At 57.1% G+C, this 55,859-nt stretch carries 59 protein-coding genes and 1 pseudogene (2 of these 60 only partly in view); 18 read left to right on the forward strand and 42 right to left on the reverse strand.

The window, feature by feature from the left end; all coding sequences use genetic code 11:
* Positions 1-939, forward strand: the end of a protein-coding gene (locus AAER43_RS02705) for an ATP-binding protein (protein WP_050863187.1). Its footprint begins 4,647 nt before the window's first position; the window shows 939 of its 5,586 coding nt (coding positions 4,648-5,586); the start codon falls outside the window, past its left edge; the stop codon is at positions 937-939.
* Here the strand turns inward: AAER43_RS02705 and AAER43_RS02710 are convergent, their stop codons facing one another.
* Positions 940-1,557: a response regulator gene (locus AAER43_RS02710; protein WP_014882386.1), complete on the reverse strand. Its 618-nt coding sequence runs from the start codon at positions 1,555-1,557 to the stop codon at positions 940-942.
* A 275-nt stretch (positions 1,558-1,832) separates the two neighbouring features.
* Between AAER43_RS02710 and AAER43_RS02715 the strand changes: the two genes are divergently transcribed.
* Together AAER43_RS02715 and AAER43_RS02720 are read left to right on the forward strand one after the other, a co-directional pair.
* Positions 1,833-2,435, forward strand: coding sequence for an ATP-dependent Clp protease proteolytic subunit (locus AAER43_RS02715; protein ID WP_014882387.1), 603 nt, complete (start codon positions 1,833-1,835; stop codon positions 2,433-2,435).
* A 134-nt stretch (positions 2,436-2,569) separates the two neighbouring features.
* Positions 2,570-3,691 (forward strand): cupin domain-containing protein, encoded by a 1,122-nt coding sequence (locus tag AAER43_RS02720; protein WP_050863188.1) that lies wholly within the window; start codon positions 2,570-2,572, stop codon positions 3,689-3,691.
* Between the two features lie 61 nt (positions 3,692-3,752).
* On the opposite strand, the gene AAER43_RS02725 is transcribed toward AAER43_RS02720, so the two are convergent.
* Entirely contained in the window at positions 3,753-5,171 is a 1,419-nt protein-coding gene (locus tag AAER43_RS02725; protein ID WP_014882389.1) for a PLP-dependent aminotransferase family protein, read from the reverse strand.
* 176 nt (positions 5,172-5,347) lie between these two features.
* On the opposite strand from AAER43_RS02725, the gene AAER43_RS02730 reads away from it, so the two are divergent.
* Entirely contained in the window at positions 5,348-5,509 is a 162-nt protein-coding gene (locus tag AAER43_RS02730) for a DUF1127 domain-containing protein (RefSeq protein WP_050863189.1), read from the forward strand.
* Positions 5,510-5,549: 40 nt separating this feature from the next.
* Here AAER43_RS02730 and AAER43_RS02735 read toward each other — a convergent pair whose 3' ends face one another.
* A complete protein-coding gene (locus AAER43_RS02735; RefSeq protein ID WP_023331931.1) occupies positions 5,550-6,938 on the reverse strand; it encodes a PLP-dependent aminotransferase family protein in 1,389 nt (462 codons plus the stop codon).
* A gap of 103 nt (positions 6,939-7,041) precedes the next feature.
* Here AAER43_RS02735 and AAER43_RS02740 point away from each other — a divergent pair, with 103 nt between their 5' ends.
* The gene (locus AAER43_RS02740; RefSeq protein ID WP_050863190.1) at positions 7,042-7,521 is read left to right on the forward strand and encodes a carboxymuconolactone decarboxylase family protein; all 480 of its coding nucleotides are present in this window, start codon (positions 7,042-7,044) and stop codon (positions 7,519-7,521) included.
* Here AAER43_RS02740 and AAER43_RS02745 read toward each other — a convergent pair.
* On the reverse strand, positions 7,508-8,410 hold the full coding sequence (locus tag AAER43_RS02745; protein WP_023338980.1) for a LysR family transcriptional regulator: 903 nt from the start codon (positions 8,408-8,410) through the stop codon (positions 7,508-7,510). The two genes, AAER43_RS02740 and AAER43_RS02745, sit on opposite strands and share 14 nt — an antisense overlap.
* 100 nt (positions 8,411-8,510) lie before the next feature.
* Between AAER43_RS02745 and AAER43_RS02750 the strand changes: the two genes are divergently transcribed.
* The 7 genes from AAER43_RS02750 (at position 8,511) to AAER43_RS02780 (ending at position 14,219) form a co-directional block, all read left to right on the forward strand.
* The gene (locus AAER43_RS02750; RefSeq protein WP_050863191.1) at positions 8,511-9,926 is read left to right on the forward strand and encodes an aldehyde dehydrogenase family protein; all 1,416 of its coding nucleotides are present in this window, start codon (positions 8,511-8,513) and stop codon (positions 9,924-9,926) included.
* 153 nt (positions 9,927-10,079) lie between these two features.
* Entirely contained in the window at positions 10,080-10,403 is a 324-nt protein-coding gene (locus AAER43_RS02755) for an antibiotic biosynthesis monooxygenase (protein WP_032637589.1), read from the forward strand.
* Entirely contained in the window at positions 10,396-10,791 is a 396-nt protein-coding gene (locus AAER43_RS02760) for an amino acid-binding protein (RefSeq protein WP_050863192.1), read from the forward strand. Before AAER43_RS02755 ends, AAER43_RS02760 begins: the two co-directional genes overlap by 8 nt.
* Positions 10,766-11,467, forward strand: coding sequence for a winged helix-turn-helix domain-containing protein (locus AAER43_RS02765; RefSeq protein ID WP_050863193.1), 702 nt, complete (start codon positions 10,766-10,768; stop codon positions 11,465-11,467). Before AAER43_RS02760 ends, AAER43_RS02765 begins: the two co-directional genes overlap by 26 nt.
* A 151-nt stretch (positions 11,468-11,618) precedes the next feature.
* Positions 11,619-12,089 carry a MarR family transcriptional regulator gene (locus tag AAER43_RS02770; protein ID WP_050863194.1) on the forward strand — a complete coding sequence of 157 codons (471 nt, stop codon included), beginning with the start codon at positions 11,619-11,621 and terminating at the stop codon, positions 12,087-12,089.
* Positions 12,086-13,153: an HlyD family secretion protein gene (locus tag AAER43_RS02775; protein WP_100246798.1), complete on the forward strand. Its 1,068-nt coding sequence runs from the start codon at positions 12,086-12,088 to the stop codon at positions 13,151-13,153. The genes AAER43_RS02770 and AAER43_RS02775 overlap by 4 nt, the downstream gene beginning before the upstream one ends.
* Positions 13,143-14,219, forward strand: coding sequence for a DUF2955 domain-containing protein (locus AAER43_RS02780; protein WP_014882400.1), 1,077 nt, complete (start codon positions 13,143-13,145; stop codon positions 14,217-14,219). The genes AAER43_RS02775 and AAER43_RS02780 overlap by 11 nt, the downstream gene beginning before the upstream one ends.
* On the opposite strand, the gene AAER43_RS02785 is transcribed toward AAER43_RS02780, so the two are convergent.
* Genes AAER43_RS02785 through AAER43_RS02795 form a run of 3 tightly spaced genes read right to left on the reverse strand, consistent with a single transcriptional unit; the run spans position 14,216 to position 16,935 of the window.
* Entirely contained in the window at positions 14,216-15,487 is a 1,272-nt protein-coding gene (locus AAER43_RS02785; RefSeq protein ID WP_050863196.1) for a DUF445 domain-containing protein, read from the reverse strand. The genes AAER43_RS02780 and AAER43_RS02785 overlap by 4 nt on opposite strands.
* Positions 15,488-15,490: 3 nt before the next feature.
* Positions 15,491-16,144, reverse strand: a complete 654-nt coding sequence (locus AAER43_RS02790) for a LysE family translocator (protein ID WP_047343951.1) — start codon at positions 16,142-16,144, stop codon at positions 15,491-15,493.
* A gap of 38 nt (positions 16,145-16,182) precedes the next feature.
* Positions 16,183-16,935 carry an AraC family transcriptional regulator gene (locus AAER43_RS02795; protein WP_050863197.1) on the reverse strand — a complete coding sequence of 251 codons (753 nt, stop codon included), beginning with the start codon at positions 16,933-16,935 and terminating at the stop codon, positions 16,183-16,185.
* 151 nt (positions 16,936-17,086) lie between these two features.
* Between AAER43_RS02795 and AAER43_RS02800 the strand changes: the two genes are divergently transcribed.
* Entirely contained in the window at positions 17,087-18,457 is a 1,371-nt protein-coding gene (locus AAER43_RS02800; RefSeq protein ID WP_050863198.1) for an NAD-dependent succinate-semialdehyde dehydrogenase, read from the forward strand.
* Between the two features lie 102 nt (positions 18,458-18,559).
* On the opposite strand, the gene AAER43_RS02805 is transcribed toward AAER43_RS02800, so the two are convergent.
* Complete coding sequence (locus AAER43_RS02805; RefSeq protein ID WP_023331942.1) at positions 18,560-19,105, reverse strand: YfaZ family outer membrane protein; 546 nt, start codon at positions 19,103-19,105, stop codon at positions 18,560-18,562.
* A 410-nt stretch (positions 19,106-19,515) separates the two neighbouring features.
* Between AAER43_RS02805 and AAER43_RS02810 the strand changes: the two genes are divergently transcribed.
* Positions 19,516-20,874 (forward strand): esterase-like activity of phytase family protein, encoded by a 1,359-nt coding sequence (locus AAER43_RS02810; RefSeq protein WP_050863199.1) that lies wholly within the window; start codon positions 19,516-19,518, stop codon positions 20,872-20,874.
* Positions 20,875-20,931: 57 nt separating this feature from the next.
* On the opposite strand, the gene yjiA is transcribed toward AAER43_RS02810, so the two are convergent.
* The 14 genes from yjiA to hpaG all read right to left on the reverse strand — a co-directional run bounded on the left by yjiA (position 20,932) and on the right by hpaG (position 35,882).
* The gene (gene yjiA / locus AAER43_RS02815; protein WP_023331944.1) at positions 20,932-21,885 is read right to left on the reverse strand and encodes a GTPase; all 954 of its coding nucleotides are present in this window, start codon (positions 21,883-21,885) and stop codon (positions 20,932-20,934) included.
* 10 nt (positions 21,886-21,895) lie between these two features.
* On the reverse strand, positions 21,896-22,099 hold the full coding sequence (locus tag AAER43_RS02820) for a YbdD/YjiX family protein (RefSeq protein WP_003856610.1): 204 nt from the start codon (positions 22,097-22,099) through the stop codon (positions 21,896-21,898).
* Between the two features lie 97 nt (positions 22,100-22,196).
* Positions 22,197-24,350: a carbon starvation CstA family protein gene (locus tag AAER43_RS02825; protein WP_050863200.1), complete on the reverse strand. Its 2,154-nt coding sequence runs from the start codon at positions 24,348-24,350 to the stop codon at positions 22,197-22,199.
* A 191-nt stretch (positions 24,351-24,541) separates the two neighbouring features.
* Positions 24,542-25,459, reverse strand: coding sequence for a WYL domain-containing protein (locus AAER43_RS02830; protein ID WP_023338986.1), 918 nt, complete (start codon positions 25,457-25,459; stop codon positions 24,542-24,544).
* 178 nt (positions 25,460-25,637) lie between these two features.
* A complete protein-coding gene (locus AAER43_RS02835; RefSeq protein WP_014882409.1) occupies positions 25,638-26,147 on the reverse strand; it encodes a 4-hydroxyphenylacetate 3-monooxygenase reductase subunit in 510 nt (169 codons plus the stop codon).
* Between the two features lie 17 nt (positions 26,148-26,164).
* Positions 26,165-27,727: a 4-hydroxyphenylacetate 3-monooxygenase, oxygenase component gene (gene hpaB, locus AAER43_RS02840; protein WP_023331946.1), complete on the reverse strand. Its 1,563-nt coding sequence runs from the start codon at positions 27,725-27,727 to the stop codon at positions 26,165-26,167.
* Positions 27,728-27,922: 195 nt separating this feature from the next.
* Positions 27,923-28,813, reverse strand: a complete 891-nt coding sequence (hpaA, locus tag AAER43_RS02845; RefSeq protein WP_014882411.1) for a 4-hydroxyphenylacetate catabolism regulatory protein HpaA — start codon at positions 28,811-28,813, stop codon at positions 27,923-27,925.
* Positions 28,785-30,137, reverse strand: coding sequence for a 4-hydroxyphenylacetate permease (gene hpaX / locus AAER43_RS02850; protein ID WP_050863201.1), 1,353 nt, complete (start codon positions 30,135-30,137; stop codon positions 28,785-28,787). Before hpaX ends, hpaA begins: the two co-directional genes overlap by 29 nt.
* Before the next feature lie 21 nt (positions 30,138-30,158).
* Positions 30,159-30,956 (reverse strand): 4-hydroxy-2-oxoheptanedioate aldolase, encoded by a 798-nt coding sequence (hpaI, locus tag AAER43_RS02855; protein ID WP_014882413.1) that lies wholly within the window; start codon positions 30,954-30,956, stop codon positions 30,159-30,161.
* Positions 30,957-30,966: 10 nt separating this feature from the next.
* The gene (hpaH, locus tag AAER43_RS02860) at positions 30,967-31,770 is read right to left on the reverse strand and encodes a 2-oxo-hept-4-ene-1,7-dioate hydratase (RefSeq protein WP_050863203.1); all 804 of its coding nucleotides are present in this window, start codon (positions 31,768-31,770) and stop codon (positions 30,967-30,969) included.
* Between the two features lie 127 nt (positions 31,771-31,897).
* On the reverse strand, positions 31,898-32,278 hold the full coding sequence (locus AAER43_RS02865; protein WP_014882415.1) for a 5-carboxymethyl-2-hydroxymuconate Delta-isomerase: 381 nt from the start codon (positions 32,276-32,278) through the stop codon (positions 31,898-31,900).
* Positions 32,279-32,287: 9 nt separating this feature from the next.
* Positions 32,288-33,139 (reverse strand): 3,4-dihydroxyphenylacetate 2,3-dioxygenase, encoded by an 852-nt coding sequence (hpaD, locus tag AAER43_RS02870; RefSeq protein WP_050863204.1) that lies wholly within the window; start codon positions 33,137-33,139, stop codon positions 32,288-32,290.
* Positions 33,140-33,141: 2 nt separating this feature from the next.
* Positions 33,142-34,608, reverse strand: coding sequence for a 5-carboxymethyl-2-hydroxymuconate semialdehyde dehydrogenase (gene hpaE / locus AAER43_RS02875; protein WP_050863205.1), 1,467 nt, complete (start codon positions 34,606-34,608; stop codon positions 33,142-33,144).
* Positions 34,605-35,882 carry a 4-hydroxyphenylacetate degradation bifunctional isomerase/decarboxylase gene (hpaG, locus tag AAER43_RS02880; protein ID WP_023331949.1) on the reverse strand — a complete coding sequence of 426 codons (1,278 nt, stop codon included), beginning with the start codon at positions 35,880-35,882 and terminating at the stop codon, positions 34,605-34,607. Before hpaG ends, hpaE begins: the two co-directional genes overlap by 4 nt.
* A 270-nt stretch (positions 35,883-36,152) precedes the next feature.
* On the opposite strand from hpaG, the gene hpaR reads away from it, so the two are divergent.
* Both hpaR and tsr read left to right on the forward strand, forming a co-directional pair.
* Complete coding sequence (gene hpaR, locus AAER43_RS02885) at positions 36,153-36,593, forward strand: homoprotocatechuate degradation operon regulator HpaR (protein ID WP_014882419.1); 441 nt, start codon at positions 36,153-36,155, stop codon at positions 36,591-36,593.
* Positions 36,594-36,676: 83 nt separating this feature from the next.
* The gene (gene tsr / locus AAER43_RS02890; protein ID WP_014882420.1) at positions 36,677-38,341 is read left to right on the forward strand and encodes a methyl-accepting chemotaxis protein; all 1,665 of its coding nucleotides are present in this window, start codon (positions 36,677-36,679) and stop codon (positions 38,339-38,341) included.
* Between the two features lie 92 nt (positions 38,342-38,433).
* Here the strand turns inward: tsr and AAER43_RS02895 are convergent, their stop codons facing one another.
* From AAER43_RS02895 to AAER43_RS02985, 19 genes and pseudogenes are all read right to left on the reverse strand, one after another.
* Positions 38,434-38,940: a GNAT family N-acetyltransferase gene (locus tag AAER43_RS02895; RefSeq protein WP_342701817.1), complete on the reverse strand. Its 507-nt coding sequence runs from the start codon at positions 38,938-38,940 to the stop codon at positions 38,434-38,436.
* 29 nt (positions 38,941-38,969) lie between these two features.
* Positions 38,970-39,443, reverse strand: a complete 474-nt coding sequence (locus AAER43_RS02900; protein ID WP_050862263.1) for a hypothetical protein — start codon at positions 39,441-39,443, stop codon at positions 38,970-38,972.
* 1 nt (position 39,444) lies between these two features.
* On the reverse strand, positions 39,445-40,185 hold the full coding sequence (locus tag AAER43_RS02905; RefSeq protein ID WP_050862264.1) for a winged helix-turn-helix domain-containing protein: 741 nt from the start codon (positions 40,183-40,185) through the stop codon (positions 39,445-39,447).
* Positions 40,186-40,312: 127 nt separating this feature from the next.
* On the reverse strand, positions 40,313-41,269 hold the full coding sequence (locus tag AAER43_RS02910) for a spore coat U domain-containing protein (RefSeq protein WP_050862265.1): 957 nt from the start codon (positions 41,267-41,269) through the stop codon (positions 40,313-40,315).
* Positions 41,260-41,475 (reverse strand): FimD/PapC C-terminal domain-containing protein, encoded by a 216-nt coding sequence (locus tag AAER43_RS02915; RefSeq protein WP_275112477.1) that lies wholly within the window; start codon positions 41,473-41,475, stop codon positions 41,260-41,262. Before AAER43_RS02915 ends, AAER43_RS02910 begins: the two co-directional genes overlap by 10 nt.
* Before the next feature lie 48 nt (positions 41,476-41,523).
* Positions 41,524-43,551: pseudogene (locus AAER43_RS02920) on the reverse strand (fimbria/pilus outer membrane usher protein); the annotation flags it as partial.
* A complete protein-coding gene (locus tag AAER43_RS02925) occupies positions 43,460-44,236 on the reverse strand; it encodes a fimbria/pilus periplasmic chaperone (protein ID WP_050862266.1) in 777 nt (258 codons plus the stop codon). The pseudogene AAER43_RS02920 and the gene AAER43_RS02925, both read right to left, overlap by 92 nt.
* A 2-nt stretch (positions 44,237-44,238) precedes the next feature.
* Positions 44,239-44,736, reverse strand: a complete 498-nt coding sequence (locus AAER43_RS02930) for a spore coat protein U domain-containing protein (RefSeq protein WP_047026757.1) — start codon at positions 44,734-44,736, stop codon at positions 44,239-44,241.
* Between the two features lie 32 nt (positions 44,737-44,768).
* Entirely contained in the window at positions 44,769-45,311 is a 543-nt protein-coding gene (locus AAER43_RS02935; protein WP_023331958.1) for a LuxR C-terminal-related transcriptional regulator, read from the reverse strand.
* Positions 45,308-45,946, reverse strand: coding sequence for an EAL domain-containing protein (locus AAER43_RS02940; protein WP_023338996.1), 639 nt, complete (start codon positions 45,944-45,946; stop codon positions 45,308-45,310). The genes AAER43_RS02935 and AAER43_RS02940 overlap by 4 nt, the downstream gene beginning before the upstream one ends.
* Positions 45,947-46,126: 180 nt before the next feature.
* Positions 46,127-48,418 (reverse strand): phosphatidylglycerol--membrane-oligosaccharide glycerophosphotransferase, encoded by a 2,292-nt coding sequence (opgB, locus tag AAER43_RS02945; RefSeq protein ID WP_050862300.1) that lies wholly within the window; start codon positions 48,416-48,418, stop codon positions 46,127-46,129.
* A 270-nt stretch (positions 48,419-48,688) separates the two neighbouring features.
* Positions 48,689-49,171: a DUF2501 domain-containing protein gene (locus AAER43_RS02950; RefSeq protein WP_014882431.1), complete on the reverse strand. Its 483-nt coding sequence runs from the start codon at positions 49,169-49,171 to the stop codon at positions 48,689-48,691.
* 84 nt (positions 49,172-49,255) lie between these two features.
* Positions 49,256-49,993, reverse strand: coding sequence for a DNA replication protein DnaC (gene dnaC, locus AAER43_RS02955; RefSeq protein WP_014882432.1), 738 nt, complete (start codon positions 49,991-49,993; stop codon positions 49,256-49,258).
* Positions 49,990-50,535 carry a primosomal protein DnaT gene (gene dnaT / locus AAER43_RS02960; protein ID WP_045268921.1) on the reverse strand — a complete coding sequence of 182 codons (546 nt, stop codon included), beginning with the start codon at positions 50,533-50,535 and terminating at the stop codon, positions 49,990-49,992. Before dnaT ends, dnaC begins: the two co-directional genes overlap by 4 nt.
* 148 nt (positions 50,536-50,683) lie before the next feature.
* Complete coding sequence (locus AAER43_RS02965) at positions 50,684-51,112, reverse strand: organic hydroperoxide resistance protein (protein WP_010427173.1); 429 nt, start codon at positions 51,110-51,112, stop codon at positions 50,684-50,686.
* Positions 51,113-51,196: 84 nt separating this feature from the next.
* Positions 51,197-51,649, reverse strand: coding sequence for a MarR family transcriptional regulator (locus AAER43_RS02970; protein WP_014882434.1), 453 nt, complete (start codon positions 51,647-51,649; stop codon positions 51,197-51,199).
* 41 nt (positions 51,650-51,690) lie between these two features.
* A complete protein-coding gene (locus AAER43_RS02975) occupies positions 51,691-52,332 on the reverse strand; it encodes a TetR family transcriptional regulator (RefSeq protein WP_023331963.1) in 642 nt (213 codons plus the stop codon).
* Between the two features lie 67 nt (positions 52,333-52,399).
* Positions 52,400-52,873, reverse strand: a complete 474-nt coding sequence (locus AAER43_RS02980; protein ID WP_014882436.1) for a threonine/serine exporter — start codon at positions 52,871-52,873, stop codon at positions 52,400-52,402.
* On the reverse strand, positions 52,864-53,640 hold the full coding sequence (locus AAER43_RS02985) for a threonine/serine exporter ThrE family protein (protein ID WP_014882437.1): 777 nt from the start codon (positions 53,638-53,640) through the stop codon (positions 52,864-52,866). Before AAER43_RS02985 ends, AAER43_RS02980 begins: the two co-directional genes overlap by 10 nt.
* A 410-nt stretch (positions 53,641-54,050) precedes the next feature.
* Here AAER43_RS02985 and AAER43_RS02990 point away from each other — a divergent pair, with 410 nt between their 5' ends.
* Both AAER43_RS02990 and bglJ read left to right on the forward strand, forming a co-directional pair.
* Entirely contained in the window at positions 54,051-54,788 is a 738-nt protein-coding gene (locus AAER43_RS02990) for a LuxR C-terminal-related transcriptional regulator (RefSeq protein WP_023331965.1), read from the forward strand.
* Positions 54,785-55,420 carry a DNA-binding transcriptional activator BglJ gene (gene bglJ, locus AAER43_RS02995; RefSeq protein ID WP_050862267.1) on the forward strand — a complete coding sequence of 212 codons (636 nt, stop codon included), beginning with the start codon at positions 54,785-54,787 and terminating at the stop codon, positions 55,418-55,420. The genes AAER43_RS02990 and bglJ overlap by 4 nt, the downstream gene beginning before the upstream one ends.
* Positions 55,421-55,456: 36 nt before the next feature.
* On the opposite strand, the gene AAER43_RS03000 is transcribed toward bglJ, so the two are convergent.
* Positions 55,457-55,859, reverse strand: partial view of a YbaK/EbsC family protein gene (locus AAER43_RS03000; RefSeq protein ID WP_014882440.1) — the 3' portion only. The gene runs 56 nt beyond the window's last position; 403 of the gene's 459 nt are visible here — the last part of the coding sequence; its start codon lies off the right edge, out of view; the stop codon is at positions 55,457-55,459.

Below are 55,859 nucleotides of genomic sequence, written 5' to 3' on the forward strand. Positions count from 1 at the left end.
CATGAGGATGATTACGCCCGCATCAGCGCCATCGTCACCCAGAGCGTGCGCGAGGGGCTCTCTATGCGCGCGGAGTTTCGTATTAAGCGTACCGACGGTTCCACGCGCTATATCCTCGGGATTGGCGATCCGGTGGGCGTGGGCAGTGAGGTGAACGAGTATTACGGCATCATTACCGATATCACCAGTCAGCGCGCCGCGGAGGATGCCATGCGGGTGGCGCAGGCGGAACTGGCGCGGGTGTCGCGTGCCACCACGGTCGGTCAGTTAACCTCTTCCATCGCCCACGAGATCAACCAGCCGCTGATGTCGATCGTCTCTAACGCCGGGGCAAGCCTGCGCTGGCTTAACCGTGAACCCGCCCGGCTGGATAAAGTGCGGGAAGGGCTGGAGGAGATCGCCGCGGAAGGTGCCCGGGCGGGGGAGATCATCCGCAGCATTCAGTCCCTGACCCGCAAGCAGGATCCGACCTTCGCGCGTATCGATCTCCACTATCTGATCCACCACATTATTACCCTTTCCCGCAGCGAGCTGGAGCAGAGACACATCAGCGTGGATTATCTGTTAAACGCCGGTGACAGCTTTATCACCGGGGATAGCGTGCAGATCCAGCAGGTGCTGCTGAATCTGGTGATGAACGCCGTTGAGGCCATGGCGGAGGTTAACGATCGCCCCTGCATCATCACCCTCAGCACCGTCAACGCCGACGGGAACGTTATCGTCGAGATCGCCGATACCGGCAGCGGCATTCAGCCCGAGCGGCTGGAGAAGATTTTTGACTCGTTCTATTCCACCAAGGCGCAGGGAATGGGGATGGGGCTGACCATCAGCGCCAGCATCATTGAGCGACACAGAGGAAAACTGAGCGCGCGCCGCCGGGAGCCACACGGCACGGTGTTTGCGTTTGTGTTACCGCTTGCCGGACAGACAGGGGAGTAGTTAATCCGCAGGCTGGCTGTGGGTCAGGCGCTCAACGGCCCTGACCAGCTCCGCCACGGAGCGCACCTGCATTTTTTCCATTACGCGACGGCGATGCACTTTCACCGTGATCTCGCTGACGCCAAGCTCGGCGGCAATTTGCTTGTTCAGCATCCCGCTTATCGCCAGTGTTAACACCTCATGTTCCCGTGGCGTAAGGGACATGTGGCGCTGCTTCAGGGCGTAGTGCTCTTTGTTGCGCACGGCGTTGTTTTCCGCCAGCTGGAGCGCAGACTGAATGGCGTCGATCAGCGCGGTGGATTCAACGGGCTTGGTGAGAAATTCGTACGCGCCGCCTTTAATGGCGCGCACCGACATCGGGATAGTGCCGTGGCCGGTGAGAAAAATAATCGGGATGTCGCGCCCGCTGTCCTTGAGGGCGTCCGCTACGTCAAAACCTGAAATGGCGGGCATTTGCATATCGAGGATCACACACGACGGCAGATCCTCAAAACGGTGCTGAAGAAACGCCTCTGCGGATGAAAACCCCATGGCGTCTAAATCCGCTGATTCCAGCAGGCCGAGAACGGACTGCCTGACCGCGTCATCGTCGTCAACCACATACACAATGTGTTCCATTCACTGCCCCGGTGCTGAGTTAACTGTCGAGAAAATATACACGTCCCGTCACGTAAGAGACTGTTTCTGCTGGCTTTCATCTTAACACATTAAATATCATTATCATTTAACAATATGATAACCGTATGAAGAGGAAGTATAGCGAACGGTTGTCGACTGGCGTGTCGTTTGCCTGCGCACGTTTCATCATCGTTCTCGCGATCTGTCTCTGAGGACTTTACCCCGTAAAACAGGCTACACTCTGGTTTTGAGCGCGACAAGCTGAGGAAACAACAATGCTCTACACACTGAAAGAAAGCGACAAGGATAAGGCGGAAGGGTCAAACGGCGCGGGCGCTCTGCAGCAAAAACTGCTGGAATCCCGTTCGATTGTGATCTCCGGGGAGATCAACCAGGAGCTGGCGCAGAAGGTGATCACCCAGATGATCCTGCTGCAAAGCGTCAGCAACGATCCGATCAAGCTGTATATCAACAGCCAGGGCGGCCACGTGGAAGCGGGTGACACCATCCACGACTTTATCAAATTCATCCGTCCGGAAGTGCACGTCATCGGTACCGGTTGGGTGGCGAGCGCGGGGATCACCATCTTCCTGGCGGCGAAAAAAGAGCACCGTTATTCCCTGCCTAATACCCGCTTTATGATCCACCAGCCGCTGGGCGGCGTGCGCGGTCAGGCAACGGATATTGAGATCGAAGCGCGCGAGATCATCCGCATGCTGGATCGCGTGAACAAGCTGATTGCTGACGCCACCGGCCAGCCGCTGGAGAAAGTGAAAAAAGACACCGACCGTAACTTCTGGATGTCGCCGGCAGAAGCGCTGGACTACGGCATCGTGGGCAAGCTGATTACCCACTATGACGAACTGAAGCTGGACTAAGTTTTAGCGCCGTATTGCGTCGGGTGACGGCAATGCCTTACCCGACCTACGCGAGCTGGTTTGACCCATGACAAGTTCCCCCTCCACCGTCTCCCCTATAATCGCGCCTGTTTCCCCTCTCACTGGTGCTACCCATGGCGTATCAACTGAACCTGAACTGGCCGGAATTTCTTGAAAAATACTGGCAAAAACAACCCGTTGTGCTGAAAAATGCCTTCCCGAATTTTGTCGATCCGATTACCCCGGACGAGCTGGCAGGTCTGGCGATGGAGCCGGAAGTCGACAGCCGTCTGGTGAGCCACGCTAACGGCAAATGGCAGGCCAGTAATGGTCCGTTTGAACACTTTGACGATCTGGGCGAAACGGGCTGGTCGCTGCTGGCGCAGGCGGTGAACCACTGGCATATGCCCGCGGCGGAACTGGTGCGTCCGTTCCGCGTTCTGCCGGACTGGCGACTGGACGATCTGATGATCTCCTTCTCCGTGCCGGGCGGCGGCGTGGGTCCGCATATCGATCAGTACGATGTGTTTATCATTCAGGGGATGGGCAGCCGCCGCTGGCGCGTGGGTGACAAGCTGCCGATGCGTCAGTTCTGCCCGCATCCGGCACTGCTGCATGTCGATCCGTTTGAGCCGATCATCGACGAAGATCTTGCGCCGGGCGATATCCTCTACATTCCACCAGGATTCCCGCACGACGGCTTTACCCACGAAACGGCGCTTAACTATTCCGTCGGTTTCCGCGGGCCGAACGGTCGCGATCTGATCAGCAGCTTCGCCGATTACGCGCTGGAAAACGATCTGGGCGGCGAGCACTATAGCGATCCGGATCTGACCTGTCGTGAACACCCGGGCCGCGTGGAGCAGTACGAGCTCGATCGCATTCGTCAGATGATGATCGAGATGATCAGCAAGCCGGATGATTTCACGAAATGGTTCGGCAGCTTTGTCTCGACGCCGCGCCACGAGCTGGATATTGCCGCCGCCGAGCCACCGTATGTGCCGGAAGAGGTGCTGGATGCGCTTCAGGGCGGCGAAACGCTGTCTCGCCTGAGCGGCCTGCGCGTGCTGAATATTAACGGCAGCCTCTTCATTAACAGCGAACAGCTTGAGACGGTGGATGCGAAGGCCGCGGATGCGCTGTGCCGCTACACCGAACTCGGCCAGGCCGAGCTGGGCGATGCGCTGAAAAACCCGGCGTTTGTTGAAGAGCTCACCGGGCTGATTAACCAGGGGTACTGGTACTTCGACGAGTAGTGCGGCACGGTTTTCTCCCTCTCCCTGTGGGAGAGGGTCGGGGTGAGGGCATCAGGCCGCACTAGCCCTCCTCCATCGCAATCACAATCGCTTCACCCATCTTCTTCAATGCCTCGCGATTTTTGTCCGTCGGCGGCAGCGCCACGTTGATGCGCAGGCAGTTGCGGTACTTCCCTGAAGCGGAAAACAGCGACCCGGCTGCGGCCTGGATCTTCAGCCGACACAGCTGCTTGCTGACGCACACCATATCCACCTTCTCCGGCAGCTCAACCCACAGCAGGAAGCTGCCCTGCGGGCGGGTCACGCAAATCCCTGCCGGAAAATACTGCCGTACCCAGCAGGTATAGGTTTCCATATTCTGCTGATAAATCTGGCGCATACGGCGGACGTGGCGATGGTAATGGCCGTCGCGAATAAACGCCGCCACCGCCATCTGCGTGCCCGGTACGTTAAACCCGCCCGCGGCGTATTTCATGTGCATCACCCGGTCGTAATAGCGTCCCGGCACAATCCAGCCCACGCGAAGACCTGGTGCCACGGTTTTGGTAAACGAGCTGCAGAGGATCACCCGGCCGTCGATATCCATCGAATGAATGGTTCGCGGACGCGGGTACTCCGCCGCCAGCTCGCCGTAGATATCATCTTCAACAATCACAATGTCGTGCCGCTGGGCGAGGGCTAAAACCTGCTTTTTCCGCGCTTCCGGCATGATAAACCCGAGCGGGTTATTGCAGTTGGGCACCAGGATCACCGCTTTGATCGGCCACTGCTCCAGCGCCAGCTCAAGCGCCTCAATGCTGATCCCGGTTTCCGGGTCGGTGGGAATTTCAATCGCCTTGATGTTAAACCCGCGCAACATCTGCATGGTGCCGTGAAACGACGGCGACTCCACCGCCACGATATCCCCCGGTTGACACACCGAGAGCAGGGCAATCGACAGCGCGCCGTGGCAGCCGTTGGTGATGACAATTTCGTTCGCTGCCACGGTGGAGCCGCCGTCCAGCATCAGGCGGGCGATCTGTTCGCGCAGCTCCAGGCGACCGTCGAGCACGTCATAGCTCAGCATCTCACCCGGATTATGCTGCGCGATGCGGCTCATCTCGCGCCACAGGGGCTTCAGGCTCGGCTGGTTAATGTCCGGCGAACCGCCGCCAAACGAGATCATCTCTTTGTCAGCGCGGGCGTCCAGCAGCATCATCACCTCATCCCACTGGGTGACGTCCACGGGGCGCTGCACCGGGCGCGTCATCGCCGGGACGGGCGGCTGGGCTTTACGCTGCGAAACAAAATAGCCGGAGCGCGGCTGGGGCGTGATCAGCTGGAGGTTTTCAAGGATCTGATAAGCCTGCTGTATGGTGCTGATGCTCACGCCATGCTCCTGGCTCAGCGTGCGCACCGACGGCAGACGTTCGCCGCTGCGATACAGCCCTTGTTCAATGCGTTCTGCCAGGAGATTGGCCAGATGTTGATAGCGCGTCATGCTGTATCCTTTGTTTTCACCATACAGATTGTAAAACCAGTACAGATTGCCGTAAAAAATGCCATGCAGATACCGTTTTAGCGGATCTGTATGGTAAACAAAAGGTGTTTTTGCATCTGTATTGCACAGGCGGATTTCCAGGATGATAACCCCACTGGCACAGTGAGGAGAGCATCATGGAATTTTTCGAGAACCGTTCTAAAAGACCGTTTATCGCGTTTGTCTGGATCGCGAAAACGCTGCGTAACTGGTATCGCATCAACCGTACCCGCCGCATCCTGAGTCAGATGAGCGATGAGCAGCTCAAAGATGTGGGTTTATCCCGCAATGACATTTAAACCGTAGGCCGGGTCAGGCGCAGCCGCCACCCGGCGATGTTCAACTCAACAGGGCAAGCGTCTGCCGTTTCGGCCTTTCCAGCAACGCCACCGCCTCCTGGTATGTCCGCACGTTGTTGTAGCCCATCACCAGCCCGTAGCGTTTTCCCGACCCGCGATACCATTCGGAGAGCGCGTTAACCTGCAGCTGCTGTTCCTGCCAGCAGCGCGCCACTTCGCGGTCACAACTTCCTTTGGTCAGAAACGCCACGATATGCATCCCGCCGTCGTTCTGCTCGGTGAAAAACAGATCGCCATACACCTCGCGCAGGGCGGCAATCATCCAGTCGCGGCGGGTCTGATACAGCGCGCGCATCTTTTTCAGGTGACGGAAAAAATGGCCTTCGTTGAGAAATGCGGTGAGGATCTTTTGCGTCAGCACCGGCTGGCCGCTGGTGGTAATGTCCGCACAGTCGGTAAACGCCCCGACGGTGCTGGCGGGCATCACTACGTATCCCATGCGCAGCGACGGCATGATGGTTTTGCTGAAGGTGCCCATAAAAATTACCCGGTCGTGCTGGTCGAGGCTTTTCAGCGACGGCAACACCTTGCGGGTGTAGTGAAACTCGCCATCGTAATCGTCTTCGATGATCCACGCCTCGTTCTGGCTGGCCCAGTCGAGCAGCTGCTGTTTGCGCGGCAGGGAGAGCGTCACCGCCAGCGGGCTCTGGTGCGACGGGGTGACGAGGGCAAAACGGGCGTCGCGATGGTGGCGGAGGAGGTATTCCGTGTCCATGCCGCAGCGATCGACCGGCACCGTGTGCAGACGCGGCACGATCCGCTTCAGGAGCTGCTGGCCCATAAAATAACCCGGATCTTCGAACACCACCTTGTCGCTGCGGCTGGCGAGCGTGTCGAGGATCAGGCGCAGGCTGCCGCTGTAGCCGCTGGTGATGAGCACCTGCCCGGCGGTGCAGGACAAGCCACGCGAGATATTGAGATAGCTGGCGATGGCCTGGCGCAGCGGGTACCAGCCCAGAACGGGCGGGTTAAGCATCTCCTCCTGACGCATGGCGCGCGTCGCCTGGCCTGCCAGCAGCAGCCATTTTTTGTACGGAAAGCTGTCGAGGGATGGGATGCCAGGGCGCAGAAACCCTGCCCGCTCGCGCTGGCTGATAAGCGATGCCGGAAGCGTACCGGTAGGCTGTTCCGTTGGGGCAGGACGCTCCGGCAACAGTAAGTCCGGGTTGACCCGCGTGCCGCGCGCGCCCTGGCTAACCAGATACCCTTCGCCCGTCAGAATGGCATACGCCGTTTCGACCGTTTTACGCGCCACCTTCAGCTCTTCGGCCAGCACGCGGATGGCGGGCACTTTGTCGCCCGGCTTGAGCACGCCGCGCGTAATGTTGTCGCGATAGCGGGAGTAGATCTCGTGATAGCCCGGCTTCATGTCCTACCTCATTTCACGCTTTTTGTGTCTTTTTACTATGTCATGAACGGCGTAGATTTGCCTCATCGCATCACCGATGCCGCACAAAAAAAGAGGAAAGACCATGAGCACTCGCGTCAACCACCATAAAGTTACACCTGCCCTCGCTAACGCACTGTCTGCCCTGAGCATGGAGGTGGCGAAAACCTCCATCGACCCGGCGCTGAAGCACCTGATCGACATTCGTGTGTCGCAGCTGAACGGCTGTACCTTTTGTCTGGATATGCATTCGAAAGAGGCCAAAATTGCCGGCGAACGCGAGCTGCGCCTGTACCATCTGGCGGCCTGGCGTGAATCCCCGCTGTTCAGCGCCCGCGAAAAAGCCGCGCTGGCCTTTACCGAAGCGCTGACGCAGATTGGCGTGCATGGCGTGAGCGATGCCCTTTACCGCAGCGTGGCGGAGCACTTCTCGGACGTTGAGATTTCAGAGCTGAACTTCGCCATCGTGGCGATTAACGCCTGGAACCGTCTGGGAATTACCTCTCGCATGGCGCCAGGCTCGCTGGATGCGGCTTACGGGTTGTATAAAGCTAACCTGGAATAATGCCGCGCTCGCGGATCATCGCCACCAGCGCCCGTAACCCTGGCGGGACGTGGCGATGACCAGGATAGTAAAGGCGCAGCCCGGCAAACGGCTGCGTCCAGTCGTTTAACACGCTCACCAGTTCCCCGCTCTCAAGCTCTTCCTGGATATAGAGTTCCGGCAAAAATCCCACGCCTAACCCCGCTTTTACGGCGCGGATCGAAGCGAAAAGATCGGACGTCGCAAAGCGCGGCGGCACGGCAAGCGCGTACGTTTCCCCCCGACGGGCCAGCTCCCAGCGGTAGATCCCGCCGTGAGCCATACGCATGCCGATCCCCTGATGTTGCAGCAGATCGTCCGGCGTTTGCGGAATGCCGTGACGTGCGAAGTAATCTGGCGTGGCGGTGACGAGCTGGCGGATCTCCCCTGTCAGCGGTACGGCGATCATGTCCTGCGGGATGGACTCTTCGAGGCGGATCCCCGCGTCGTAACCCTCGGCGACGATGTCGATCATGCGTGCTTCACTGACGATCTCCACGCGCATTTTCGGGTAGCGGATCATAAAGTCGATCAGCAGTTGGTCGAGAAAAAGCGAGCCGATATGGTTCGGCACGTTCAGACGCAGCGTTCCGGCAGGTTCCCCGGTGTCGCTGTGGATCTCCTCACCCGCGAGGCGGATTTCCTGCAAGGCCGGCCCCACGCGCGCCACGTAGCGCTGCCCGGCGTCCGTAAGCGCCACGCTGCGGGTGGTGCGGTTAAAGAGGCGAGTCTCAAGGCGGCTCTCCAGGCCGGCAATGGCATTGCTCACCGCCGTCGCGGACATTCCGAGCTCCTGCGCCGCGCCGCGAAAACTGCCGCGGCGCACCACGGCCATCACCACTTCCAGCTCTGTCAGACCTGAACGATGCATAGATTATCCTGAAAATCGAAACAACCCTTGCAGCATAGCGTGGATTATCGCAACGGAGAAGCCGTGCCAGACTGTGCTCACACAGCCTGAGGAGGTTTATATGCACCAGATCGAACAGATTTTTATTAACGGCGAGTTTGTTACCCCGCACGGCACCGAATGGTTTGATTTGTATAACCCGGCGACGGCGCAGGTTATTGGTCAGGTTCGTCTGGCGGATGAGGTTGACGCCGGGCGCGCTATCGCGGCGGCGAAGGCGGCGTTTCCGGCGTGGTCAAAGACCACAAAGCCGGAACGCATCGCGGCGCTAAAACGCATGCACGCCGCCGTGGTCGCTCGCCACGACGATCTGCTGGAAGCGATCGTTGAAGAGTATGGTGCGCCCGCCTCGCGTTCCGCCTGGATGGCCCGCTATCCGGCGGAGGTGATTGCCCAGGCCATTGAGGCGCTGGAGGCGTTTGAGTTCGAGACAACCGCGGGGGCCGCGACGGTACAGATGACGCCCCTTGGCGTGGCCGGGCTGATCACGCCGTGGAACAGCGACGCGGGTTTTATCTGCGGCAAGCTGGCGGTCGCGCTGGCGGCAGGCTGTACGGCAGTGATTAAGCCGAGCGAAATGAGCGCCCTGCAAACCCGGATTGTCACCGAAGCGTTGCGCGATGCTGCTTTGCCGCCGGGCGTGTTTAACATTGTCACCGGGCGCGGTGACATCGTCGGGGACACCATCAGCCGCCATCCGGACGTGGCGAAAATCTCGTTTACCGGCTCGACGAATACCGGCAAGGCCATTCTGCGTAACGCGGCGGAAAGCTTTAAGCGCGTGACGCTGGAGCTGGGCGGTAAATCGCCGACGATCCTGCTGGATGATGTGGACTTAGCGCAGGCGATCCCGCTGGTGATTCAGGCCGGGTTTATGAACAGCGGGCAGGCGTGCGTGGCGGGAACGCGCATTCTGGTGCCGCAGTCGCGTAAAACGGAAATCGAAACCGCGCTGGCGCAGGCCGTGGCGGCGGTGAAATCCGGTGACCCGCGCGACAGTGCCACGGACGTCGGCCCGATGGTCAGCGAGAAGCAGTGGCTGCGGGTGCAGGGGTATATTCGTCAGGGGCTCGACGGGGGCGCACGGCTGCTGGCAGGAGGCGAAGGGCGGCCAGCGGGGAAGCAGGACGGCTGGTTTGTACGCCCGACGCTGTTTGCTGACGTGAATAATGACATGGTGATTGCCCGCGACGAGATTTTTGGCCCGGTGCTGTGCATCATTCCCTATCAGGACGAAGCGGAGGCTATCGCGATTGCCAATGATACCGAGTACGGCCTGAGCGCGATGGTGCTGGGTGAGGATGTGGACCGCGCCCGCCGCGTGGCGCAGCAGATTGTCTCCGGGCGCGTGCTGGTGAATACGCTTGCCCATGAGCCGAAAGCGCCGTTTGGCGGGTTTAAGCACTCCGGCGTGGGGCGCGAGATGGGTGAGTGGGGGATTCGGGCGTTTATGGAGCCGAGGTCGATCCTGGGCTAAAACCTGCCCGGTGGCGCTGCGCTTACCGGGCCTACAGGCGCTCGTAGGCCGGATAAGCGCAGCGCCATCCGGCAAAAACACTTCGTCAGTCGCCGAAGTATGAAGTTAATTTTCTCTGCATTCTCTCCTCACTATCACAACGGAGAGACACTTATGATCGCAGTCCTTTTCGAAGCCAAAGCGGAGCCTCATCATCAGGCCCGCTACCTGCAACTCGCCGCCGAACTCAAACCTTTGCTGGCCGACATTGATGGTTTTATTGATATCGAGCGCTTTCAGAGTTTGACCACCGACGGCAAAATCCTGTCCCTTTCCTGGTGGCGGGATGAAGAGGCCATCCGCAGCTGGAAGCAAAACGTCTTTCACCAGGCGGCGCAGGCCGAAGGGCGGGGATCCATTTTTGCGTACTATCGCATTCGCGTGGCACAGGTCGTGCGGGAATACAGTTCCGAAAACGGAGGGCGAGCGAATGCATGACGTTCACGTGATTTTCAGCGACAGGCCCGGCGAGCTGGCGCGCTTTGGGCAACTGTTAGGCCGTCACGGCGTGGGGCTGGAGGGGGGCGGCGTATTTGGTACCGATGCCCATTTCCTGGTGGAGGACGGGGAAAAAGCCTGCCGCGTGCTGATGGAGGCCGGATTTACCGTTCAGGCGGTGCGCAAGCCGGTTATCAGAAAACTCAGGCAGGAGCGGCCAGGCGAGTTAGGTGACATCGCGGCGGTGCTGGCGGCACGCGGTGTGTCTATTCTTACCCAGTACAGCGACCATGCGAATCACCTTATTCTGCTGACGGATGATGATAAGCTGGCCGCAGAGATCACCGAACCCTGGGCACCCCATGTTAAAAACGAACCAGCCTCCTGAGAACAGCGCGGCACTGGAACAGGCCATTGCGGCGGTGGCGGCGGCAATGGCCGATCCCTCGCGCGTGAAGATGCTCTGCGCGCTGATGGACGGGCGGGCGTGGACCGCTACCGAACTCAGCACTGCGGCAGATGTTGCGCCGTCGACCGCCAGCGGGCATCTCGCCCGGCTGGTGGAGGGAAAGTTGATTACGTGTTTATCGCAAGGGCGGCACCGCTATTATCGCCTTGCCGGGCACGACGTCGCGGCGCTGGTCGAGCAGATGATGGGGCTCTCCTGGAGCCGCATTACGCCGCCGGAAACGTCTGCGCCAAAAGCCCTGCGTGAAGCCCGCACCTGCTATAACCATCTTGCCGGAACGGTGGCGGTTCAGATCTATGATTTTATGCAGGCGGAAGGCTGGCTGGAGGCTGACGGTTCCGCGCTCACCCTGTATGGCCGTGAGCAGTTTCTGAAACTCGGCATTCCATTAAATGCTCATCCCCGTCGTAAGGCCTGCTGCGCCTGCCTCGACTGGAGCGAGCGACGGTTTCATCTTGGGGGAGATGCGGGCACGGCGCTGCTCACTTATCTGGAGAGTAAAGGCTGGATCCAGCGGGTGAGGGGGTACAGGGAGGTGGTGGTGACGGCGTCGGGGAAAAGTGCCATTACCCGACATTTTAGCTTTAGCCGTTAAATTCCGCTGCGGGCTGATGCCCTCACCGCGGCCCTCTCCCACAGGGAGAGGGAGAACGTCGTTTTCGCAATTCCTGCGCTTTCGTCCCTCGTTTCTTGATACTTACCCTGATAACTATTATCTTGACTGCGTGTGACGAGAGGGACTCCCTATGAGTGAAGAAGAACTGTTTAGCCGCAGGCCGATGGGTATGCGGATGGCGATGATCGTGCGTCATTGGCGTGCGGTGATCGACGATGCCATTCTCGATACCGGGTTAACCCAGTCGAGCTGGACGGTGATGATGCAGCTTTTTCAACTTGGGGATAACGTCTCAATGAGTGAGCTGGCGGAGGTGCAGGGCATTGAACTGCCGCCGCTGATGCGCACGCTCACACAGCTGGAAAAACAGGGTTACCTGCTGCGCACCACATCGCCTTATGACAAGCGCATCCGGCTTCTGACGCTGACGCCTGAGGGAAAAGCCATTTTGAAAAGGCTTACTCAGGTGATTGAGACCTATCAGGCGCGGGTATCGCAAAATATCGCGCCGGAACATATCGAGATCTTCAGCGCCACCCTGAATCAAATCGCCTGTAATTTGCGGACAATCCGCGAAGAAGACAACAAGACCGAAAAATAATGACCCCTGAACAAAAGTTTGCCCGCTGGGTAAGGGTGAGTATTGCCTCTTTCCTGCTGATGTTTATCTATTTTGTCGTCGCGGATATCTGGATCCCGCTGACGCCGGACTCCACCGTGATGCGCGTGGTGACGCCGGTTTCTCCGCGTGTCTCCGGCTATGTGGCGGCCGTGCATGTGCACAACAACAGCCAGGTGAAGCGGGGCGATCTGCTGTTTGAACTCGACGACACGCCGTTTCGCAATAAAGTGGAAGCGGCGCAAATCGCGCTGGAGCAGGCTCGTCTTTCCAACCAGCAGCTGGACGCGCAGATCGCCGCCGCGCAGGCCAGCCTGAAAACCGCCGTGCTGACCGCGCGTAACGATAAAGTGACCTTCGAACGTTATCAGAAGCTGAGCACGTTACAGAACGTCTCGCAGGCGGATCTGGATAAAGTCCGGACCACCTGGCAGAGCAGCGAGCAGTCCGTCAGCACGATTCAGGCTAATATCCGGAACCTGCGTATTCAGCGCGGCGAGCGGGATGAACACCGCAACGTCACGCTGCAAAAATACCGCAACGCGCTGGATGAGGCGGAGCTGAATCTCGGCTGGACGAAGGTGTATGCTCAGGCAGACGGCACGGTCAGTAACCTGCAGTTAAGCCCCGGTTTTTATGCCTCCTCAGGCGCAGCGGCGCTGGCGCTGGTGAACAACCAGACCGACATCGTGGCCGATTTCCGCGAGAAAAGCCTGCGCCATACCCATCAGGGCACCGATGCCGCGGTGGTGTTTGACGCCTTTCCGGGACGCGTCTTCCGCGCCCACGTGACCAGCAGCGACGCGGGGATCCTCGCGGGTCAGGAGGCGGTGAACGGCCAGCTCTCCGAGCCGGAAACCTCGAACCGCTGGGTGCGTGACGCCCAGCGCATGCGCATTCACGTCATGCTGGACGAGGCGCTGCCGAAGCCACTGCCGACCGGCGCGCGGGCGACTGTCCAGCTCTATAACAGTGAAGGGCCGTTTGCGCGCTTCTTCTCCGGGATGCAGATCCATCTGGTGAGCCTGCTGCATTATGTCTATTAATACGCTGGCGCGGGTGTTTACCCCGCACGGTAACATCGTCTACACGGCAAACGACTTTCGCCAGACTTTGCGCATCGTCTTTGCAGGGATGATTGCGCTGAGCATTTCCAGTTTCTACAACACCAGCTACGGCGTGTTTTTTGTGGTCTACCCGATCATGCTGCTCTCGCTGGTGCCGGTCTTCAACCGCCATGTGGCGAAGCAGTTTATCTTCAGTGCATCGCTGAACTGCGTTGAAATGGTGATTATCATCGGCTATCTGTCGCAATGGCCGGTCATCATGACGCTGGTGGTGTTTGCCCTGTACGTCATGCGTTTTCGCTTTATGAGCAAAGGGCCGCTGTTCCTGTTCGGGTCGATGGGCGTGGTGTGCCAGAGCGTGATGCTCAATTTTATGAGCTACCCCACCACCAACTGGCACACGCTGCTGTTTTCCAACATCGAAGCGAGCGTGATGGCGGTGTGCCTGAGCGCGCTGATGAACTATCTCCTGCCGGACGTGGAACCCCGCAAGCCGCCGCCATTGATTGAGAAAGACGATGCCCGCGTGCGCCATGAGTCGCTGCTCTCCGGCACCGTCGCGACGCTGATTTTCGTCGTTTTTCAAATCAGTGACTTAAGCGATTCCCTCTCGGCGCTGATGGCCGGGATTTTGATCCTGTTCCCGATGCACTATCGTGGCGCGGTGATGAGCTCCATCTGGCGCGTGGTCGGCGTGGTATTGGGCTGTCTTTATATCCTGGTTGTCCAGCTCATCCTCTACGACCACAGTAGCCATATGCTGCTCATGATGCCGCTGATTGGCCTTGGGCTGGCGTTTGGCGCACGTCTGCATGTGATGGAGAAAGTGGGCGCAGGCGTAGGATTTTCAAGTATTACCACCATCGGCATTATGTTCGGGCAGAACATGCACCCTGACAGCGACCTGGTGTTCAGCGATCTTTATCGCATCACCTCCGTCACGTTTTCGCTGGTGGCGACGCTGACGATGGTCTTTCTGGTGCATTTAATCCTGAATCGCTTCGAGGCGACGCGCTATATCATCGCGCCGCCCAAAGCGGATTAATGCCCCAGCACGGCAGGCAGCTGCGAGAGTAAAAACAGGATCAGGCCAATCGTCCCGCCCACCAGCGTACCGTTGACGCGGATAAACTGCAGATCTTTGCCGATATTCAGCTCGATCTGGCGGGACATGTCTTTAGCATCCCAGCTTTTCACCGTGTCGCTGATGTGGCGGGTCAGGAACGCGGCGAAATCCGGCGCGACGCGATGCGCGGCCTGCTCCAGATGCTCGTTCAGCGACGCCCGCAGGCTGGCATCGTTTGTCAGCGTTTCGCCAAACCACAGCCCGGCGTTGGTGATGCGCTGCTTCACGCGCGAGTCTTCACTTTGCATATCCGCCTTCAGCCACTGGCGCAGATCGGCCCACATTTCCCCCAGATAGCGGTTAAACGCCTCGTCATTTTTCAGGTAGTGCTTGATGTTGTCGGCTTTCGCCGCCATTTCCGGATCGTTTTTCAGGTTGTCGATAAGCTTCAGCGTGGCCCGGTCGAACGCCTGACGGATCTGGTGCGTGCGGTCGTGGCTGATATCGTCCAGCAACGTGTTCACCGCATTCGATACCATCTCTGCACTCTGATCGCCCAGCCACTCGGTGGGCAATACCATCGCTTTGCGGGGATGCTCGGTCTTCAGCCAGTGGACGATCTGGTCAGAGATAAATTCCCGCGTGCTGTCGCGCTGAATCAGGGTAATCAGGCGGTTGATGATGGCATCGAGCAGCACCTGGTGGCGGTTGTTTTTGGTCATGCTCTCCAGCATCACGGCGCTGGTTTCGGTGAAATCGACCTTATCGATGGCCTTATGCACCGCGCGTTTGAGCATCCGCTGAATGCGCCCGTCGTCGGTCAACTCAAGGAACCCGCTCATCACCTGCATCAGATGCAGCCCGACGCGCTGGGCGTTGTCAGGCTTGCTGAACCAGGCACCGATCATGTGCGCGGGTTCATAGCGGCGGATTAACGCGACCAGGGACTGGGTATCCAGAAACTTCTCCTGCACAAACTGGCCAAGATTGTCGCCGATACGGTCTTTATTGCGCGGGATAATCGCGCTATGGCGCGCGATAAACGGAATGGGGACCCGGCGAAACAGCGCAACGACGGCGAACCAGTCCGCCAGTGCGCCGACCATCGCCGCCTCGGCAATCGCCTTTACCCCGCGCACCCAGAAAGTCTGCGGCAGGAACAGAGTGAAGATAAACGCCGCGGCGGCAACCAGCAGCAGCGACAGCGCGAGAAGCTTAGCGCGTTTGAGTTCAGCTATTTTTTCCATGGGTTAAGGATAGAGGGAGACGGGAAGAAAATGCAAAAATCGCCACAGCACCCACCCACCAAACCCCATCAGCACCACGCCCGCCGTGCGTTCAATCCACCAGAGCGCACGGCTGAGCTTCTGTTGCACCGCTCGCAACCCTATAAGCGATACCAGCGCCAGATCCCACACCAGCACCACCATCACCATCCAGACGCCGCAGGTTGCCTGCTGAAGCAGCGTGACGTCTGGCCCCAGTAACGCCGTCATCAGCGCCAGATAGAACAGCGCGTTCTTCGGATTAAGCAGTGCCGAGCCGAGCCCCAGCAGGATTTGCTTACGCAATGCGGGAAGCCGCTGATGAGTTTCATTAAGCGCCAGCGTCTGCGGTCGGCTGCGCACCAGGTGCGAGCCAATCCACAGCAGGTACAGCGCCCCGGACAGTTCGATTAGCGTAAACAGCCACGTAAACTGGCGCAGGGCGCTCCAGCCGACAATCACCAGAACAATATAGAGCGCATTACCCGCGGCGATGCCGAGGCACAGCCCGGCGCTGCCGCGCAGTCGGTAGCGCGCCGCGTAGCCCACAAGCAAGAAGAAATCCGGACCCGGGCTTAACAGCGCAACAAAATGCGCCAGCGCCAGGGCGAGAAAAGCGGAAGGGAAGAACAGTTCCATAGTGACCTCATAGCCGTAACTGAGATCACCTTACGGTGTTACGTATCCTGATTATTGTCTGATATTGATCGTCCTGTGGCGTACTGGCGCGGCGTAGCGGCGCTATAGCGAACGAAGGTCTTATGGAAATGGCTCTGATCGGCAAACCCACTCTGGTAGCTCACGTCGGCAATATCATCCCCGGCGCGCAGCCGTGCTTTGGCGTATTCCACGCGGGAGATATTAAGGAAGCTGCCCGGCGTCAGCCCGGTGTCCTGCCGGAAGGTACGAATCAGCGTCTCCTTGCGTAGCGAGAAGCGTTGAGCAAGTTCATCAAGCGAAGGCGGTGCAGCCAGATCGGCAAGAAGTGCCTGCTGAATATGCTGGCTGGTTGAACGCAGCGCATCAGGGTTATCCGCACGGTGGGGAAGGGCAGAAAGCAGCCTGTCCACGGATGCAGGCGACATTGTCTCAACAATATCAAGGAAGTGCTTAAAGAACGTAGCGTTACGGATCACCTGGAGCGCCAGAGGACGATCGGTGTCGATATAGAGCATATGGTAGCTGCGCGCTTGCCCGGCGATGGGGTTGCAGCTGTGCGGCGCATAAGCCGGAATCACAATCAGATCCCCGGGATGAAGGATGTACTCCCTGTCATGGCACACGCAGCAGGTCTGGCCTTCCACAATCGCGCCAATAGAGAGTTGGGGATGACAATGACGTTTGTAGGCCTGCGTGCTCTGCCATGTGCTGCGCAGCTCAAGGCCTGAGGCGCGGTGAAAAGTCTGGAGGATGTGTCGGATATCGGTCATGGGAACTCCTTCTGGACATTTTTTATACCACGTCAGGGAACCGTCTGGCAGCGCTTCATTAGGAACCGTCCGGATATACCCAACTTTACGTCCATAGCCAGTCATGTTGACTACCCTTAATACCCTAAGCGGTAAAACATGGAGATTCGATATGGCTTATCAGACAGTAAATCCTGCCACTAACCAGCTCATCAAAGAATACCCCTCACATACCGACGCGGATATTGAAGCGGCCCTGAAGGCGGCTGATGCGCTTTACCATTCTGACTGGGCGAAAGGCGACATCAACCAGCGTCTCCCGGTGTTGCATAAGCTTGCCGACCTGATCGACGAGCGCGTGGACGATCTGGCGAAAATTGCCAGTCAGGAGATGGGTAAGCTCATCGAGCAGAGCCGCGGCGAGGTGAAGCTGTGCGCACAAATCGCCCGCTACTACGCCGACAACGCGAAGCAGTTCCTGGTGCCGGTGAAGTATCCCTCTGAACTTGGGGAAGCGTGGGTGGAGCATCATCCTATCGGCGTACTGATGGCCGTTGAGCCGTGGAACTTCCCGTACTACCAGCTGATGCGCGTTCTGGCGCCGAACCTGGCGGCGGGGAACCCGGTCATCGCCAAACACGCCAGCATTGTACCGCACTGCGCTGAGACCTTTGCCCATCTGGTACGCGAGGCGGGTGCGCCGGAAGGGGCGTGGACCAACCTGTTTATCTCGTCCGATCAGGTGGCGAACATCATCGCTGACGATCGCGTCCAGGGTGCCGCGCTGACCGGTTCCGAAAAAGCCGGTAGCGTCGTGGCCGCACAGGCGGCGAAGCACATCAAGAAATCCACGCTGGAATTGGGCGGTAACGACGTCTTCGTGGTGCTGGATGACGCCGACCTCGAAAAAGCGGTGAAGACGGGGGTCAGTGCGCGCCTCAACAACGCCGGGCAGGTCTGTACCGCGGCGAAGCGCTTTATCCTGCATGAAAAGATTGCGGATGCCTTCCTGAGCAAATTCACCGAGGCGTTTAAGCAGGTGAAGATTGGCGATCCGCTGGACGAAAGCACCACGCTGGGACCGCTGTCGTCTAAAGATGCGCTTGAAACGCTGACCAAACAGGTTAACGAGGCGGTGAAAAACGGTGCGACGCTGCACTATGGCGGTAAACCTGTTCAGCGTGACGGCAGCTTCTTCGAGCCGACGATTCTGACGAATATCTCTCGCGACAACCCGGCGTATTTCGAGGAGTTCTTCGGTCCGGTGGCCCAGATGTATGTGGTGAAAAACGACGACGAGGCCGTCGCCCTGGCGAACGATTCACACTATGGCCTGGGTGGGGCGGTATTCAGTCAGGATATCGAGCGCGCGAAGAAAATGGCGTCGCGGATTGAGACCGGGATGGTGTACATCAACTGGCTCACCGATACCGCGCCAGAGCTGCCGTTCGGCGGCGTGAAGCGCTCCGGTTATGGACGCGAGCTGTCGGATCTGGGGATCAAAGAGTTTGTGAACCAGAAGCTGGTGGTGGTGCGTAAATAACGTCATCGCCTTTCTTCCCGGGTGGCGCTGCGCTTACCCGGCCTACAAAACCCGTAGGCCCGTGCAAGCGTAGCGCCGCCGGGCGAAACGCGCAATACAGCCTTAGAAGGACACACCACCGCCCACGTATGCGCCGTCAATCAGCGTGTGGCCAGGACGACCGTCTTTGCCATCAACGCTCACGTGGCGGTAACCCACTTTCAGGGTCAGCGGCGTGACAGGCGTCCAGCTTACGCCGCCGTTGGCTTCCACGTAGTTTTTCACGCTGTTGTTCAGGCCTTCAGGCGCAACGTAACCTTCGCCATAGACATGGATGCTGTCAGTCAGCGCAACGTTTACGCCGCCACCAATCGGGAACGCCACGCCGTTATCGCCTTTTTTCGGGCCGATGTAGATCGCCTTCGCGCCTGCGTTCAGCATGACCGGGCCCACTTCCAGGTTGTAGCCTGCGCCTACGCCACCGGTCTGGGTACCGTCATCGGTGTTTTTGAGCCAGTTGCTTTCGGCGTACAGGCCGGATGAGGATTTGCCCATTTCCAGATTGAGGTTAGTAAAGTTTTTACCCTGCTCAACGCTACCGCCCATGGCCAGTGCGGAACCAGAGAGGGCGGTCAGTGCAGAAAGAAGAAGGATATTCAGTTTTTTCATGTTTCGTGCCTCATCATCAAATTAATCTGGAGGCACCATAACAAGCGATGTTTATGACTGCAAATGTGATGCAAGTCGCTGTTTTATGCTGGTTTTGTTAAATTTAATTTATTTAATGTTGCGTTTTTGTTTGATTGAACGGGAGTCAACGCGTGATTTTCAGGCGTTTAGAAGCCGTTTAGTTTTTTGACTAAATATAAACTGAACGAGGACGGGATAGTGACTGAAGGTGTAATAATGGAGTTTCTAGAAATTCCCAAAAATATTTCAAAAATCACATAAAACAACAAAGATTTACACTTATGGTGGTGAAAACACGTCCTCTCGCGTAGGCGCCTTTCCCTGCGATGTCATTTTTCTGACACGTTTGTTCATTACGTTGTTGGCTTCTCTTACTGGATGCTAACAATATGAAAAGAAAAATCATTCCTGTGCTGGTTGGTTGTGCGTTCTCTTTCTCTGGCCTGGCGGCACAGCCCACGGCTGAACGCTATGTCGTCAGCTTTCCTGAAGGCTCACACGTCAACTACAGCGGCGCGTTCGCCAGCGCATTTCCGAACGGACTCCCGGTGGGCATTGGCTCTGGCCTGCTGTTTACGGGTAAGCAGGGCGATGCTCTGACCTTTGCAACCGTGACCGATCGCGGTCCAAACGCCGATGCGCCAAAAATGGGTAAAAATGAAGCCAAAATTTTTGTCACGCCGGATTTCGCGCCGCTGCTGATGACCATCCGCGTGCAGAACGGTAAAGCAGAAGCGACGGATGACCGCCCGCTGCATGACGATAAAGGCGAGATTAACGGTCTGCCGCTGCAAAGCGGCGTGATTGGATCCACCAATGAGGTGGCGTTTAGCGACACCCTAAAGACGCTGAAGGGTGACAACCGCGGGCTGGATACGGAAGGCATCACGCCGGATGGCAAAGGCGGCTACTGGCTGTGCGACGAGTATGGCCCGTTTCTGATTAACGTCGACAGTAAAGGGAAAATCCTGGCGATCCACGGCCCGCAGGCGGCGGAAGGGGAAAAGTCGATCGCGGGCGGTCTGCCAAACGTTATCAAATGGCGTCAACCGAACCGGGGCTTTGAAGGCCTGACCCGTATGCCGGACGGGCGCATTATCGCCGCGGTACAAAGTACGCTGGATATCGACGGTAAAAGCAAAAAGCAGGCGCTGTTTACGCGTCTCGTGAGCTTCGACCCGGCGACCGGCAAAACAGCGATGTACGGCTACCCTATCGACAGCGCGGCCTACAGCAAAAACAGTGATGCCAAAATCGGCGACATCGTGGCGCTTGATGACCAGCATATCCTGCTGATTGAGCAGGGCAGCGATAAAAATGACGGGATGCGTAACCTTATCTACAAGGTGGACCTCAGCAAGGCGAGCGACCTGAGCGCCTTTGACAAGCCGGGCGAGTACCCGGAGTTTGATGATGAGAAAACCCTGAAGCAGCGCGGCATTACCCTTGCGGCAAAAACGCAGGTCGTTGATTTGCGCGCGCTGGGCTGGCAGCAGGAGAAAGCTGAAGGGCTGGCGCTGATCGACAGCAAACGGCTTGCCGTAGCGAACGATAATGACTTTGGCGTGAAGGTGGCGATGCAAAATCCGGTCGAGGGCAAGAAGCTCAAGGATTATCGGGTGAACGCGGAAGGCAAGCTGACGCTGGATGATAAACCGGTTGAAACCACGCTTAGCGTGAAGCCGCTGAAGAAGCCGGAGTCGGATAGTGAGCTGTGGATTGTGACGCTGCCGGAGGCGTTGAAATAAGTTTAGGCACCCCTCAACCTTCCCCTCTCCCCACGGGGGAGAGGGGAAGCAGGGCGGTTATTTTTTCAGATCTGCAAACGCCGCGCGAATCTCTTCCTCCGGCAGCTGTATGCCAATAAATACCATTACGCTACGCGGCGCTTCATCGCCCCACGGGCGATCCCAGTCGGCGCTGTATAAGCGCTGCACGCCCTGGAACAGCAGGCGGTTCGGTTCGCCGTCGATCCACAGCATCCCTTTGTAGCGCAGCAGTTTGTCGGCAAATGACAGCAGCAGGTTCTCCATCACGCGGGAGACCTCGCTGATATCCACCGGGTAATCCAGCTCCACCACAATCGACGTCACGTCGTTTTGCTTGTCTCCCATAAAGTGGAAACGCGGTTTCGTGGTGACGTTCTCTTCCAGCATAAAGCCGTTGGTGTTGAACAGCTGTGAAAGGTCGATATCGCCGTGCGTCACGGTGTAAATCGGCGCGCGGGAGTTAATGCGGGTCAGACGTTCACGCAGTTTCTCGCTGTCACCCGCCACGTCGGTTTTGGTCAGCAGGATGCGGTCGGCGTAGCCCACCTGAGACTGGGCGATGGTGAACTGGTTCATCTGATCGTTGGCGTGAACCGCATCGACCAGGGCGATGACGCCGTCCAGCAGGTAGCGCTGGCAAAGAATGTCATGGGAGAAAAAGGTCTGAATAATCGGGCCGGGGTCGGCCATGCCGGTGCATTCAATCACCAGGCGGTCGAAGTCGATTTCACCGCGATCGCGGCTGTCGAGCAGATCCAGCAGGGCGTCTTCCAGCTCGTTTGAGCGGGTACAGCAGATGCAGCCGTTGGTCAGGGTTTTGATCTGCGTGGCGCGATCGCCAATCAATTGATCGTCCACGGAGACTTCACCGAATTCGTTTTCGATGACGGCGATCCTGAAGCCGTGCTGCTCGTTCAGGATGTGGCGCAGCAGGGTGGTTTTACCGGCGCCGAGGAAACCGGTCAGCAGGGTGACGGCAATCGGGGTCATGTTCTCTCCTTTAGCAGCAGCGGACGCCGCCTTCTCCACTTCCACCGTAGCGTGCTTCCTGACGCTCGCGGAAGAATTCAGTGTAGGTCATGTACGGTTTATCCGGATGGTTGGTCTTCATATGCTCAACGTAGTTGTCATAGTCCGGAATACCAATCAGCATTTTTGCCGCCTGACCGAGGTATTTTTTCGCTTCGCCTAAGTTACCAAACATAATGCATCCTGATAAGACAAAGCCCGGTGGCGCTACGCTTACCGGGCCTACAGTACCGTTGTAGGGCGGGTCAGCGTAGCGCCACCCGCCATTTTTTTTAATGGTGTGAAGAGGTCTTCACGCCGCCTTCCGGCACCGGCACGTACGGCGTTTCTTTATCCGTACGGCCTTCGGCGTTACGCACTTTCAGCCAGGTTTTGATACCGTAGAAAATGATGCTGTACACCACCACCAGGAACAGAATGCTCAGACCTGCGTTGGTGTAGTTGTTCACCACGATATGGTTCATGTTGGCAATCTGCTGCGCGGTCAGATCTGCGCCGCCTGCGGCAATCTTCTCTTTGTACTGGTTCGCCATGAAGAAGAAGCCTTCCAGCTGCGGGTTGGTGCTGAACAGCTTCAGGCCCAGCGCCCAGGTAGTGCAGAGCAGCAGCCACAGTGCAGGAATGACGGTCACCCAGATGTATTTGGTGCGTTTCATTTTCACCAGTACGACGGTGCCAAGTACCAGGGCCACAGCGGCCAGCATCTGGTTAGAGATACCGAACAGCGGCCAGAGGCTCTTCACGCCGCCGAGTGGATCAACCACGCCCTGATACAGCAGGTAACCCCACAGGCCTACGCAACCCGCAGTGCCGAGCACACCCGCCACCAGAGAGTCGGTTTTCTTCAGGAACGGCACGAAGTTACCCAGCAGGTCCTGCAGCATGAAGCGGCCCGCACGGGTACCGGCATCCAGCGCGGTGAGGATAAACAGCGCTTCAAACAGAATACCGAAGTGGTACCAGAAGCCCATGTCTGCCCACGGCAGCACTTTATGGAACACATGTGCGATACCGACAGCCAGCGTCGGTGCGCCACCTGCGCGGTTCAGCACGGACGGTTCGCCGATGTCTTTCGCGGTCTGCATGATCTGCTCAGGGGAGATCACGAAGCCCCAGGAGCTGACGGTCGCTGCCGCGTGGGCGCTGGCATCCTTCAGCTGGGCCATGATCAGCGCGGTATTTTCGCCGCCCATCTCATGCAGGTTTGGCATGGTGATGCCCAGACCCGCAGGCGGGGTGTTCATTGCGAAGTACAGGCCCGGTTCGATGATAGACGCCGCAACCAGCGCCATGATCGCCACGAAGGATTCCATCAGCATCGCGCCGTAACCGATAAAGCGCGCATCGGTTTCGTTGGCCATCAGCTTCGGCGTGGTGCCGGAGGAGATCAGCGCGTGGAAGCCAGACACGGCACCACAGGCGATGGTGATAAACAGGAACGGGAACAGCGCGCCTTTCCACAGTGGGCCGGAGCCGTCAATGTACTGAGTCACCGCCGGCATTTTCAGCTCAGGGTTGATGATTACAATCCCGATAGCCAGCCCGACGATAACCCCGATTTTCAGGAAGGTCGCGAGGTAATCACGTGGTGCCAGAATCAGCCATACCGGGAGCAGGGCGGATACAAACGCGTAACCAATCAGTGCGAAGGTGATGGTGGTGTCCTTAAAGGTCAGCGCCGGGCCCCAGTAAGGGTCATGCGCAATGACGCCGCCAAAGTAGATAGAGGCAACCAGCAGCACGATACCAATCACGGAGACTTCGCCCACGCGCCCCGGGCGCAGGAAGCGCATGTAAATGCCCATGAACAGCGCAATCGGTACGGTAGAGCAGACGGTAAACACGCCCCACGGACTTTCGGCCAGCGCTTTCACGACGATCAGCGCCAGCACCGCGAGGATAATGATCATAATCAGGAAACAACCGAACAGGGCAATGGTGCCCGGCACGCGACCCATCTCTTCTTTGATCATCTCACCCAGCGACGAACCGTTACGGCGTGAGGAGATAAACAGCACCATAAAGTCCTGCACCGCGCCCGCCAGCACCACGCCCGCCAGCAGCCAGAGCGTACCCGGCAGGTAGCCCATCTGCGCGGCCAGTACCGGGCCGACCAGCGGGCCAGCGCCTGCAATGGCGGCAAAGTGGTGACCAAACAGCACGTAGCGGTTGGTTGGCACGTAGTTCAGGCCGTCATTGTTAATGACCGCCGGCGTGGCGCGCGTTGGGTCGAGCTTCATGACCTTCTGCGCGATGTATAAGCTGTAGTAGCGATAAGCCACAAGATAGACGGAAACGGACGCGACGACGATCCACAGGGCGCTGACGTGTTCGCCCCGGCGTAATGCGACAACCGCCAGACAGAAAGCACCGAGGATCCCGAGTAAGGCCCAGGGCACGTGCTTAAGTAGTTTTTTAGTATCCATAGTAAGACCTGGTTTTTTATGTAAAGAAAAAAGGGTCAAGGTTCGTTGTGAGGAGGTATTGAGTAATGCTGGAGCGATCGTGCCAGATCCTCGCGCGTGTAAAGGTGGGTAAATGAATGAGTGGTTGAAAGTGACGGGTGAGCGGTCAAAGGAAGCGGCGAGTGGTTAAGGCTCGCCGCCGCTGGAGGAAATTATGTGATTGAGATCACGTGGTTATCCGGGCTGCGCGCCATCGCCAGATAGTTTTCCAGCGTTTTAACCAGTTTCTCCTTCAGCCAGTTCGGCTCCAGGATTTGAATGTTCGGCAGCCAGTAGAACAGCAGCGGCAGGATCTGGTTCTCGTGTGCCGCCCGGCAGCGCAGCGTGATACCGCCGCGTTGTTCTTCCAGCAGCTCTTGTTCCGGCAGAAGATCCCGGCGCAGGAAGTAATGTGAAATATTATCTTTAATGAATATTTTCACTGTGAAAGTATCTTCAGACACCCACGGATCAAGGCTTTTTTCCAGGAGCGCGCGGACATTCTCTTCAGGGGTAAAAAGGGTTTTCTGAATATCAAACCAGCGAATCTGACTCAATGAAAAGGATTTAAGCCGACTATTTTCGGTAGCTTGTAAATACCATATATTTTTTTTGTTAATGAGTTTATAGGGATTAATCAGGCGGGTTTTACCCTTATAAACGATCTGGCAAACATTATGGTTATTAATAGATTTCTCAATTTTCGCTAAATGACGGCTGATATCACGTTGTACCGTGTGCTCTGCGTCGTTACCAAGGATAAGAATATGATTTTCGTCAACGCGTGTTTCCAGCTTTTGCCAGAATTCCGTATTTCTTTCAGGGAAAAAGTTATCTGCATTCAGGAAGTTAGCCAGTGTGTGATGTAATCCTTGTCCGCCGGGAGATTGTGCGGAATGGATCAGCCGATATAGCCCGTTACCGGTATGTTCAACGATAGGAGAGAGCGCATTTAAATCCCGGTAGACGGTACGCTCGGTAATTTTAAATTTGGTCATTAGCGCACTGCGGTTTACCACACCGTTTAAATGTAGCTCAACCAGAATATCGACCAGACGTTCAGCCGAGCGGCTCCGCGTCGTTTTAGCCATAAGGTCATCCTGTATATTAGGTATGCGCTGAATGAAGCGGGAAGCACTGACCAGAGATGTCAGTATTCAGGCACAGAAAATTTATCTTATGGTTGTATAACGGCGTGATTTAGCGGAAACCTTAGGAGTTTTTGCAGAAAGTGGCGCTGGCCGAAAAAAAGGCCAGCGCGCGGGAGAATTACGCGGTGGCTTCCACCTCCATCATGACCGGGTGGAAACGGCGTTTGAAGTAGATCAGGCCGTGTCCTGCATCACTCAAAATGATATTTTTAATTTCAACAAGATACACCAGATGCGTGCCGATGGTTTGCACCTGGCTTATCTCGCCTTCCAGGCTTGCCAGCGCACCTTTCAGCATCGGCTGCGCCAGCGGGCCTTTCTGCCAGCAGGAGAGGGCAAAGCGCTCCTCCATTGTCATACCGGTCATCCCGGCGAAGTGGCGAGCCATGATCTCCTGCTCGTGGTTCAGCACGTTTATGCACAGTCTGCCGTTGCCCTGGAATACCGGGTTCATGGCGCTGTTGGCGTTGATGCACACCATGACCGACGGCGGGGTGTCCGTAACCGAACAGACTGCGGTGGCGGTAATGCCGCAGCGGCCCGCTTCCCCCTCGGTGGTGACGACATTGACTGCGGCCGACAGGCTGGCCATCGCGTCGCGAAAACGCAGGCGTTCTTCTGATTGCATTGAAACCTCCCGCTGCGCTATTTCAGCAGCTTATCCAGCATGTTGATATCGCTGTTGTTGTGCAGGTGCGGCACCGTCCAGCCGTGTTGGTCGTATTCGGACATACAGCGGTCGACCATCGCCATCATTTTGTCCATGTTGCCGGAGCTCTGCGCCTGGCGCAGACACTGCAGGCGAATTTCATCCTGGCTACCGGAGTAGTTGATCTCATACAGCTCGTGACGGCCGCCAAACTCGCTGCCAATGGCATCCCACATCAGCTTCAAAATCTTGATGCGTTCGACGTGATCCATGCCGTTGGAGCCGCGCACGTATTTCGCCAGATACTGGTCAATCTGTGGGTTATTCAGGTCCCGCGCGCTGGACGGCAGATAGATCAGCCCGCTGGTGACGTTACGTTCGATAATATTCTTAATCTTCGCGTAGGCCATCGGGGCCATCACGCGGTAGGTCTGTAGCGCCGCGTGGTCCGGCAGATACGCGCCATTGACCCACGGCGTGGCTTCAGAGCACATGGAGTCGCTCAGCGCCCAGAACATATTGCGCCAGGCCACCACCTCGCCGAGATCCGCCTGTACGCCGCGGAATTCAAGGGTGCCGGTACACTCCAGCGATTTTTTCAACAGGGCGGTGATGAAGTCGAGCTTCACTGCCAGGCGCACGCATGCCTGTAGCGGATACATCCGCGCAAAGCCACCTTCCATCGTCCAGCGACGACAGCGGTCGAAATCGCGGTAGATCAGCACGTTTTCCCACGGGATCAGCACATGATCCATCACCAGGATCGCGTCGTTCTCATCAAAGCGGCTGGAGAGCGGGTAGTCATACGGGGAGCCGGTTGCGCCAGCCACCATCTCGTAAGAGGCACGGGAGATGAGCTTGACGCCTTCGGCATCCATCGGTGCGACGAACATCAGCGCAAAGTCCGGGTTTTCGCCCATCACCTGCGCGGAGCCGAAGCCGATCATGTTGTAGTGGGTCAGCGCCGAGTTGGTTGCCACCACTTTCGCCCCGCTGACAACGATCCCGGCGTCGGTCTCTTTCTCCAGTTTGATGTAGACGTCTTTCACCTCATCCGCCGGTTTGTGGCGGTCGATAGGCGGGTTAACGATGGCGTGGTTGAAATACAGGCCGGTTTCCTGAATGCGGGTGTACCAGCTGCGGGCGTTCTGCTCGAACTGACCGTAGAAGGCCGGGTTGGCACCGAGCGCGCAGCCGAACGCGGCCTTATAGTCCGGCGTGCGCCCCATCCAGCCGTAGCTGAGGCGTGACCATTCGGCGATAGCGTCGCGCTGCTGGCGCAGGTCGTCGGCGCTTTTCGCCACGCGGAAGAACTTGTGGGTGTAACCGCCGCTGCCGGTGTCGGTGCCCCAGCACAGCGTGTCCTGCATGTCCGGCTTGTGCAGGGCGTCGTACATCTGCGCGATGGAGGCTGCCGCATTGCGAAACGCCGGATGGGTGGTGACGTCTTTGACGCGCTCGCCGTAGATATAAATCTCACGCCCGTCCTGCAGGCTTTTTAAATACTCTTCACCGGTTAACGGACGTTTGGCATCGGCGCGGAAATCTTCAGGCTTCATAGGGACCTCGTATCGGAATGGTTATGTTAAATTTATGTTTTGTTTTTGTTGTTTAATTGAAGCCTGAGAGGGGCGGAACGTGAAGGGACGATTGGGACAACGGCGGGTACTTTTCGGGTGGGATGTGGATTTGTGATCTGTGCGGCTTTTCGGCGGGTGGCGCTGCGCTTACCCGCCCTACGAACCGTGATGCGTTCAGGAAACCGGTACTTTCTGCGCCCGATATGCGCTTGGCGAGCACCCCACTAAGCGGTTAAAAAAGCGGGCGAAATAGGCCGGATCTTTAAACCCCAGCTGCCAGGCAATCTCGCTGACCGCGCTGTCGGAAAAGAGCAGCAGCCGTCTGGCTTCCCGCAGCTGTCGGTCGAAGATCAACCGCTTCGGCGGGCGGTTGGCGAAGCGGCGACAGATATCGGTTAGCCGGGATTCGGTCAGGTGCAGTTCGCTGGCGTATTCCGGCACCGTCCAGTGCTGGTGGTAGTGCGTGTCGATCAGTTGGGTAAAGCGCTGGAACAGCTTCAGCTCGCCGCGCATACCGCCTGAAGCGTGATCGTCGAGCTTCGCGTTGCGCAGCAGCAGAGTGAATACGGCCTGCGCCAGCAGAACCAGCGTATGCTCGCGGCCCGGCAGCTGTTCCATGGACTCCCGGGCTATCAGCTGCCAGTAGTGTTTCAGTGCCGCCAGTTCATCAGGCTTGTCGGCCAGCGACAGGCAGATCCCCGGCAGACCAAACGCTTCCCGGGTGCCGGGGTAGAGCACCTCCAGCAGCGGCCAGATCAGATCCTCGCGCACCGTCAGCACGTGCCCGTCGCTGTCGGATTCGGTAATAAACGCGTGCGGCACCGACGGCGGCGTGAGAACGAAAAGCGGGGCCTGCACCGAGTAACGGTGATCGTCGAGCTGGAGTTCAATCTGCCCGGTATCCAGAAAGTGCATCTGAAAATACTGGTCGTGACGATGCGCCTGCATGTCGCGGCCAAAAAAGGCCGCCATGCGGGCGAACGACTGGTAGTGCACATCGTCGGTGCCCAGACTTTCGTCGTACTCCTTGCTGATATCAATGTTGGCGATAGGGCTCTGGCACATGATCGTTCCTCTGTTGATCCCGCTGCGTCATCGGAATGCGCGTCAGCACCAGCGCGCCGACCACCAGCAGCCCGGCCACAAACCACAGCCCGGAGCTGAAGCTGCCGGTCGCGTCGCGCAGAATGCCGATCAGCAGCGGGCTAACGGCAGAACCCACGTTGCCGATGGCGTTGATCACCGCCAGTGCCACCGCACGGGACTGCAGGCTAATCACCCGATCTGGCGTGGTCCAGAATATCGCCATGGCGGTAAATGATCCGGTTGAGGCCATGATGATGCCAAGCAGCTGGATCAGGCTGTGATCGGTGGCGGAGGCCAGCATCCATCCCGCCGCCGCGAACAGGTACGGCAGGATGGTGTGCTTTTTTCGCTCTTTCAGCCTGTCGGATCGGCGGCTCCACCAGATCATCCCGAGGATGGTGCAAAACTGCGGGATCGCCGCCAGCAGGCCAATGACGATATTGCTGCTGCCGGTGTTAAAGCTCTGCAGGATCTGCGGCGTCCAGATGTTGATCGCGCTCAGCGTGTTGGTCAGGCAGAAGTAGGCCAGCGTATAGAGCAGCACGGCGGGCGTCAGCACTTCTCGCAGCGTCGAGCGCGGCGTGACGGCGCGGGCAATGGCGACCTCCTGCTCGCGGACGATCATGGTTTTCAGCGCCTGCTTTTCGTCCTCATCCAGCCAGGTGGCCTGATCCGGCGTGTCGTTAAGGTAGAACCAGGTTACTACCCCGAGCACCACTGACGGCAGCCCTTCCAGCAGGAACAGCCACTGCCAGCCCTTCAGGTTCCACAGCCCGTCCATCGCCAGAATGTACCCGGAGAGGATTGAACCGAGCATCATGGTGACCGGCATGGCGATCATAAACAGCGCGTTGGCGCGGGCGCGGTGATAGGCCGGGAACCACCATGTGAGATAGACCAGGATCCCCGGCAGGAAACCGGCTTCGGCAATGCCCACCAGCATGCGCAGGACGTAAAGGGTTTCAGGGCTGGTGGCGAACATGGTGCAGGTGGAGGCGATGCCCCACACCACCATGATCCCGGCGATCCAGCGCCGCGCGCCGATCTTCGCCAGCATGATGTTGCTTGGGATCCCGCACAGCACATAGGTGACGTAAAACAGGGTTGCGGCCAGGCCAAACATGGTGGAGGTGAGGCCGAGATCTTTACCCATCGTCAGTCCGGCAAAGCCGATGTTGATGCGGTCGAGAAACGAGAAAACAAACAGGATAAAGAGAAACACGATTAAACGTCGGAACAGCTTGTTAATGGCGCGTTGTTCAACAGCTTTATTATCATGGGTTTGCAGGGTAGAGGTCGTCATGATGCGCTCCAGATCTTACGTTTAGTAGACGGATTTATTGTTATTAACTGACGTAACCGGTTGTTCGATAAAGCGTGCAGCCAGCGCTTCCGCACCGCGGGCGAGCAGGGTAGTGTCGACGCCGACGGCGACAAACAGCGCGCCGAGGTCGAGATAGCGTTTTGCCAGCGCCTCGTTTGCCATCAGGATGCCGGGGGCTTTGCCCGCGCTCAGGATCTGCGCGATCGCCTGCTCGATAGCGGCCTGGACCTCCGGGTGCTGCGGATTACCGGCAAAGCCCATGTCGGCGCTGAGATCGGCCGGGCCGATAAACACGCCGTCGACGCCTTCCACGTCGAGGATCTGCGGCAGGTTTTTCAGCGCCTCACGGGTTTCGATTTGCACCAGTACGCACATGGCGTCGTTAGCCTGCTGCAGATAGTCCGGAATGCGGTTCCAGCGCGACGCTCTTGCCAGCGCGCTGCCGACGCCGCGAATGCCCGCCGGTGGGTAGCGGGTGGCACGTACCGCCAGCCGCGCTTCCTCGGCGTTTTGCACCATCGGCACCAGCAGGGTTTGTGCGCCGACGTCCAGCAGCTGTTTGATCTGCACCGGATCGTTCCACGACGGGCGCACCACCGGCTGGCTCGGATAAGGGGCGATGGCCTGCAATTGGGTTAAGACGGTTTGCACGCTGTTCGGGGCGTGCTCGCCGTCGATCAGCAGCCAGTCGAAGCCTGCCCCGGCCAGCAGTTCGGCGCTGTAGCTGCTGGTGAGCCCCAGCCATAAGCCGATTTGTGGACGGCCCGCTTTCAGCGCCGCTTTGAATGCATTCTGCATGATTGTCTCCTTACACAAAGCGGCAGCTGATGGAGCCCATGTTGCCGTAGTCAACGTGGAAAGTGTCGCCTCTGCTGGCGGGCACCGGGCGGGTAAACGAGCCGCCGAGGATGATCTGCCCCGGCTCAAGCTGCACGTCGTACGGCGCCAGCTTGTTCGCCAGCCACGCCACGCCGTTCGCCGGGTGGTTAAGCACGCCAGCGGCCACGCCGGTCTCTTCGATCACGCCGTTGCGGTAGAGCAGGGCGGAGATCCAGCGCAGATCCAGCTCGTCGGGCTTAATCGGGCGACCGCCGAGGATCACCCCCGCGTTGGCAGCGTTATCGGAGATGGTGTCGAACACCTTGCGCGGGCGCTGGGTTTCCGGGTCAACGTTGTGGCAGCGGGCGTCGATCAGCTCCAGCGCGGGAATGACGTAATCCGTGGCGTTGTAGACGTCGAAGATCGTGCAGTTCGGGCCGCGCAGCGGTTTTGCCAGCACGAACGCCAGCTCTACTTCGATGCGCGGGACGATAAAGCGATCGACGGGGATGTCGCTGCCGTCGTGGAAAAACATGTCGTCCAGCAGCGCGCCGTAGTCCGGCTCGCTGATCTGCGAGCTGGCCTGCATCGCTTTGGAGGTGAGGCCGATCTTGTGACCTTTCAGCACGCGGCCTTCGGCGATTTTCAGGTTTACCCATTCGCGCTGAATGGCGTAGGCGTCGTCAATGGTGATCTCCGGGTAGTCCAGCGAGATCGCGCGGATCTGCTCCCGGGTTTGTTCCGCCTGATGCAGGCGGTGGGCGATCAGGGTATGGGTGTGTTTATCGAGCATGGCGATATCCTGTTGTATTGTTTCCTCCCTCTCCCCGTGGGAGAGGGCCGGGGTGAGGGCATCAGGCCGCTGAGATTTCCCTCACCCTAACCCTCTCCCAAAGGGAGAGGGGACAGATCGAGCGGTATTACTTAAACAACGCGTGCACGTTGTTTTGTTTGTAATTGAGCGTCGGGTGCAGTTCGTCCAGCTCGAACGACAGCGCCAGATAGCGGGCAGCCATCAACGCCGCAAAGTGCGCTTTGATAAGCCCAAACAGCATTTCCCCCACGGCTTCCCGACTTTCCAGGCTGCGCCCGGAACCGATCTTCAGCGTCATATGCACAAAGGCGTAATCCTGCTTACCGTCGGCCATCTGCCAGGTATCCAGCCAGTGGGCGCGGCTGCGGATACCGCCGATCGGGAAGATGCCCGTGGCGGCCAGCGCCTCGTTCACTTTGGCGAACAACCCCGGCAGGTCTGCCTGCTCGCGGATGTTGTCGGTACATTCAGCAATAAAGTGCGGCATGGTGGCTCCTCACGCGGGCAGGGGGAAAACGGCGTTAACCTGGCCGGTGCCGGAGCTGGCGAACAGCTCGGTGAGAAACTCCACCTTGCCGTCGTATTTGTCCCAGCCGAGCATGCCCAGCAGCATCACCGTGTCATGCATATTGCCCTCGCCGTAGCAGTAGTCGGCGTATTCCGGCAGCATGCTGCAGAATTCTTTGAACTGCCCCTCGCGCCACAGCTTCACCACGCGCTCGTCCATCTGGCGGTCAAACTCGCGGGTATAGCTGTTCATCCCTTCTTCCGCGCGCTGGTCGTCGATAAAGCGGTGCGACAGTGAGCCGCTGGCGAGCACCGCCACGGTGCCGTCGTATTTTTTAATGGCGCTGACGATGGCCTCACCGAGTTTGCGGCTGTCGGCGAAGTCGTGAACGGTGCAGAACGCCGAGATAGAGACCACTTTGAAGTGTTTATCCGGGTTCATGTAACGCATCGGCACCAGCGTGCCGTACTCCAGCTTCAGGCTCGGGATGTTGTGCGCCTTGGCGCGCACGCCGAGCTTCACCGCCTCGTCGGCAATCAGCTGGCCGAGCGCCGGGTTGCCGTCGTAGTCGTAAGTCATGTCGCGGATAAAGTGCGGCAGTTCGTTGCTGGTGTAGACGCCTGAAAAATGGTCCGCACAGTTGATGTGGTATGCGCTGTTCACCAGCCAGTGGGTATCGAAGACGATGATGGTGTCCACGCCCAGCTCGCGGCAGCGCTTGCCGATCTCTTTATGCCCGTCGATGGCGCCCTGACGGCAGCCGTAGTTTTTCCCCGGCAGCTCGGAGAGATACATTGACGGGACGTGGGTGATTTTTGCCGCTAACGCTAATGTACCCATGATCAAATCCCCCATTTTGGAATCGGATGGTCGCCCATGGAGATGCAGACGTTCTTCATCTCCGCAAACACCTCGAAGCTGTACTCGCCGCCTTCGCGCCCGGTGCCGGAGGCCTTCACGCCGCCAAACGGCTGGCGCAGGTCGCGCACGTTCTGGGTATTGACGAACACCATGCCCGCTTCGATATTGCGCGCCAGGCGCAGCACTTTGCTGACGTCCTGGGTCCAGATGTACGACGCCAGGCCGTACTCCACGTCGTTCGCCAGGCGCAGACCTTCCGCTTCATCCTTAAAGGGCAGCAGGCAGGCCACCGGCCCGAAGATCTCCTCCTGCGCCACGCGCATGCGGTTGTCGACGTCCGCCAGTACGGTCGGGCGCAGGAAGTTGCCGCCTTTTAGATGTGCAGGCAGGTCGGTCGGTTTGTCCGGGCCGCCCGCCAGCAGGGTCGCGCCTTCTTCAATGCCGAGGCGAATATAGCCAGAGACTTTCTCCCAGTGCTGTTGGCTGATGAGTGCCCCAATCTGGGTGGTCGGATCGGTCGGGTCGCCCACGCGCAGACGGTTGGCACGCTCCGCAAAGCGTTTGACGAACTCCGGGTAGATGCTCTGCTGGATGAAGATGCGCGAGCCCGCGGTGCAGCGCTCGCCGTTGATGGAGAAGATGGTGAACAGGGCAGCATCCAGCGCGCGCTCGATGTCCGCGTCTTCAAAAATCAGCACCGGGGATTTGCCGCCCAGCTCCATGGAATACTTCTTCAGCCCGGCGTTTTTCATAATATTGCGCCCGGTGGCCGTGCCGCCGGTAAAGGAGACGGCGCGCACGTCGTGATGACGCACCAGCGCATCGCCTGCCGTCGCGCCGTAGCCCTGCACCACGTTGAGTACACCCGCCGGAATGCCCGCCTCCAGCGCCAGCTCGCCCAGACGGTCGGCGGTCAGCGGGGAGAGTTCAGACATTTTCAGTACCGCGGTATTACCCAGCGCCAGGCACGGGGCGACCTTCCAGGTGGCGGTCATGAACGGCACGTTCCACGGTGACACCAGCGCGCAGACGCCCACCGGCTGCACCAGGGTGTAGTTGAGCATTTTGTCGTCAACCGGGTAGGTTTTGCCGTTCATCTGCTGACACACCTCGGCGAAAAACTCGAAGTTGTGCGAGGCGCGCGGGATCAGCACGTTTTTAGTCTGGTGGATCGGCAGGCCAGTGTCGGCGGTCTCCATAGCGGCGATCCCGGGCACGTTCTGATCGATTAGATCGCCCAGACGACGCATCAGCCGCGCGCGTTCCTTCATCGGCAGGTTGGCCCATTTTGGAAACGCCTCTTTCGCGGCGGCTACGGCCTGATGGATTTCGGCTTCACCGCCGGAAGCCACTTCGGCCAGCACCTCGCCGGAGGCCGGATTGGTGGTGTGGAAATAGTCGCTTCCCGCCACGTTTTTGCCGTTGATCCAATGGTTAATTTTTTTCATTTTGCCGTCTCCTCACTCACAATTCGGTTTACCAGGCGTCCTACGCCTTCCACTTCCACCACCACTTCATCCCCCGGCACCACGTCGGACAGCCCCTTCGGCGTGCCGGTGGCAATCATGTCGCCCGGTTGCAGGGTCATAAAATCGCTCAGGTAGGCAATCAGGAACGGGATGCTGAAAATCAGATCCGCCGTCGTGCCAAGCTGTCGCAGTTCGCCGTTAACGAAGGTGCGCAGGGCGAGGTTGTGTGGGTCGGGAATGGCTTCTTTTGGCACGATGTTTGGGGAAATGGGGGTCAGCCCGTCGCGGCTTTTCACCCGCAGGTTTGGGCGGTAGTAGTTCTCGAGATAGTCGCGGATGGCGTAGTCGTTGCAGACCGTATAGCCCGCAACAACGTCCATCGCCTCGGCTTCACTCACCTTGCGGGCGGTTTTGCCGATGACCACCACCAGCTCCGCTTCGTAGTGCATGTAGTCGATGTTGTTCGGGCGCACCGAGGTCTGGTCGTCACCGTTGAAAGTGTTCGGCGCTTTGATAAACACCAGCGGCTCGGTGGGGGGCTTGAAGTCCAGTTCGCTGGCGTGGTCGGCGTAGTTCAGGCCAAGGGCGAACAGCGTGGCGTGCGGGGGCGTGCGGTGAGCGATAGCGACGTCGCGTTCGTCCACCACCGGGTTTTCCAGCGGCGGAAACCCTTTTGCCAGAATGCGTACCCGGTCTCCAGGGCGGATTTCGACGCGGCTGTGCGGGGTGCCGAGCAATATCGCATCGCCGGGATTAAGGGTCGCGAACTCACTCAGGGCGCTCAGCAGCTGCGCGGCGTTGCGATGCAAATCGGCCGTATTCCAGTGGTCCGCCTCGCGGCCGTTAATCTCGGTGATGAGGGTCAGGTTATCCACGTTATCAACGTTGACCAGCTCGCCCAGCGGGCAGAATCCGTCCCGGCATTTCGCCTTGATCGCCGGGCGGTAGAAGCTCTCTTCCGGCAGACTCACCTCGTTGGCCAGCGCATATCCGGCAATGTACGCCGCCGCGTCTTCCTCGCGCACCTTGCTGGCCGTTTTGCCCACCACCAGCGCGACCGTTGCGCCGCTTAGCACCGTTTCACCCTGCGGGAAGGGAATGGGATCGCCTGCGCGGATCACGGTGTTATGCGGTTTGATAAACCATACTGCCGTTTTCGGCGGCGTGTTGTAGGGGGCTTTTTCAAACGCCTCAGCCCAGGCATCGCGCTGGCTTTGATGATTCAACGCGACGGCAAAAACGGTACCTTTCATTCACCTGCTCCTCACCCCGGCAGTCCGGGTTATGATTTCATTAATATGTTAATGATCTGGTTTTATGCTTTTGCTGTTTATTTCGCAATCAGAAGTGAAAAATTTGTGATATGAATAACAATAAATTTACATATTGGTTTTTATTTTGATTAAAATCAGTGTGTTAACAAAATCGGCGGGTTTCTGTTAGACTTTTCGGCAGAAAACGTGTTGTTTATAAAAACATCTTTTATGAATTGTTTACTTGTTAATGAAGGGCGGGGAGAGGCTATGCATGATTCATTAACCATCGCGCTGCTGCAGGCGCGGGAAGCGGCGATGTCGTACTTCCGACCCATTGTGAAGCGACATAACCTGACCGAGCAGCAGTGGCGGATTGTGCGCGTGCTGGCGGAACATCCGTCGATGGATTTTCACGATCTGGCGTTTCGCACCTGCATTTTGCGTCCCAGCCTGACCGGCATTCTGACGCGCATGGAGCGCGACGGCCTGGTGCTGCGCTTAAAGCCAGTGAACGACCAGCGCAAGCTGTACGTGTCGCTGACCAAAGAGGGCAATGCGCTGTATGAGCACGCCCAGGCGCAGGTGGAAGAGGCGTACCAGCAGATTGAGGCGGAATACACGCCGGAGAAGATGAAACAGCTGACGACGCTGCTGGAAGAGTTTATTGAACTCGGAAACAGGCATAACGCAGCGCGGGAAGAAGAGTAAAAACCACAAATTCCAGGATGATTTTCGTAAAGTTTTCCCTTTCCAGGCCGAAAATTCTGTATCTGTCTGAGGAAAGAGAAAACATGTTAAACCGTATCAAGATTGTCACCAGTTTAATGCTGGTTTTAGCTATATTTGGCCTGTTACAACTCACATCCGGTGGTCTTTTCTTCAATGCCCTTAAGCATGACAAAGAGAATTTCACCGTCCTGCAAACCATTCGCCAGCAACAATCCACGCTGAATGCCAGCTGGGTGGCGTTGCTGCAAACCCGTAATACCCTGAACCGCGCGGGTATTCGCTACATGATGGATCAGAGCAATATCGGCAGCGGCGCGACCGTTAACGATCTGATGCAAATCGCGTCCACGTCGCTGAAGCAGGCGGAAAAAAACTGGGCCGCCTATGAGGCCCTGCCGCGCGATCCGCGTCAAAGCGATGCGGATGCCATGGAGATCAAGCGTAACTACGATATCTACCACGGTGCGCTGGCGGAGCTGATTCAGCTGCTGGGTGCGGGCAAAATCAACGCCTTCTTCGATCAGCCGACCCAGAGCTACCAGGATGGTTTTGAGAAGCAGTATGTCAGCTACCTGCAGCAGAACGACAAGCTGTATCAAATGGCGGTTGAAGACAGCAAGAGCTCCTTCAGCCAGGCCATCTGGGTGCTGATTAGCGTGCTGCTTGCCGTGCTGGTGGTGATCGTGGCCGTCTGGTTGGGTATCAAGCAGGCGCTGATTTCGCCGCTGACGCGCCTCATCGACAACATTCGCCATATCGCCAGCGGCGATCTGGTGAAGCGCATTGAAGTGGAGGGCTCCAACGAGATGGGCGAACTGGCCGATTCTCTGCGTCATATGCAGAGTGAGCTGGTACGGACCGTTGGCGACGTGCGTAATGGCGCGAATGCTATCTACAGCGGCGCGAGCGAAATCGCGATGGGCAATAACGACCTCTCTTCCCGTACAGAACAGCAGGCTGCGTCCCTGGAAGAGACTGCTGCCAGCATGGAGCAGCTGACGGCGACCGTGAAGCAGAACGCCGAAAACGCCCGTCAGGCGAGCCATCTGGCGCTGAGCGCGTCCGAGACCGCGCAGAAAGGCGGTAAAGTGGTGGACAACGTCGTGCAGACCATGCGCGATATCGCCGGTAGTTCGCAGAAGATTGCCGACATTATTAGCGTGATCGACGGAATTGCTTTCCAGACCAACATCCTGGCACTGAACGCGGCGGTAGAAGCGGCGCGCGCAGGCGAGCAGGGCCGTGGTTTTGCGGTGGTGGCAGGTGAGGTGCGTAACCTGGCCCAGCGCAGCGCCCAGGCAGCACGTGAAATCAAGAGCCTGATTGAAGACTCTGTGGGTCGCGTGGAAGTGGGTTCAACGCTGGTAGAAAGCGCCGGTGAAACCATGGGCGAGATCGTGAATGCGGTAACCCGCGTTACGGATATCATGGGCGAAATCGCCTCGGCTTCTGACGAGCAGAGCCGCGGTATCGACCAGGTGGGTCTGGCGGTCGCCGAGATGGATCGCGTGACCCAGCAGAACGCCTCGCTGGTGGAAGAGTCTGCCGCAGCGGCGGCGGCGCTGGAAGAGCAGGCAAGCCGCCTGACCCAGGCTGTCGCGGTGTTCCGCATTCAGCAGGAGCAGATGAAAGCGCGCGAGTTCGCTTCGGCGAAAAGCGTTGCAACCCCGGTGATGTCGCGTAAAGCGGCAACCGCTGATGCGGGTGATAACTGGGAAACGTTCTGATCGTGCGTGTTGTGCCGGGTGGCGGCTTCGCCTTACCCGGCCTACGGTTCAGGGTTTTGTAGGCCCGGTCAGCGCAGCGCCACCGGGCGATATCAAAGCGGCAGATGCATGGCGCAGCGGGAGTCAAACGCTAAGCCGTGCGCTGTCTCATCTTCCCTTTTCTGACGCAGTTCAGGCGTGAGTTCAGTGACGTAGTCAAACCCCAGCCGCGCATAGAACGGCGCATTCCACGGTACGTCGCGGAATGTCGTCAACGTCAGCGACGACAGCCCCCCTTCACGGGCATGGTCAGCCACAGCGTTAATGAGCTGCCGACCAATCCCCTTTCCCTGCCAGTCCAGATGCACCGAAAGTTCGACAATAAACAGCGATGCCGCGTGCGCCTCTGCGAGGATAAACCCAACGGGATGGTCGTTCGCCAGCGCCAGCCAGCTTAGCCCCCGTTCGGCATAGTTGAGATGCTCTTCAGTTGAAATCACCTCACCCCCGGCAAGCCAGGCGAGAGGGGGGATTTCACGAAAACGCTCGCCCGCCGCGCGTTCAATAGCGGGCAGGGTGGCAGCATCGCTGAAGGTGGTAGGGCGAATGCGAATGTTCATGGCGGGAAGTATAGCCTGACCCGCCGGTATTATTCTGTGCAGACCAGCACCGGCGAGTAAAAATTGCTGATAACCAGTGCATCATGCGGCGTGCGCTCTATCGCCAGGAGCCTTTTTTTCCCCTGGGTCAGGCCCGCGACGTATTTCTCAAATACGCCCGGCGGCATGGCGTCATGGCCAAAACGCTCCACTTTTTGAATAACGATCTCATACAGTTCCCCTTCCACGTGGCGCCATTTAAACATCTCCTGACGGGACACTTCCCAGTGGTTTGGGGCATTCTCCACGTTACCGTTTAGCGTGATGTACCCGGTTTTGTTGGGGTGAAACTGCATGATGACCTCCCCGTCAAACGTGAAATCGTGGCTGTCACGTTTGTCGGAGAAGGTCAGATATCCATTGCAGGCCACCGACAGCGGTGGCGTGTAGAAATACCACGCCAGTGCAGCGCCGGTAATCATCAGGTTAAGGGCCAGAATGAGCCAGATTTTTGTGTATCTCATATCACCACTCGTAATAGTAAAGCGTACGACAGGCGCTCGCTTGCCCCTGCGTGAGCGAGCATTGGGAGAGCACCAGTCGTCCCTCGTGGCCGTAGAAAAGCGTTCGCTGAATGTGCATATAGAAAATTGAATTTTCCAGGCACGGAAGGTGACCGTCCTGCTGAAGAGTTTGCGCCAGCGAAGCCGCCCGCTCGTGAAACACATCCGCCAGCGGCGTAAAGGTATAGACCGGACAGTTCCCGATATGGGTCAGCAGATGAATGTCCTTCTGCCGGGTTTCGGGTTTGATAGCCGTTATCCAAAGGCACAGCGCAACGACCGCCAGCGTAAGCGCGCCCCAGAGCAGCCGCTCTGGTCGGGCGGGTACTGCAGTTTTCGCCGTTTCGGCGGCCGGTGTTTCTTCCTCCAGGGCTGTTACCGTGACGTCTGCGCTGAGCATAAAGCCCGTCCTGGGGACGGTGACGATAAACAGCACGTCGGGAAGCAGGCTGGCAAGCATTTTGCGCAAGATGCTGATGTACTGGTTTAACGAATTGTTAGACCCCTGGAGCCCACGCCGATCCCAGACGTCATGCAGGAAGGTCTCCCGCTCGACCACGTTCCCATGATGCTGCACCAGCAGCTTCATAATGCTATTGGCTGTGCAGGTGAGGATCTGCGCATCCTCAGGCGGCACATTGATAAGAGAAACAGAACCGTCCTCGTCGTTGTAGACGATGGCGCCAGCAAGCAGGTATTTCATAAGTTGTTGTAAAACAGACAGAGATAACGAATAAAAAAGAGAAGGTTTACGCCTTGTATGCAGAGCTGGTGGCTATTTTAACGCCATTGTTACCGATAACATTGATCCAGACAGGATTTTGGTCTGTTTAATAAGTCAGCGTGATTATCACGTCATCAATAAATTCCCCTGTACCGCTCAGGGGCTGAGCGGGGACTTCCCCGTAAACGGTGAAGTTCTGGGTGCCGCCAGCGGGATGGGTGACATGCAGCGCATCGCCGCTGTGCAGATCGCCCCAGCTTTGCGTGGCACCCGCATCCTGCCAGAGCCCGTAGCGCAGGCACTGACCCTCATCGTTACACAGCTGCCGCTGATTCCCGATGGCATGGTTGCCGTTGCCCATGCCAAGCGTAAACGCTGTGCCGGCCGGACAGCGCGTGGTAAGGGTTGCGGTGGAACGCGTCGGGCGCAGCGTGGCGGTACTGTTCAGGGTGCCGAAGTTAAGCGGGGTGACGCGTTCTATGTAGCAGCCCTGGCTGATTTCGGCCTGCGCATTGGTACCGCCCTGCACCTGCTCCCCCTCCGCAGAGCCATCCGAGCAGTTTTGCAGTGCATCCTGACGGCTAGCGCTGTGCCAGGCGATGCGCAGATTCATGTTGTAGTTGTAATAGTGGTACGCCGGAAGTTGGTTTTGCCCTGCCGGGACGGTGGCGATAAGCGGAAAGCTCCCGCTGATGTTGGCATTGCTGTCGGCGGTCAGAGTCTGCTGAATGAGCTCCCCGCTGCTGACGGGACCGAGTTCCTGAGCGCGTGCGTCGCCGTTAAGCAGGCGGAAAAGCAGGGTATACTGTTTACCCTCCGAATCTCCCGGTGAGACCATCTGAAAGGGCGGTGCGTCGATACTGCTCAGACAGACGTTGATATATTCCGTCGTGCCGTTGTTGTCAGCCTGACAGCTAAATTTAACTTCGGTGTTGGTCGACGCGGCATTGCCCGCCACGACATTGCCAAAGTTGATGACGGCAGGTGATGTTATCCAGCATGCGGCGGCCATCGACTTCACGGACACCGCAATCAGCAACAAGAACGGTGCTTTTAATGACACTGTTGTTCTCCAATATTCTGTATGGGTGACGCAGTACGGGGGGCCGGAAGCCTGACCCGGCACTCACCCTCACCGGTTTTTACCACCAGCTCACCTGGCAGAGGCGGGTCTTCAAGCCAGATAAAACCGTCACGCCCCACAATGGTGGCACCGCGTGGCGTTGAGACAATGCTGCCGAGCGGGAGCGGATTATGGTGGAGGTCCACCAGTCGGGCCTGAACTGTGACGGCGTGATGAACGTTAAAATCGACTTTTACCGCGCCGCCGTTGCCCGGTCTGGCCTGCATGTCGGTGACGGGGGCAATCACGTCGGCAGGCAGATCCAGCGGATTGATGCTGACTTTACTGGCGTGGTAACGCGGCAGGTCGGTCAGCAGCAGATACCCTTTCTCGTCGGTTTCGCCTGCCGGGCGGTTTTCCAGCATCACCGGCACATGTCCGACACCGTGCGTGGAGACCAGGGCCAGGCTTTGTTGGCTATAGCGCAGCGTGTGCAGGCTACCATCCAGCAGCGTCAGGCTACCCTCGGTTGAGGCATAGTTAGCGCCCTACGCCATCCCGACGTGCCACTCACCTGCGTGGCCCAGATAGCCCACGTCCGCATAGGTTTCCCGGTGCTCGCCAAAGCCTCGCCCCAGCTGCCATGACCAGCCGCCGACCTGATCGTCCGGCTGATGGCGATAATCCATGCGCGGCATATCGCGGCTGGCCTGAACGGAGAGGGTATCCTCACGCCCTAACGGGATCGAAAGCATCAGCTGAACGTGGCTCGACGCATCCGTAAACGAGCGGGTGTAGCTCAGCGTGGTGGAAATATGTGCCGGCAGCGAGGCGGACCAGGAGGCGTTGAGATAGCGTTGTCTGGTGCCCTGAATGTTTTGCTGTACCCAGCCCGCACCGACGGTACCTGAATGGGGTATCGACTGGCTGACCCAAACGCTATCGCTGCGTCTGACGGGGAGGGTACCGCTCATGCGGGCGTTATCGGCAAATGTGGCATCGGTACGAACGGTACTGGCTGAGATCCCCGTCCCACGACCGTTCCATTGCCAGCCAAGGCCCCACTGTTTTCCCTGACCGTAGGGGCTGTCGCTGATGGCGACATGCTGACTGATAATCCCTGTCCCGGGCGAGATCAGCCAGTCGACCCCTGTCCCGACATTGCGCAGTTTACTCTGCTGCTCCGTGTGCAGCGCCAGCGTCAGCTGGTTATTCACCCCGTAGCGCCACCCTGCGTCGAGCATGGGCGATGCGGCATAGTCATTGGATCGCAGGGCGTAGTTTTGTCGCATCCAGCCGATATCCAGCGAGCCGCTGCTGAGTCCTTCCGCCAGCATCCCCGGCGCACCGTAGAGATCGAGCTGTACGGTACGACGCTGACCGTTGATGTCGGTAATAACCACCTGGGCCTGCCCGCTTCCGGTAAATGAGGGCAGGGTATCCAGCAGAAAATCGCCCGGCGTGACGCGCTGGCTGCTCTGCTTAAGCCCGTCGATGTACAGATCGACCGTAGAAGGCAGAACCGCCGTGTCGCTGTAACGGCTACGCGGTTCGGTGTTGAGCTGCGGATTGAGCTCAAAATTACGCGCCCAGTGCAGCCCGCCAAAGCGTACCTGTCGGCTCCAGCGGGAGCCCGTGGTGATGTTGTCGCCCAGCGCCAGGCTGGTGAGCGAGTCTGTGTTGTCCCACTGCCAGCGGGTTTCAAGGCGTGTGTGGCGGGGCCGACCTGCGCTGTTTTCCTCACCGGCATGGCTCGAAAAGCTGCTGCTGAACGTTCCGGGAAGCGCCCCGGATGCGGTGAGCGACGTTTGCGCGTTAAGCTGGCGTTTCCCCTCTGCGCCGCTGCCATAAAGCGCATACCCGAGCGTCAACACGCTGATGGGCTGCGCCTCAGGATAGCGATACTGCGGCGTCGGCCTCCCGACAGACAGATGCTGTTGGCCCTCAAGCGCCTGTGCGTCGGCGGTAATGGAGACCTGCTGAGCATGCAAATCGAGACTGACTTTCAGACCCGGCAGGGACGTCAGCGCGACCCACTCGTTGGCGTTATCCGGGGCGCGAAGCCCCAGTTTTTTGAGGTCGCGGTGGTCCATCCACAGCGCATCTCCCACTACCCGGCAGGCCCACAGATCCCCGCGCGGGTCGTGGTTCACGGTGATTGCCAGCCATTGCAGGGTATCGGCGGCGGGTTCAGTCCGGGCTGACAGCATCAGCGGTAGCCAAAACAGGAGCGCGAGAAGCGAGCGGGCGCAGGGGTATCTGGCTGGCATGGTGGTCGTCATTGAGATAGGCGCGCAACGCGCTGAACGTGTGGCGCGAAGTGTGCTTAAGCGTTATAAGCGCGGTCTGTCCCGGCAGAACATAACCTGCCAGCCCTTTCAACGACCCGACGACCTGACCGGCGGCCGTCAGGGCCTGCAGGTGGCTCAGGCGGATATGGCTGTTTCCGGCGTTATAGCAGCGGATCGTTCCCGGGGTGTCCGCCTGTTCGCAGCTCAGGGCATCGCGGCTGACGGGCATATTCTGGTTTCCGGCAATGAAGACAGGAATAGAGTAGCGAAGCAGAAAGTGTATCGCGTTGGGATTGGCCGCACGGGACGTTGCATCCGGTAGCTCATCAATGACCAGCCGGTAACTTTGCTCCTGTTCACGGATCCCTGGCTGCATCACGATTATGCGCACCAGCTGCTGCTGGCCCGGCGCCAGTGAGGTCATCGCCGGGCTGCTGACCACCTCGTCGGTGGCCGTTAATACATCTTTACCGTTTTGCTGGGTCCATTCGTAAACCCGTATCTGCGCATGGATGGCCGCTTTACCGCTGTTAGTGAGGTAGACCGCCGAGGCGCTTTGCCCGCTCTGGAGGTCGAGCGTCACTGGGGCCACCTGAAGCGTGGCGGCCATCGCGTAGCGTGACAGCAGCGCCAGCATCATGAACCACAGAATGAAGCAGGGGAGAAAACGACGCATGATCAATACACCAGATTCAACGTGACATCATCGCTATAGGCGCCAGCCTGCGCGGTCGTCAGGGCACCTGCGTCAATCACGCCATACAGCGTCTCTTGCTGTTCCATGCCGTTGCCGGTGTCGGTGAGTCCATCGGTGCTGGTAATTTGCGTCTGTTTGCCCTCATCGGCAAAAAGTTTCCAGGCAATCTTCTGTGCGCCCGTTTCACCGTTTTCTGGCTTCAGCCAGAAGGTGCCGTTGTCGCTGCTATCGTTGCTGGTGGCAGAGAGCGTGAACGGCGTCCCGTTGGTACAGACGATATCGACCTGCGTTTTGGCTTGAATTTCGCTTGATTCGTCCGAGCCGTGGCGCGAGAAATTGAGGTCGTTGGCTTTGAGCGTGCAGGACTTCACCACCTCAAGTGAAACGTGCATCGTCGCGCTTGTGGTGCTGTCTGCGGCGAATGCAGCAGCAGGAAGCAGGAGAACGGAACAACATACAACAACAGGGATAATTCTCATGATCGTATTTCCTGACGTGAATAACAGTGCAATTACAAAGAAGAGGGGAGCGCGTCCAGCAGGCAGAGTTTTTGATGGAATTCCGCCAGGTTCTGGCAGCAAAATTTGTTCATCGCGTTACGTTTGTGGGTGTAGATCGTTTTAGGTGACTTATTAAGGATTTGCGCAATACGTATCGGGCTGAATCCTTTATGGAACAGCATGCAAACCCGCATCTCCTGACAGGTGAGCGTGGCGGTATTCTCGAAAGAGAAGCTTGTGTCGCTAAAACAGAGGCTTAGCTGCGCGAGAGACACATTGTCCGCAACCACTCTGACCCGCGCGTTGTGTAGCCAGGCGTTAATGTCGTTGACCCGGGCCGCGTCCGTCAATAACAGCCAGTTTCCACCGACGTGCGTATTGAGCAGCAGTGTCTGCAGACGCATAAGCCCTTGTGGATTAACGTTGTTAATCCAGTACACCTCAGGACGGGGTGATACGGCTGTCGACAGGATCGAATTCAGGCCAAGCCATAAAAAAGCGTTGCTGCTCAGAACGATAACCTGATAGCCGGCATTTGCGATGAAAGGCGTCATTTTAGACCCCACAGATAACCCTGGCCGTAATCGGCCGCGCTCGCCCGGGCCAGTGCGAAATCGCCCGCCGTTTCGATGCCTTCAATAAGGACTTTACTGGCGACACGCTTACATTGACGGGTGAGATGCAGAAACTTCGCCTGCTCTGTGCGCCCGCTCCAGAAAGTATGTTTGTCAATTTTGACGCCACAGAAGCGGATCTGGCTGGCAAGCAGTTCGGGAAGAATGGCTTCACAGACATCATCAGCCCACACTTCAATTCCCCAAAGATGAAGTGTCGCAATGCAGTTCCGCAGGGCCCGGCTTTGCGTATCATCGAGTTGTACCATCGTATGGAGATCGGTCACTTCGATAGCAAGCCTCTCCGGACAGGGTGTTGCTTCTTTTAGCCTGTCGAGGAAGTCCGTTTCCAGCAGCAAATCTGATGTCGCGTTGAGATAATATTTGTCGCCCTCTTCGCAAAACATGGCATGGCGAAGCTGCGCAAAGAAAAGTTGTTTACGCTGCGTCGAAGGCATGGCGTCAAAATAGTCTTCGAGATTGACGTGGGGTTTTGCCGTGGACAATACCTCCCAGGCAATCACATGTTCACTGCGCAGTGCCCGGATGGATTCGAACTTATAGCCGGTTAGCATGATAAAAGTGTGTCACTCTCCGTCGTTACTTTAGGAGTTACACATTTTATAGAATGGTGTTTTTGCGGGATATTTATAAATAAAAATAACTTATATATGGTGTTTTTATCTGATTTATAATCAATTTATAGGTTTATTTATTTTTATAATCACCCGGCAGGGACGCCGGGTGCGCAGGCATTAACCTTGTCTGCTGACAATTTTGATTTCGACCATGCCAATCCCGAGCTCGCGCGGTGAGTGGCCAAGAATATTACCTTCATTGGTGGACTGCGGGTCTGGCGGCACAATCACCAGGGTATTGCTGCGCGATGGGTTGGCAAAATGCAGAGTGTGCGTGCTGACATCATTCCCAAGAGTCAGCGTCTGCTCCTCATCGCCCACGCGCACCGGCACTGGCTTATTCGCGTTAGGTCCATACGCTCTGGCTGTGATCACCAGGTCAAATTGCTCCGGCAGGGGATGGGTGTACTCAATTTTCACTTCGTTACCCAACTGCGCGTTTGACCAGCGTCCCCACGACTCCGGACGAGAGATGCCGCTAAACTGCTTCACTTCTTCAGGCGCGCCGGCCACGTTGAAGATGAAGCTGTCTGCTTTATAGCGAATGTCGTTGTCGACGATTTTCAGCATGTCGATGTTGTGCTGATAGCGTGTGGTATCAATCACCGTATCTTTAAAGGCGGTTTTGCCTTTCCACTGGGCTTTGTCCACATGCTGCACGGTTTGCTCCCCGCCAAGCTGCCCCTGAGAGACGCACCAGTCGGTCGACAGCGCCAGCGGCTGTGACCAGAGCTGACCCATTTTGTAACACCTGTCGATCCAGACAAAGTTATCGCGTGGGGCGAAATCGGCCAGCTGGAAACGCAGCGGTGCGGAATATTCACTTTCCGGTAGCGGTTCAACGCGACTGTCCGACACCCGTACCAGCAGCGGCAGACGGAAGTTACTGCCAGAGAAGGCAATCGTGTTTTTCTCCCGATCGATGGTGAAGTCTTTCATCTCTTTCGGGAAGTTCCACAGCCGGATGATGTCGGGCTTCCAGGCGAGGATTTTCTCCTTCATGTTGAGGAACACTTCCGACAGGGATTGCCCGGACAGCGTGCTGCGACCCAGGCCAATAAAGTTGTCGCCGCCCAGAATGTCCAGCACGGTTGCGCCGTTATCCATGGAGTTGCGTTTGGTGGCGATCACCTCTTGTTGCGGCTGGTCGCCGCGCAGAACGAAGAACAGGTTGCTGCGATCCTGCTTGTTGAGCTGATCCCAGGCGCTGTTTTTCATCGCCAGATGGTCAGACGAGACGACGATGACGGTGTTTTTAAAATACGGCGAGGCTTTGATTTTCTCGACCAGCGCGGCGATATGCTCCTGGCTACAGGTCACGGCGCTGAAGGAGGCGTTGCTTTTGCCGTCCACGTCATAGCGTTTGCGTTTACAGGTGCGCGAGACGAAACCATCCGGATGGTGCGTATCTACCGTCAGCGCGAAGAGGGAAAAACGCTTCCCGGCGCGGGAAAGCGCCTCGAATTTCTTCCAGGTTTCGTCCAGTACCGTATCGTCATAGAAACCCCAGTCGTTGCGGTAGGTCGGGTCGGCAACCGTCGTCTTTAACTCTTCTGAGCCGTACAGGTGATCAAAACCGTGGGATTTCAGGAACACATCTTTTCCGGCAAAGCGCAGGTTTGCACCCTGCACGAAGTAGTTTTCGTAACCGGAATTTTTCAGTATATCGCCCAGGCAAATATTCTGCGGGAAGAACGTCGACATTGAGGCTGAAGCGTTACCTTCAAAAGGTGCGAACAGCGGGATACCGCACTGGGAAGCCACCATCCCGGCGATAGTGTAATCCGTGCCGGGTAACTGCATGGTGTGGCTGAAATCGAGACCTTCATCTTTCAGCGCCCCCAGGTCCGGGGTCAGGTTCGGGAACGCAGTGTTGTCGAAGTAGGTGCGCTCCAGGCTTTCACCGTAGATATAGACCAGGTTGAGTTTCGGGTTGGCGATCGTTTTCGATGGCTCTTTGTAGTACGCCACGAAGTCTGGATCGCCGTCACGCGACTGAGATTTCACCAGTTCGGTGATCTGATGAAACGCCGGGCTGGCGTCGACGGAGGCTAACGCCAGGAAAAGCGCCAGCAGGCTGTAACCATGATGATGAGGAAGATGGCGCCGGCGGCGCAGCACCCGGGCGAGTGCGCCAAATATGGTTACCAGCGCCACAACCAGGCCCAGCCCCGGAAGAATGTACTTGCCCACTCCCGCGCCCGTCAGGCTGTTCGTCAGGGTATAAAGTACCGCATCGTTGATCCCGTCACCGGTGAAGTAATCGCTGGCGTATAAGGTAATGTTTAAAATAATAAAAAAGCCGAGTACGACCAGTGTGGCGATAAACCACCAGGTGTTACGGCCGGCTTTCCAGGCATAAACGCCCACAGAAGCCAGAAAAAGGACAAGAGACATGAATTCTGACAACAGCATATCCTCATGACGCCAGGTGCTTCGCTGGCTAACTGTTTATTTTTTGGGTTATACAATGTAATGGCGATGTCGTTTAGCTGCAATTTTAGTGTCACGAAAGTGTGCTGTTGTTAGGATTTGGTTTAGAAAATCGTTTTTATGAAGAAGGTCGCATCCTGACAAACGGACGCTGAGACGGTGGCAGGTTGGAAAAACGCTCGTTTCACGCCGCGATGCAAGACTATCGCATTAAACGCGGCGTGTTGTGGCAGAAAATGGGGGAAATCAGGAGATGAAATTAACGCCTTGTTTCAACACCAGATCGCAGGCTTTGGTTTTCACCTGTTTCGCCAGAGAAGAGTTGCCAAGGGTGCTCAGGTTAAGTTGCTGACCGTTTTGTGCGTTAAGCAGACCCTGAATGCCATCCATATAGCTGGTATCCGCTTTTTGCTCCTGAGTATCGAGACCCAGTTTACCCAGCACCTGGTTTTTCACGTTTTGCGCGTCGGTCACCGAGGCCAGTTTTTGCTTCGCGCAATATTCCAGAATCCCCGCCGCGTTGTTCATCGTGCCCGCGCTCAGGCTTTGGGAGCTGTTGCTTAGCAGGCTGGTGAGGGAAGAGGCGGAGAGCCCACCCTGAGTGCTGCTGCTCTCTTTGGTCAGCTCGTTTGCTGCGCTTGAGAGGGACTCCTGCCAGGACGCCGCTTGCGCTGCGCCGGTAACCAGCAACGCGCCTAAAAAGGTGCTGATAAGGATCTGTTTTTTCATAATGGCTTTCTCAAAAAGGTCCGTTTTGGGCCGGAAGGGGTTCCAGTATATACCTGTGTCCCGCTGGCGATTCCTGGAACTGTCTTAATACTCTTTGCCGGTAACGCGGCTGCGGTAACTGTCCCAGTCGAAGATGACATACAGACTGTTACCCAGCTTCATGCGGTCCATGACGCGTTCGCCCAGTAAGCGGGTCATCTCGTCGATGTTGTGGTTTGTGAGCATGCCGGTGGGGCGTTTGGAGGAAGAACGGCGATCGACAATCTGATTGATGATGACCTTTTCATAACGGGATTCCGTCTGAACGCCAATCTCGTCGATGACCAGTAAATCGACATTACTCAGATCGTTAAGCAGCTGTTCTTCGCTGGTTTCGCGGTTGCTGAAGGTGTCTTTCATGGCGGACATGATATCGGCCACGGTAATAATGAGCACCGATTTACCGCGCAGAAGCAGTTCGTTACAGATGGCCGCGGCAAGATGGTTCTTCCCGGTGCCCGGTTTACCGCTAAAAATGAAGCTGGCGATATTACCGTCAAATTCATCCACGTACTGACGTGCGGCGGCGAGCGCGTTCATCTGCCCGCTGGTTTCAACTTTATAGTTATCAAACGAGCAGTTCTGATGCAGAGGGCGAATACCGGAGCGGTTAAACGTGCGCTGCATTTTCATCGCCCGGTTTTCGCGGGCGAGCGCGGCGGCACGGATTTTTCCTTGCTCTTTTTGCCACGCCAGCAGTTCTTCCCCCGTCGTGAAAGCGGGCTTCACGTTGGCTGGCATCATTTTTTGCAGACGTTTCATCAGGTCACCGACGTTCTTCATTTCGCACCTCGGAATCCACTGGGGATCTGTTTATCCGGTTCTGAAAACGCGTTGATATCGCGTTTTGGCTGGCCGTTATTGCTGGCGCGGGTAATCTGCAGATGACGCGCGAGCTTTTGCTGCCACTGAATATGGGTGAAAACTTTACCCTCTGCCTGCCACCAGGCCGTAAAGGCGGCGAGCTCTTCCGCGGTGGCCGGTTGGGTTAACGCAATGCCCCACAGCGCGGCCTGCCGTTGAAAATCGGCGTCGGGCTGCCAGCCCGCATAAAGGGCAAATTTGCCCATCGGAACGGTCACCGGGGCGTTAACCGGTTCATCAAACAACTGGTTATCCAGCGTGACATCGCTCGCCGGGCGGGATAATTGCGCTTCAGTCTCCAGAAGCTGTGCCAGACGTTCCGGCGTGATTGCGTAAAACGCCGGCGCGTTGTCGGCAAAAACCGCAACCGTGCCGCCTTCGGCGTGAGTCAACACACCGCGTGGGTCGCGCATAAAGGCATCAATGCCAGCAATGCTGGTGGTCAGAATTCTGGAGGACATAACGCTTACTCTACTGATAACGACGGGCGTGATAAGGGCTTATGGTAGCACAGAGAGGGGGAAGGGAAGGAGGGGATTTCCCCGGTGGCGCTGCGCGTACCGGGGCTACAGTCATAGGCCTGATAAGCACAGCGCCATCAGGCATTTATCACGCGATGATATTCAGGGTCACATCGATGTTGCCGCGGGTCGCGTTAGAGTAAGGGCAAACAATGTGCGCCGCATCGACCAGTTTTTTGGCTTCCGCCGGATCCATCCCTTCAACGTGGATGTTCAGTTTTGCTTCGATACCAAAACCGGTTGGCAACGGACCAATACCCACTTCGCCTTCAATAAAGGCTTCTTTAGGCAGGGCAAATTTGTCGCGAGCCGCGACAAACTTCATTGCGCCCAGGAAGCAGGCGGAGTAGCCAGCAGCAAACAGCTGCTCAGGGTTAGTCACTTCACCCCCCATGCCGCCCATCTCTTTTGGCACGCCCAGTTTAACATCCAGAACGCCATCGGAAGAGGTCGCACGGCCGTCACGGCCCCCGGTGGCTTTTGCTTTGGCGGTATAAACAACTTTTTCTAAAGACATGGCAGGTTCCTCATCTTACTTTTATGTGTGCTATTAAATAGCGTGCGATATACATGGGTAAAGAAATACGCGTAAAGTATAGCGTCACGCGCGTTGAATCTGTTGTCGCAAAACTTCCAGCTGCTGCTTGAGCGATAGCATGGTCTCGGTATCACACTGTGCCGCGCATCCCACCGCATGAGGGATCCCTGCGGCCTGCTGCTGTAGGTGACGTCCTGCATCAGTCAGGGTGACAGCGACCTGGCGTTCGTCTTTACGCGAGCGGTGACGGTTGATGAGCCCGGCGCTTTCCAGACGCTTCAGCAGCGGCGTCAGCGTTGCGGAATCAAGGAACAGCCGTTCACCGATGTCCGATACCGTCACGTCATCCTGCTCCCACAGCACCAGCATCACCAGATATTGCGGGTAAGTCAGGTTTAGCGGTGCCAGCAACTGCCGGTACAGCTTGTTAAGCGCCAGATTTGCCGAATAGAGGGCAAAGCAGAGCTGGTTATCCAGCAGGAGCGCAGCGGTCGTGTCGTTCGTTTTCGCGTTCATGAGATGAATATAGATAGTGTGCGATTTAATTGCAAGCAATTTTATGGGCAGGTATATCGCAGCGCCACCTGAACAGCCATTTTACGGTAGTGCTGGCGCTGAGCACGCTCGTCGGCACCCTCTTCAAACAGCAGGGTGAAGGTGTAGCTGTTGGCAACGTAATGAAAGCTGAAGCTGCTTATCAGGCGGTGGAGATCGCGGGCGTCAACCGTCTGGCTGAACAGCAGTTTCTCTTTGCCGCGACGCAGGATTTCTTCCAGCAGGTCGAGCGCGCTGCGGTTAACCTGGCGCAGATAATTCGACTGCTGCATAAAGCGGCCACGCTGCATGTTTTCCATGCAGATGATACGGATGTAATCCGGATGGTCAGCATGATAGTCAAAGGTGGTTTCAACCAGGTGGACCAGCGCTTCGACGGGGGGCATATCCGCCAGGCTAAGCGCTTTTTCGCTGGCGCGAATTTCGGTGTAAACGTGTTCCAGCACCAGCAGATAAAGATTTTCTTTATTCTTAAAATGGTAAACCACCATGCGTTTGGTGGTGCCCGCTTTTTCCGCGATCTGCTCCATGCGGGCGCCGTTCAGTCCGTATTCGGCAAACAGCGCAATAGCGCTCTGAAAAATTTTCTCTTTCAGGCTGGACTCTTCGTTGTGCTCGGGGTGTTCGCTGCCAGGGTTAGCCACATCCTTTCCTTATTTTCACCAAACGGACCAGAAAGATTATCTCCACGGCAACGAAATAACACAAATATCAAACGCGCGGGCGTTTGCGGTACAGCCACAATCCGGGGATCGACAGCCCGATAGAGAGCGCACCGACAATGGACGACGCTTTAAGAAAGTTGCTCAGAAGAAGGATCATCTGCGGCTCGGTGTAGCCAAAATGGCTGATTTTCACCGCCGAAATCATTGCCGTATACGCCGATATGCCAGGAAACATTGGGATCACGGCGGCGACGGTGAAGACTTTAGGATGCGCCAGATACCAGCGCGACCATTGAATGCCGATGCTACCGACCAGCATAGAGGCCATAAATGTCGACCATTCGATATTAAAACCCGCCGCCATCATGGCCATTCGCGAGCCGTGACCAATCGCCCCCAACAGCGCACACCACGGCAGAGCACGTTGCGGAACGTTAAAGACCATCGCAAAGCCGACGGCAGGAATGGCGGCCAGGATCATATCCTGTGCCAGTGCCAGCAGAAAATCTATCACGCCCATCCGCGTAACCCCCAGAGAGTCATAGCCATGACCACTCCGATACAGGTTGCCAGCGTCAGCAGGCTGGCGATGGCCCAGCGTGCCAGACCGGTATTAATGTGCCCTTTAAACATATCGGCGACGGCGTTGATTAACGGAAAGCCCGGCACCAGCAAAAGCACGCTGGCCGCCATGGCAATCGTCGGAGTGTTGGCGAGCTGCGGCAGGCGCAGCAGCAGGCCTGAAACGGTAGTGGCGACAAACGCGGTAATGCAGAAGTTAATTTGCGGGTGCAACTGCCGATGGGTCAGCAACTGGCGTACATACATGGCGATACTGCTGGCGAAAAAGGTGACCAGTGCGCCATCCCAGCCGCCTTTATTGAGCTTACAAAAACAGGCGCATGAGAGCCCGACCATCAGCACGACAAGCCAGCGCGGATAACGTAACGGTTTGATTTGGTTGAACCGTTTTTCAATCTCTTTGAGATCGAGAAGCTTATGCTCCGCAAGGATGACGATATGCTGCACTTCGGTCACAACGTGCATGTTAATGCCACGGTCCTGGTTTTTACGGGTGGAGGTCAGGCACTGACCGTCCTTGATCGTGGTCAGCACAATGGCGTTGGAAGAGATGGCGCTTTCCACGCTGTCCATCCCCAGCGCCAGCCCCAGCCGGGTTGAAAGTTCCTCAACCAGCGCGCTTTCCGCGCCGTGCTGGAGCAGAAAAAGACCGCACTGAATACAGAGCCGCGTGATAGCACGCTGCGTTGACCGTTCTGCCTGCATGTCGTGTCCTGAAGAGAAGGTGAAGAGTAGCCGCGTGGCCCGTAGTGCCTACTTTTAGCACAAAATGCAGTGGCAGTTGCTGTGGGTCAGATCAAGGTTTATGCAAACAGTTGCAGCCTGGCTGACGAAAGACGTTTGGATCAATTTATCAATTCGGTGAATTATTGGTTTGGAAATATAGAATATTTGTATTTAGTTATTCTAATTTTATATTGTCGATATTTTAATGATTGTCGAATTAAATTTATTGTCGCTTTGTGAGATATTAGTGCAGTTTTAGGCATTTCTTAAACTTAAAACATTTCTCATCTTCTGCTTGTATTAATCAGTTTTACACTCAGGGACGAAAATACGTATAACTTGATGCGTTTTAACGTTACTTATCAAATGAAAATGGACACGGAGGGTCTATGTTGTCATTGCACGGTAAGCATGGCGTTGTCATTAGCCGGATACCCGTAATGCAAAATGGGTTAGGGGATGTGGTGACACGTCATTTTCCCGATTTTGAATTGACCTATTGCCGCTCACTGCAGGAGTTGACCCTGCTTCAGTTACGCCGCGCAGATGTGATTATTGCCGATGTTTCAGGCGAATACAGGAACCCGCGGGGTGCGCTCGAAGAGTATTACCGCTTATTGAATCAGTACAGGGATATCCACTGGATCTTTTTGGTTTCCCGGCCATTTTATCCTATTGCCGTTGAGCTGCTTATGCGCCCGGAAACCACGTTGCTTTCTGATATGGAACCTATCGAAGGTGTCGTGAACGCTATCCGGGCAGGAAGTGAACGCGCAGAGCGGATTAGCCAGACGTTATTAACTCCCGAATCTCAGGAAGGCGAAGAGGAAGACGAACACGTCATTGCGCTTACAAATTCTGAGCGCAAGGTACTTCGTCTGTTAGGTAAAGGGTGGGGGATTAACCAAATCGCTACGTTGCTTAAGAAGAGCAATAAAACGATCAGTGCGCAGAAAAACAGTGCGATGCGAAGGCTGTCATTACGGAGTAATGCCGATATGTACGCCTGGATCAACAGTACACAGGGAATGAGAGAGCTGAATCTCATGTCAGCCTATGGAGAGTTCGAGGAATGGAAAAAACCGATTCAACACGACATATCGCCATCATCGAAAATTGCACGATGAGTGCCATTGGGCTGCAGCATCTTTTTGCGCAGTCCGAACTCAGTCAATATCAGCTGCACCTGTTCAATGATTTCGATGGCTTTAAGAAGGCGCTTTATCACGTTAATTTTTTCTCGCTGATCTATTCCCTTTCCGATGCGCGAGAAGCACGTCGCAACTGCTTGGCACATCTGAGGGATCTCGCGTTTACGCATAGCCATATTCAGCGCATTATACTGGTATCTGATGAGATGGAGGCGCGGCTGATTAGCCATCTTTCCCCTTCTCGTCTTCATGGTGTGGTCAGTAAATCAGTGACGCTTGAACACCTGCGGAAAGAATTCATGGTGCTATTGAGCGAAACGCTGCGCATAAACGACAATATGCTTAATCACTGGTACTGCAGCCAGAACCGGATGTTAAGCCCGACGGAGAGGGCAATATTGCGTTATATGTCGTGCAGCTATTCCATCCCAGAAATCGCGGCGCAGCTTAAGCGCAATATCAAGACTATCCGCGCACATAAGTTTAATGCGATGGTGAAGCTGGGGGTGAATTCTGACGTTGGGTTGCTCGATGCCGCGGATATTCTTACGCATTTGCCGGTAAGAGAAACGCGTAGTGTGGGGTTAAACAAACCGACATTTTTGTAACCTGCCTTTTGCGCCAGAGATCTTCTGGCGCATCAATCAGATGCACACATCGACCCACTTTGCGGATGTCAGCTCTGCCATTCTGTCCGGAGAAATACGCACAGCACTATGGATTGCACCAGCGGCAGGAAGCACTTCCGCGTACTGTTTTAGAGAGATATCACAGTAAACCGCGAGCGGGTTTTCCAGCCCGAACGGGCAGACGCCGCCAACGGGATGGCCCGTCACGGTGACCACTTCATCACTGCTGAGCATGCGCGCTTTTGCGCCAAAGGTGTCTTTCAGTTTTTTGTTATCCAGACGCGCATCACCCTTCGCAACGACCAGTATCACCTCATTTTTAATCTTCAAAGATAAGGTTTTGGCGATTTGTCCCGGTTCCACACGATGGGCGGCAGCAGCCAGCGCAACGGTAGCCGTACTCTGGCTAAGTTCTATA

The organism is Enterobacter sp. FUJ80071 (genome assembly GCF_038739915.1).
Taxonomy (GTDB): domain Bacteria; phylum Pseudomonadota; class Gammaproteobacteria; order Enterobacterales; family Enterobacteriaceae; genus Enterobacter; species Enterobacter kobei.

Bases quoted from the DNA above. Each gene is read 5' to 3' on its own strand.
- AAER43_RS02940 (WP_023338996.1), bottom strand. From the start codon at position 45,946: ATGCTAACCGGCTATAAGTTCGAATCCATCCGGGCACTGCGCAGTGAA.
- yjiA (WP_023331944.1), bottom strand. From the start codon at position 21,885: ATGACCCCGATTGCCGTCACCCTGCTGACCGGTTTCCTCGGCGCCGGT.
- hpaR (WP_014882419.1), top strand. From the start codon at position 36,153: ATGCATGATTCATTAACCATCGCGCTGCTGCAGGCGCGGGAAGCGGCG.
- AAER43_RS02990 (WP_023331965.1), top strand. From the start codon at position 54,051: ATGTTGTCATTGCACGGTAAGCATGGCGTTGTCATTAGCCGGATACCC.
- hpaH (WP_050863203.1), bottom strand. From the start codon at position 31,770: ATGCTCGATAAACACACCCATACCCTGATCGCCCACCGCCTGCATCAG.
- AAER43_RS02760 (WP_050863192.1), top strand. From the start codon at position 10,396: ATGCATGACGTTCACGTGATTTTCAGCGACAGGCCCGGCGAGCTGGCG.
- AAER43_RS02795 (WP_050863197.1), bottom strand. From the start codon at position 16,935: ATGACCGATATCCGACACATCCTCCAGACTTTTCACCGCGCCTCAGGC.
- AAER43_RS02980 (WP_014882436.1), bottom strand. From the start codon at position 52,873: ATGGGCGTGATAGATTTTCTGCTGGCACTGGCACAGGATATGATCCTG.
- bglJ (WP_050862267.1), top strand. From the start codon at position 54,785: ATGAGTGCCATTGGGCTGCAGCATCTTTTTGCGCAGTCCGAACTCAGT.
- AAER43_RS02755 (WP_032637589.1), top strand. From the start codon at position 10,080: ATGATCGCAGTCCTTTTCGAAGCCAAAGCGGAGCCTCATCATCAGGCC.
- AAER43_RS02710 (WP_014882386.1), bottom strand. From the start codon at position 1,557: ATGGAACACATTGTGTATGTGGTTGACGACGATGACGCGGTCAGGCAG.
- AAER43_RS02925 (WP_050862266.1), bottom strand. From the start codon at position 44,236: ATGCGTCGTTTTCTCCCCTGCTTCATTCTGTGGTTCATGATGCTGGCG.
- hpaI (WP_014882413.1), bottom strand. From the start codon at position 30,956: ATGCAGAATGCATTCAAAGCGGCGCTGAAAGCGGGCCGTCCACAAATC.
- AAER43_RS02930 (WP_047026757.1), bottom strand. From the start codon at position 44,736: ATGAGAATTATCCCTGTTGTTGTATGTTGTTCCGTTCTCCTGCTTCCT.
- AAER43_RS02790 (WP_047343951.1), bottom strand. From the start codon at position 16,144: ATGGAACTGTTCTTCCCTTCCGCTTTTCTCGCCCTGGCGCTGGCGCAT.
- AAER43_RS02825 (WP_050863200.1), bottom strand. From the start codon at position 24,350: ATGGATACTAAAAAACTACTTAAGCACGTGCCCTGGGCCTTACTCGGG.
- AAER43_RS02900 (WP_050862263.1), bottom strand. From the start codon at position 39,443: ATGAGATACACAAAAATCTGGCTCATTCTGGCCCTTAACCTGATGATT.
- AAER43_RS02735 (WP_023331931.1), bottom strand. From the start codon at position 6,938: ATGAAGCCGGGCTATCACGAGATCTACTCCCGCTATCGCGACAACATT.
- hpaX (WP_050863201.1), bottom strand. From the start codon at position 30,137: ATGACGACCTCTACCCTGCAAACCCATGATAATAAAGCTGTTGAACAA.
- AAER43_RS02835 (WP_014882409.1), bottom strand. From the start codon at position 26,147: ATGCAATCAGAAGAACGCCTGCGTTTTCGCGACGCGATGGCCAGCCTG.
- AAER43_RS02820 (WP_003856610.1), bottom strand. From the start codon at position 22,099: ATGTTTGGTAACTTAGGCGAAGCGAAAAAATACCTCGGTCAGGCGGCA.
- hpaA (WP_014882411.1), bottom strand. From the start codon at position 28,813: ATGTGCCAGAGCCCTATCGCCAACATTGATATCAGCAAGGAGTACGAC.
- AAER43_RS02800 (WP_050863198.1), top strand. From the start codon at position 17,087: ATGGCTTATCAGACAGTAAATCCTGCCACTAACCAGCTCATCAAAGAA.
- AAER43_RS02720 (WP_050863188.1), top strand. From the start codon at position 2,570: ATGGCGTATCAACTGAACCTGAACTGGCCGGAATTTCTTGAAAAATAC.
- AAER43_RS02965 (WP_010427173.1), bottom strand. From the start codon at position 51,112: ATGTCTTTAGAAAAAGTTGTTTATACCGCCAAAGCAAAAGCCACCGGG.
- hpaE (WP_050863205.1), bottom strand. From the start codon at position 34,608: ATGAAAAAAATTAACCATTGGATCAACGGCAAAAACGTGGCGGGAAGC.
- AAER43_RS02895 (WP_342701817.1), bottom strand. From the start codon at position 38,940: ATGAACATTCGCATTCGCCCTACCACCTTCAGCGATGCTGCCACCCTG.
- AAER43_RS02725 (WP_014882389.1), bottom strand. From the start codon at position 5,171: ATGACGCGCTATCAACATCTGGCCAATCTCCTGGCAGAACGCATTGAA.
- AAER43_RS02765 (WP_050863193.1), top strand. From the start codon at position 10,766: ATGTTAAAAACGAACCAGCCTCCTGAGAACAGCGCGGCACTGGAACAG.
- AAER43_RS02810 (WP_050863199.1), top strand. From the start codon at position 19,516: ATGAAAAGAAAAATCATTCCTGTGCTGGTTGGTTGTGCGTTCTCTTTC.
- AAER43_RS02780 (WP_014882400.1), top strand. From the start codon at position 13,143: ATGTCTATTAATACGCTGGCGCGGGTGTTTACCCCGCACGGTAACATC.
- dnaT (WP_045268921.1), bottom strand. From the start codon at position 50,535: ATGTCCTCCAGAATTCTGACCACCAGCATTGCTGGCATTGATGCCTTT.
- tsr (WP_014882420.1), top strand. From the start codon at position 36,677: ATGTTAAACCGTATCAAGATTGTCACCAGTTTAATGCTGGTTTTAGCT.
- AAER43_RS02830 (WP_023338986.1), bottom strand. From the start codon at position 25,459: ATGGCTAAAACGACGCGGAGCCGCTCGGCTGAACGTCTGGTCGATATT.
- AAER43_RS02905 (WP_050862264.1), bottom strand. From the start codon at position 40,185: ATGAAATACCTGCTTGCTGGCGCCATCGTCTACAACGACGAGGACGGT.
- AAER43_RS02935 (WP_023331958.1), bottom strand. From the start codon at position 45,311: ATGACGCCTTTCATCGCAAATGCCGGCTATCAGGTTATCGTTCTGAGC.
- AAER43_RS02715 (WP_014882387.1), top strand. From the start codon at position 1,833: ATGCTCTACACACTGAAAGAAAGCGACAAGGATAAGGCGGAAGGGTCA.
- AAER43_RS02730 (WP_050863189.1), top strand. From the start codon at position 5,348: ATGGAATTTTTCGAGAACCGTTCTAAAAGACCGTTTATCGCGTTTGTC.
- AAER43_RS02985 (WP_014882437.1), bottom strand. From the start codon at position 53,640: ATGCAGGCAGAACGGTCAACGCAGCGTGCTATCACGCGGCTCTGTATT.
- dnaC (WP_014882432.1), bottom strand. From the start codon at position 49,993: ATGAAGAACGTCGGTGACCTGATGAAACGTCTGCAAAAAATGATGCCA.
- AAER43_RS02745 (WP_023338980.1), bottom strand. From the start codon at position 8,410: ATGCATCGTTCAGGTCTGACAGAGCTGGAAGTGGTGATGGCCGTGGTG.
- AAER43_RS02740 (WP_050863190.1), top strand. From the start codon at position 7,042: ATGAGCACTCGCGTCAACCACCATAAAGTTACACCTGCCCTCGCTAAC.
- AAER43_RS02950 (WP_014882431.1), bottom strand. From the start codon at position 49,171: ATGAAAAAACAGATCCTTATCAGCACCTTTTTAGGCGCGTTGCTGGTT.
- AAER43_RS02865 (WP_014882415.1), bottom strand. From the start codon at position 32,278: ATGCCGCACTTTATTGCTGAATGTACCGACAACATCCGCGAGCAGGCA.
- hpaD (WP_050863204.1), bottom strand. From the start codon at position 33,139: ATGGGTACATTAGCGTTAGCGGCAAAAATCACCCACGTCCCGTCAATG.
- hpaG (WP_023331949.1), bottom strand. From the start codon at position 35,882: ATGAAAGGTACCGTTTTTGCCGTCGCGTTGAATCATCAAAGCCAGCGC.
- AAER43_RS02750 (WP_050863191.1), top strand. From the start codon at position 8,511: ATGCACCAGATCGAACAGATTTTTATTAACGGCGAGTTTGTTACCCCG.
- AAER43_RS02970 (WP_014882434.1), bottom strand. From the start codon at position 51,649: ATGAACGCGAAAACGAACGACACGACCGCTGCGCTCCTGCTGGATAAC.
- AAER43_RS02785 (WP_050863196.1), bottom strand. From the start codon at position 15,487: ATGGAAAAAATAGCTGAACTCAAACGCGCTAAGCTTCTCGCGCTGTCG.
- hpaB (WP_023331946.1), bottom strand. From the start codon at position 27,727: ATGAAGCCTGAAGATTTCCGCGCCGATGCCAAACGTCCGTTAACCGGT.
- AAER43_RS02805 (WP_023331942.1), bottom strand. From the start codon at position 19,105: ATGAAAAAACTGAATATCCTTCTTCTTTCTGCACTGACCGCCCTCTCT.
- AAER43_RS02770 (WP_050863194.1), top strand. From the start codon at position 11,619: ATGAGTGAAGAAGAACTGTTTAGCCGCAGGCCGATGGGTATGCGGATG.